Below are 57,671 nucleotides of genomic sequence, written 5' to 3'. Positions count from 1 at the left end.
CAATTCCGGTATTCAGCGCCTGACCATTGGTGCCAGTGCCGCCACCACGGGGCGTAAACAGCAGTGAGTTAAAATTCTCTTGCCCAGCCAGGCGGCCAATCAGTGCTACATCCGCCGTCGAACGCGGGAAAACAACGGCATCGGGTAGCAGTTGGTAGATACTGTTGTCCGTCGCCATGGTCAGGCGATCGGCATAATTGGTGGCAGTATCGCCGGTGAATCCGTTTTGCTTCAAAGCATCCAAAAAATCCAGCACCAACTGAACGACACCCGGTGCTTGAGAAATCTGTGGGATCATGAGTGTGACCCTATCTATAGGTATGTGTGTTTGTTATTTCGCTAAAAGATTATCTGTTCGCGATCGCCTTTGTCGAATAATTTATGCCAATTCAGAACGATGGGAAAGTGATGGCTGTCGGCCACGGAGAAATAGAGCAGCAAACCATTGAGTATCAAAATTTTATATTGCATCAATAATAGCCACAAACCGTTGACAGCGGATTATTTCAGCCTTTTTACGGCGACCAGATCTCTATTACACCGCCGATATTCTCTTTTTTTTTAAAATCGCCGCAGTAAAATCCTGTGCTATCTGTTAAAAGTTAAAGAAATACACCATGATTAGTACAGATGCTTAATGAGTGCCAAACCCAATTAATGCAGATTAGTGCAGAAATAAGCAGTGCGATGGCCACCTTGCCATGACTTTCGAAGTGAGAACCCACTGATGAATTACCCGCAACAACGTCGTCTCGATTTACCTAAACTGATGTTTGGGGTGATATTCATTTTGATCATGATTATCGCCAGTTTCTGGGTGGTGCAACCTTTTATTATGGGCTTTGCCTGGGCGGGCATGGTGGTCATTGCCACCTGGCCACTACTGATTAGGCTACAAAAAATCCTTTGGGGGAAACGTTGGTTGGCAGCATTAATCATGACGCTGCTACTGGTTTTGCTGTTCGTCATTCCGATAGCACTACTGGTCAGTAGCCTGGTGCAAAACAGCGGCCCGCTTATCCAGTGGGCATCCAGCCCCGCTAATTTACGGATGCCCGATGTCACCTGGCTGCAATCAGTCCCCATGGTGGGCAATAAACTGTACAGCAGTTGGCATACGCTGATTGCCGGTGGCGGTAATGCGATTATTGCTAAAGTGCAGCCCTATGTCGGTGCGGCTGCGACCTGGCTGGTGGCTCAAGCCGCCCATGTCGGCTACTTTTTAATTCATCTGGCGCTGATGGTGCTGTTCAGTGTGTTGCTCTACTTCCATGGCGAGCAAGTGGGCTTGGGCATTCGCCATTTTGCGGTCCGTGCAGCCGATAAACGCGGTGATGCCGTGGTGGTATTGGCGGCGAAAGCTATCCGCGCCGTTGCGCTGGGGGTGGTGGTCACTGCACTGGTACAAGCGGTGCTAGGGGGGATTGGTCTGGCTATTGCCGGGATCCAATACGCCACCCTCTTTACTGTATTGATGTTTATCTGCTGTGTTGCGCAACTTGGGCCGCTGTTAATACTGGTTCCGGCGATTATCTGGTTGTACTGGACCGGCGACACCACTTGGGGCACGGTACTGCTGGTTTGGAGCTGTATCGTCGGGACTATGGATAACGTTTTGCGACCTTACCTTATCCGCATGGAAGCCGATATGCCGATGATCTTAATCCTCTCCGGGGTTATCGGTGGCCTGCTGTCATTCGGCATGATTGGGCTATTTATCGGCCCGGTGGTGTTAGCCATCTCTTATCGCCTAACGGCAGCTTGGGTCAGCGAGGCTCCTGAGCCAGAAGAGAGTATTAAAGAAGTCGCCAAACATTTGGAAGAACTTTAGCTTATAGGGGGTTGGGTAATTATCCTGCGCAACCTCCGCACCTCAGAACCATCCGCTATAATAATTTAATAATAGCCATTTAAAATTCCCTATTTTTATTCCCAACCAGCAATCATATAAATGACTAAATAAGCCTATTATTAATAACCATTTGAAATCACTTCGATGGGAAGCATTTATTTAATCTATTTTATTCAGATGATTCTTAATGACTAAGCCAAGGAATTTACTTACTATTATTATAGATATTGCTTTCCCCAAGGCGTTTAAATAAATCATTTCATAATGACTTATTTAAATATCTGTAATCGAATATATGTATTGCTGTGTGTAGTCTTTGCCTATCACTTAAGATGGGCTTTTTTTTTGCTGCTATCTTTTATTTTACTACTATCTTTTATTTTACTATTCCCTTTTCATTACCACTCTCGCTAATTTTATTGCTGTTGTTCCTTCCCAGCCAAGTTATCACCACTATTCAATTCACTTTATTGGGATGCAGACAAAAAATCCGCAACCTAAGCTGCGGATAATTAAGTGGTGGGTGATGGATATCAGCGATATCAGTGTTGAGTATGTTGCGCCAGACTCAGCCAGGTTTGCACCACGGTATCTGGGTTAAGGGATAAACTGTCGATCCCTTGATCCATCAACCAGATAGCAAAATCTTCATGATCTGATGGCCCTTGACCACAAATCCCGACATATTTACCCTGCCGTTTCGCCGCCTGAATTGCCATTGAAAGCAGTGCCTTGACCGCCTCATTACGCTCGTCGAACAGCTCTGACACCACACCGGAGTCGCGATCTAGCCCCAATGTTAGCTGAGTCATATCATTGGAACCGATGGAGAAGCCATCAAAATGCGCTAGGAATTGGTCAGCCAGTAACGCATTCGATGGGATTTCGCACATCATAATGAGTTTCAAACCATTCTCGCCACGTTTCAGCCCTTGCCGTGCCAGCTCTGCGACTACCGCTTCCGCCTGAGCCACAGTGCGGACAAAAGGCACCATCACTTCGACGTTGGTCAGCCCCATCACATTGCGTACCCGTTTGACCGCCTCACACTCCAGTGCGAAACAGTCGCGGAAGCTATCTGCGACATAACGCCCGGCACCACGGAAACCCAACATCGGGTTCTCTTCGTGTGGCTCATAAGCCTCCCCCCCGACCAGATTGGCGTACTCATTTGATTTGAAATCTGACAGGCGCACAATCACCCGCTTAGGCCAGAACGCAGCCCCCAGGGTCGAAATACCTTCGGTCAGACGGCCGACATAAAACTCAACCGGATCGTCGTAGCCATTCATCAGCGCTTTAATTTCAGCCTGAATAGCCGGTTCCTGACTATCAAACTCCAGCAACGCCTTAGGGTGCACACCAATCATGCGGTTGATGATGAACTCCAACCGCGCCAGCCCCACCCCCTCATTCGGCAGGCGAGCAAAATCAAAAGCGCGGTCCGGATTACCGACGTTCATCATTATTTTCAACGGCAGATCAGGCAGTTCAGTCACCTGCGAGCTTTGAATCGAGAAGTCGAGCAACTCATGGTAAACATAGCCAGTATCACCCTCAGCGCAGGAAACCGTGACATTCTGCCCCTCTCTCAGCAAGTCCGTGGCATTACCACAACCGACAACCGCCGGGATCCCCAGTTCACGGGCAATAATGGCCGCATGGCAGGTGCGCCCGCCACGGTTGGTCACAATGGCCGATGCCTTTTTCATAATCGGTTCCCAATCAGGATCGGTCATGTCGGTGACCAGGACATCACCCGGCTGAATGCGGTCCATCTCGCTAATATCATGAATGACTTTCACCGGCCCCGCGCCAATGCGGTGCCCGATAGCCCGCCCCTCCACCAACACATTGCTTTGGTGATTCAATTGGTAGCGTTCCATCACCTGCTCGTTGGAACGCACCGTTTCCGGGCGGGCCTGCACGATAAACAATTTGCCGGTATGACCATCTTTAGCCCACTCGATATCCATCGGGCGACCATAATGCTCTTCAATCAACAGTGCCTGATGCGCCAGTGCTTCTACCTCATCATCACTGAGAGCGAAACGATTGCGCTGCGCCTCTGGCACATCTTCAATTTGCACCTGTTTGCCATGTTCCTGACTTTCGGCATAGACCATGCGGATCTTTTTCGACCCCATATTACGGCGCACTATGGCGGGGTTACCCTTGCGCAGAGTTGGCTTGTGGACATAGAACTCATCTGGGTTCACTGCCCCCTGCACTACCATCTCCCCCAAACCATGGGCTGCGGTGATGAATACCACCTGATCAAAGCCTGATTCTGTATCAATGGTAAACATCACGCCGGAAGAGGCGAGGTCTGAGCGCACCATCCGCTGCACACCAGCAGAGAGCGCCACACCGCGGTGGTCGTAACCCTGATGCACACGATAAGAGATGGCGCGATCATTAAACAGTGAGGCGAAAACATGCTTGATGGCAATCATCACCGCATCAATGCCCTGCACATTAAGGAAGGTTTCCTGCTGGCCGGCAAAGGAGGCATCGGGCATATCTTCTGCTGTCGCCGATGAGCGCACAGCAAAGGAAGCGGCTGGCTCGCCGTCGGCCAACTGCTGGTAAGCTTGATGAATGGATTGTTCGAACTCAGGATGGAATGGTGTCTCAATGACCCATTGACGGATCTGCGCGCCCGCTTTGGAGAGTGCCGCAATATCATCAACGTCGGTTTGATCCAACAATTGATAGATACGTTGGTTAACACCGCTTTGCTCCAGAAAGTCGTTAAACGCCTGAGCGGTAGTGGCAAAACCATTGGGCACCGAGACACCCAATTCGGAAAGATTGGTTATCATTTCACCTAGGGAGGCATTCTTGCCGCCCACCCTTTCAACATCGTGCATGCCAAGCTGGTTGTACCACAGCACATTACACAGGTTTAGGCCATTGTTGGACATCGAAACAATCCTTTTTACATTGTTTATAGTGACGAACAGTCTGTAGGGGACAAATCGTAGTTACCGCCGCTGATAAATCAGCTATTCCCAAAGTCATTGGAGTTGCAGATAGGCAGCCAGCGAACAAATCCCGGTGAGCTTACCTCAGTAAGTGATTCGGGTGAGTGAACGCAGCTAACACCCCAGCAGCTTCAAGGACGAAAGGTATGTTTCAGACTAGCATAATGATCCATACCCCATGGACAGGTGAATCGATCAAGCCAACAAGAAAAGTTATTTTCGGGCGATTTTGACAGCAAACACTTTACCGAGATGCCGAATAAGGCACACTGATTACGCTAAACTTGCAGCAACAGACCTTATTAAGAAATGCCATCAATCCGATCAGCAACATATTCAGGAGTCAGCGTGGAAAGAAGTGTGTTTTATATTTCGGATGGTACGGCAATTACTGCGGAAGTGCTGGGTCATGCTGTTCTGTCGCAATTTCCGGTTAAAGCCACCACCTTTACGCTGCCCTTTGTTGAAAGTGCCGCACGGGCGCGAGAAGTTTGCCAAAAAATCAATGATATCTATCAAGACACGGGTGTCAGACCGCTGGTTTTTTACTCGATAATCAGTCCAGAAGTGCGGGAACTCATTCAGCACAGTGAAGGGTTCTGCCAAGATATTGTGCAGGCATTGGTTGCGCCACTTCAGGGTGAACTCGGCGTGCCGCCGCAACCGGTGCTCAATCGCACCCATGGCTTAACCGAAAGCAATCTGGGCAAATATGATGCCCGTATCGCCGCCATTGATTACGCCCTGGCGCATGATGACGGTATTTCTCTACGCAATCTGGATCAAGCGCAAGTGATTCTATTGGGGGTCTCCCGCTGCGGAAAAACCCCCACCAGCCTCTATTTAGCCATGCAATTTGGTATTCGTGCCGCAAATTACCCGTTTATCGCCGATGATATGGACAATTTGCAGCTTCCCGCGGCGCTGAAACCCTTTCAGCACAAACTTTTTGGTCTAACCATTAACCCTGAGCGGCTGGCAGCCATTCGTGAGGAGCGGCGAGAAAACAGCCGTTACGCCTCACTGCGCCAATGCCGAATGGAAGTGGGTGAAGTGGAGGCGCTATTTCGCAAAAATCAGATTCGTTATCTGAACTCCACCAACTACTCCGTCGAGGAGATCTCAACCAAAATTCTGGATATTTTGGGCATGAGTCGGCGAATGTTCTAATCAGACCATTGCCAGACTTATCATTTGCAATTTATTTAATCAAAATTTGTATAAATCACGGCAATGGCGGTTGAATTCATTTAGTTTTGGTTTATTGTGATCGCCATCACTTCCCGGTATTCCTGCCGCAGAGAAGAACGGATTTAGAGAATTTCCATGCATAAGACAGATGAATTGCGGACCGCGCGCATCGACAGCTTAATTACGCCACAACAACTGGCGGAGAAGTTGCCGATCTCTGCGGCTATAGCCGATAACGTGACAGCGTCACGTAAGCGGATTGAGAAGATACTCACCGGCGAAGACCCGCGTCTGCTGGTGGTGGTCGGCCCCTGTTCAATTCACGACCTTGATGCCGCGATTGATTACGCCACTCGTCTGAATGTATTGCGCGAGCGCTATCAAGACCGCCTCGAAATCGTCATGCGCACTTATTTCGAAAAGCCGCGCACAGTCGTGGGCTGGAAGGGGCTGATTTCTGACCCCGCTCTTGATGGCTCCTGTCAGGTCAATCTGGGTATTGAGATGGCGCGTCGCTTACTGCTGGCAGTGAATGAGCTAGGGCTGCCGACGGCGACAGAGTTCCTTGATATGGTGACCGGTCAATATATTGCCGATCTTATCAGTTGGGGCGCGATTGGCGCACGTACCACCGAAAGCCAGATTCATCGTGAAATGGCCTCGGCACTCTCCTGCCCGGTTGGTTTCAAAAATGGCACTGACGGCAATACCCGCATTGCTATTGATGCTATTCGTGCCGCACAAGCTAGCCACATGTTTTTATCGCCAGATAAGCATGGCCAGATGACGATTTACCAAACCAGTGGTAACCCGCACGGCCACATCATCATGCGCGGCGGCAAAACCCCTAACTATGGTGCTGCGGATATTGCCGCAGCCTGTGATAGCCTGCGTGAATTCGATCTGCCCGAACATCTGGTGGTGGATTTCAGCCACGGCAATTGCCAGAAGATGCATCGTCGTCAGTTAGAAGTTGCCGCTGATATTGGTCAGCAGATCCGCGCCGGTTCAACCGCTATCGTCGGTGTGATGGCGGAAAGCTTCCTGATCGAGGGAACACAGAAAATTGTTGCGGATCAACCCTTAACCTATGGGCAATCCATCACCGACCCTTGCCTGAACTGGGCCGATACTGAGCAACTATTGAACTTACTGGCAGATGCGGTCAGCAGCCGATTTTGATTAGCAAGGTAATTTAATTAAAATAGTGATAGAGCGGAATTGACCTTCCCAGGTTAATCACCGCAAGTTAATTCTGTTCTATCACTGAATTTAATAATCTACACCATTACAATTCACCCTCACGTCTCATTCTTCCTATCCCTTCATCAACACCAATTCACGAGCCGAATCGTTAATGAAAAACAAGGAATTGGCATATCAAGTAATGAATATTGCTATTGATACATCGCTTAGATGAAGATGATAATTATTATCACATTTAAAATGATACGAACGCTAAAAAACAAACATTATGCATAATTCCACTCATCGCATTCAGGCATTGAATTGTACAACAGACCAACACCACTCTACTTCGCCATTTTCCTCCATCAACAGCGAACAACTGCTCGGTCAGCATGATGTGGTGACCATCAATCACCAAGGGCAGCTCTACTATTTACGCCAAACCAAAGCAGGAAAACTGATCCTAACTAAATGATTTTTAGTTGCCAGAATCCTGTTTCCACCCATTACCACTATGCCAGCCACCGAAGACTTAACACCCAGGCAGCCAGCAATCCTTTGATTATGTTTAATAACATATGGAGAGTTGCTTATGCCTCGTTTCTTTCATTTGTCTTCATGCAGTCTGGCAATCACCCTGGCATTATCGCCCTTAGCCACTGCCAGTCTCGCCGCCGAGAGTAAAAATGACACCCTTGTCATTACTGCTGATCGCCCCATCACGGATAGTTTTAATGCTGCCGGAACCATCACCACCATTGATGATTCATTGCCACAAAAGCAAACCGCGACCACTGCCGCAGAAATGCTGCAAAATCTCCCCGGTGTCAGCGTGACCGGTGTTGGCCGCACTAACGGGCAGAGTGTCAGTATCCGAGGCTATGACCAATATGGGGTACTGGTACTGATTGATGGTATCCGTCAGGGAATTAGCGGCTCTCATATCAACGGGACTTTCATTGATCCGGCGTTGATAAAACAGGTTAGCGTCATTCGCAGCCCATCAACCTCACTGTTCGGTAGCGGAGCTATGGGCGGGGTGATTGCTTACCAAACGGTGACGGCGGCAGATCTATTGGCTAAAGATCAAAACCTGGGTTTCCGAGTCAGCAGCTATAGCGCCAGCGCCTATCACAGTCGCGGCGCGGCGCTATCTGTTTTTGGCCGAACAGATAATCTGGACGGCCTGATGGCCATGAGTAAACGTAAGGTAGGAAATATACGCCAAAGTGATGGTTATACTGCCCCCAATCATGAGCATGTGAGCAATCTGATGCTCAAAGGCACCGCCTACCTCTCTGATGGTCAATCATTAACCACGGGACTGCGCTATTACAACAACCGCGCGCAGCAGCCTAAAATGGCCAATAATAGCCAGCCAAACCCACGAATGAACCCCATGATGGCACGACTGACCCTGCAACGTGATGCCGATCTGACCTATCGACTGCAACCGCAACACCTTGACTGGCTGGATCTCACCACCAAAGTCTACTACTCCGAGATTAATGTCAGTGATCAGGTGAGCGCACGGGATTTTGGCAATCGTAAACAGACCACTTTGGGAGTAAAACTGGAGAATCGTAGTACGCTACTTGCCGATAGTCCGGCGGCACATTTGCTCACTTACGGTGTAGCGCGTTATCGTCAGCAGCAGATCCCAGATGGCTTGATTCGTAGCTTCCCGCCGGCCAAAATCAACTTTACCTCCGGTTGGTTGCAAGATGAGATAACCCTGCGCAACCTGCCGGTGACCTTACTGGCGGGGAGCCGTTTCGATAGTTATCAAAACAGCCGCGTGGGTTTTGCCAATCGAGAGGCCAAAAAATGGTCAACGCGGGGTGCGGTGACACTCAACCCGACAGATTGGCTGATGCTGTTTGGGGCCTACAGCCAGGCGTTTCGCACCCCGACACTCGCCGAACTGTATAACAACTCAAATCATTTCTGGATAAATTACTGGACACCCAACCCAAATTTGCAACCCGAAAGTAACGTCACTCGTGAAGCAGGATTGGGCTTACACTTTAACTCGCTACTGACGGATGACGACGCAGTCAAATTTAAAGCCAGCTATTTCGCTATTAATGCTGAAAACCGCATTACCCCTGAGGTTAAACTCCGCACATCTCGGTACATTAATATCCCCCACAGCAAAAGTTGGGGTTGGGATGCATCAATGGACTATCAAAACCCGTGGTTTGACTGGACACTGGCCTATAACCGCACCCGGGGCATTAACCTTGAAACCCGCAAATATATTAACAGCATCAATCCCGATACTGTTACCAGCCGCCTGAATGTGCCTATCGCCAACACTGGTCTGAGTGCGGGCTGGCTCGCCAAGATGGTCGGCAACACACAATTTATGAAAAATAATGATGCTCAACAGATGTCGGGAAAACCCTATAAACCACAACATGGCTACACCCTGCATGATTTTTACCTGAGTTATCGCGGGCAAGGGGCTTTGAAAGGTGTCACCACCACAGCCGTCCTGAGTAATGCTTTCAACAAAGAGCACTACTCACCACAAGCCATTCCTCAAGATGGGCGCAATGCAAAATTACTGATCAGCTATCAATGGTGATCAAGGGAGCATTCAACACGTAGATAATTTTTGATTGAGAATAGAGTGGCAGGGTATATCCCCCTGCCACCTGGCCCCTTAGCTGGAGCAGGAGATTTCCAGATGTTTTCCCCAATCCGGCGGCAATGCGGCCAGGTAATCCAACTCAGGTTGATCGGCAAAAGGTTGCTGCAACGCCTGATGTAAGCGCTGCAATGGCTGAATATCATCCTTTTCAGCATGATCAATTACATGCTGAGCCAGATAGTTGCGCAGTATGTATTTAGGATTAACCGCTTTCATCGCCTGCTGGCGCTGTACATCGTCAATCGACTCTTGCTGTAAACGTGCGCGATAGCGGCTATACCAACTGTCAAAACCGGCTCTGTCGACAAAATCATCCCGCAATGGCGATTGTACCGAGTGGATTTCAACCTCACTCAGCAGACGGAAGGTGCGGCTATAGTCCCGCCCCTCTTTGATCATCAAACTCAACAACTCCGTCAGCAGGTCGTTATCCTGACTGCCGTTTTCGAAAAAACCCAATTTGGCGCGCATCTGCTGACCATAAGCCATCATTAACTCTGGCTCATAAGTATTCAGCGCCAGTTGCAATTGCTCTACCGACATCAAACCGGATAGCGCCTGCCCTAACCGATGCAGGTTCCACAGTGCGACCGCCGGCTGATTATCAAAAGCATAACGCCCCTGATGGTCGGAGTGATTGCATATATAGCCGGGGACGTAATCATCAAGGAAACCAAATGGGCCATAGTCCATAGTTATGCCAAGAATCGACATATTATCGGTATTCATCACGCCGTGGGCGAAACCCACGGTTTGCCAATGGGCCATTAAGCGGGCGGTGCGTTTGACCACATCGGTAAACCACAGCAGGTAACCCTCCGCCAGCCCGACAAACTGCGGCCAGTGGCGGGCAATAACATAGTCGGCCAGCTGTTTGACCTGCTCAGGCTGCTGTCGATAGTAGAAATGCTCAAAATGACCAAAGCGTACATGGCTTTCTGCCACCCGCAGTAGCATCGCCCCGCGCTCTGGTTGCTCACGATAAACCGGATGATTGCTGGTGACGATGGTCAATGCACGACTGGTGGGGATCCCCAGATGATGCAAGGCTTCGGAAGCCAAAAACTCTCTCACCACTGAGCGCAACACTGCGCGCCCATCGCCCATACGCGAATAAGGGGTTAAACCCGCCCCTTTCAAATGCCAATCCATACTGCGGCCGTCACTCAGCTGTTGTTCCCCCAGCAAAATACCGCGACCGTCACCCAGTTGCCCCGCCCATACGCCAAATTGGTGGCCGCTATAGACCTGCGCCAGCGGCTCCATGCCCGGTAATAGCGCCTCGCCCGCCCATATGGCCGCTTTCGGGCCACTAAACCAGCTGGCATCAAGCCCTAACTCTTGCGCCAGTGGCTCACTGTGATAGAGCAAATGCGCCCCTTTTAATGGCGTTGGCTGTAAATGGCTGTAGAAACCGCTCAGTTGTTGCCCATAGCTATTCTTAAATAGAGGGGCGTTTTTAAATTGAGGGGCGTTATCAGGTAACATCAGCGTAATACCTCCGCCAGCCAGTGACGAACTTGCAGCAGCTCAGCGTGTGACTCAGGGAAATCAGCACTTAATTGCTGGCAGACAGCATTGATGGTATCAGGGCGATAGGTCACGCCCTGTAGCCGTTCTGCTAGCGCCTCCAGCGGGGCTGGGTTCAAACTGTCGGTGAATATTTGGCAGCGATCAATCGCGCCGTGTAATACATCAAAATGTAGCTCAATTCCGCCCCAAACAAAGCGAGTATCGGCTAAATGGCTAAAGGCTGGGGCTTGACCAAAGTTCCATTCCCAACTGCTCTGTTTGGCAAATTGCTCAGTGAAGCCGGGCAGGTCTGGCAAAGCTTGTGGCGAGATGATCTCTGCTGCGACTTTTTCATCATAATAATCGAAGAATGCCTGCTCAATAGCAGCGCAAATCTGCTGGTGGTTAACTCCCGGTAACAGCTCCACCAAATTGGTGACTCGGGAGCGCACGGAGGTAATGCCTTTGGCCTGCAATTTTTTGGGATCGGGATTCAGGTAATCGGCTAAACGGTTGAGGTCAGCACTCAGCAATAGCGTGCCATGGTGAAAGCCGCGATCTTTGGTCTCTTTGTAAGCAGAACCCGAAACTTTGCGCTCACCATCATCCTTAACCACCACTAAGTCATTACGCCCGGAAGCCGTAGCCGAGATCCCTAGCGAGGCCAAGGCACTGAGAATAATTTGAGTTGATATTGTTTTATCGTATTCCGGCTTACCTGCCATAAAAGTGAAGCAGGTGTTGCCCAAATCATGAAATACCGCCCCGCCGCCACTGCTGCGACGCGCCAGTTTCACGCCATCTTGTTCCATGCGCCGTGTATTGCACTCTTTCCACGGATTCTGAGCACGACCAATGACCACGGTATTGGCGTTTCGCCACAAAAACAGCACCCGCTGATCCGGTGACATTTGGCGAAAGATGCACTCTTCTACTGCCAGATTAAACCAGGGATCATAAGAATCAGAAATGAGTAAGCGAAGGGATGACATAAACAGGCTCCGAACCAGAATAAGCAGCCACTAAGATAACATAACCCACAGTGATATCTTCAGGTTCAGCCTATCGATGCAATACCCTATTTAGATGCGACGCGCTTGCCAGTAGACACGTTTCCAGTACACATTTTCCAGTGATGAGCGGATAACACCTTTACTGGTTGAGGCATGGATGAATTCGTCATTGGTATCGTAAATGCCAACATGCAACCCATTCTGGCCACTGCCGGTTTTGAAGAAGACTAAATCGCCGGGCATCAGATCATCACGGGAGACTTTAGTCCCTAACGTGGTTTGTGCCACCGTGGTGCGGGGTAATTGCATATCAAAACGATCACGGAAGGTGCGGTAAACAAATCCAGAACAGTCAACGCCACTTTGATCCAGCCCGCCATTTCGGTACGGCGTGCCCTCCCATTGACGTAATTGCTCATTCAGTTTGGCAACCACCACAATAGAATCAGACAAGTGACCACCTGGTGTCGGTGCATGGCTGCTACAGCCAGCAAGGATCATGCTGATCAGAAAGATCCAAAAACGCATCCGCATCGATATTCCACCCAGGGTAAGGCTCAGCCAATTCGCCGCACAGTGAACTGTGCGGCACTTTATCTGGCTGACGAAAGGCACCAGTAGGGCTAATTTAGCTATCGAGTATGGAAAAAACAAGTGATATGAATGAGATAATGGATTTAAGCGCCTTTTACCGGCTTAGTGTTTATCAACCAGATACCCAGCAGAATAAAAACTGCCCCCATGGTTTTCAGTAAAGTCGCGGGTTCATTAAACCAAGGCAGTAATACAGCGGCCAAATAGACCAGCGCATAACTAAGGCTCAATAACGGATAAGCTCGATTGAGCGGCAAATATCTTAACGCAAAAAACCAACACAACATCGATAAGGCATAGCCCATCAGCCCGCAGATGACGGCGATCAGTTGGGTTAGGTGATTTGCTAAGAATTCGAGATTGATATCGGCCAATGACATCAACGGGGTATGCATCATGCCCCATTTCAGCATTAACTGGGCAGCAGTCACTAGTATGACGCTGCCGATCCCCCACAGATACCCTTTCATCAGCGCCAACTTATTAACAGGATGCCAAACATAATGGCGGCAATCCCTAACCAATGGCGTGATGTTGCTTTCTCGCCATAAAACAGTCGTGCAGCCAGGGTGACCAGCACGAAATTAAAGCTCAGTAACGGATAGGCCACACTCAGCGGCAGATGTTGCAGTAAACGTAACCACAGCAACATCCCCAAACCGAGCAGCATGATAGCGGCGGCAAGCCAGCTCAGTGTCGGGGCCAGCCGCACTTCACGCGACCTTCCCCAGCATTGCGCCGCTTGTTTCTGACACAATTGGCCCGCACAGGTCAATAAACTGACCATGACCAATAGCAGGTAACTTGTCATGGTGCCTTTTTGTACCACAAAAGTGCCAAACGATTCATCAAGTTAACCTTATCTGCTGCCGGTAAATAGGCCGGAATTGCCTCATCGCGGGATAGTTGCATCACCAAAGATACATCCCCTTGCTGCCTTGCCCTAGCCAGCCATTGACTGAAATCTTCGCCGCTGACGAACTGGTTTTTACTGTCAGCATAGTTCAGCCCATAGGTCAGTTCACCCTTCTCACTGAGTATCAGTATATCACTACGTTTCAGTTGCCATGCTAATCCCGCAGCCACACCCACACTGTCGGCAAGCACGTAGCGGCTGCTGTTCAGCTCACTAAAATTATTCTGGATAAAATTTTGTGGCTGTTTGGAATCAATGACTTGTTGCGGGATCAGATATCCCACCAGCAAAATAAACAGTAGTGGACATGCCGCCGCCCAGCGCCAATGACGCGCATTATTACGCCAGGTCACAAAGCCCACCAGACCCCATCCCGCAAAGGCAACTGTTGCAAACACCACTTTCAGATGTTCTTGCGGCCCGTAAGCCACCAGACCACTCACTAGCCCCGCGCCGATAACCAGCACCGCCAACGCACAAGCCAGTCCAAACAGGAAGTTGATGACACCATTAATCTTGAGCGCACGCATTCGCAAATTATTAGCGCAATCTGTCGCATAGGCGGCCATCAGCAAGGATAGCGGTGCCATGCACGGCAGGATATAGGTCGGCAGCTTCCCCTTTGCCACACTGAAAAATAGCAACGGCATCAGCACCCAACTGAGTAAAAAGAACAGTTCAGGTCGCGCTACACGCTCACGCCACCCCTTGAGAAGGGCTCCTGGCAATAGCCCTAACCAGGGTAAAACACCGAGGCACAATATCGGTAGGTAGTACCAGAACGGAGCTTTATGTTGCGCATCTTTCTCGGCAAATCGCTGAATATGCTCAACCCAGAAGAAATAATGCCAAAAATCAGGCTCGCGCTGTGCAATTGCTAATGCCCACGGCAAACTCAATAGCACTGCACTCACTATCGCGATTGGACCAAAAATAAGCAGCTCTTTTAGCCGTTTTTGCTGTATCACGATGGGCAGCACAGAAATGACGGGGATCGCCAACGCTAGAAAACCTTTGGTCATAAAACCCATCCCACAAGCAAGGCCGAGCAGCAGATATGCGCCAACCTTCTGCGCCGACGTCTCTGCCCGCAGTGTGAGATAAAAACAGACCATTGATGCGGTTAACCACAATGAGATCATTGGGTCCAGTACCGCATAAGTCCCGATACCAAACACCAGCAACATGGAGAGATAAATTAATGTCGCCAGCACCGACGTAGCACGATTACGCCATAATAACGTCGCCAACCAGTAGATTAATATGGCACTCAGCGCGGTGCTAAAAATTGAGCCAAACCGGACGGCGAAATTCGTGTCACCAAATATCCACTGGCTAATATTATTAAACCAATATCCCGCGATGGGTTTCTCAAAATAACGGATGCCCAGTAGATGTGGCACAATCCAGTCGCCACGTTGCAACATCTCCCGGCTAATTTCAGCATAGCGCGTTTCGTCAGGTTGCCAAAATAGACGGCTATTGACCGGTAATAGATATACCAGAGCAAAAAATAACGATAGCAGTACCGCACCACTTCCTTTTAACAGCCTCATCCTGCACCCTTTATATCTGTCTGGCATCCTAACCAGCCCTCTCGACCGGGAAAAGCTGCACGGACAATTTTACCCACAGGTAATGAATCCGAATTATCGGGTAATAGTTCACTGAGAGGACAAAACTGGATATTTTGTTTTTCCGCTCGAATCAATAACTGCTCAAACATATGAGCCTGAGACACACCTTCAACCTCGGCATGGATGGTATAAACCGGCACACCCTGGTCACGTAACATGGCTTCAATAATAAAATCATTAAAATCTTCAGCGCGAACCTCACTCCCCACGACTTCATCGTAAGTCGGTAAAGTGACCGGGATTTGGACACTGCCTAAGCTGCCATCCGGCAGTTGTGGTCGGAAGGGATGAGTACCACGGCAATCGCTGTTATAGCGGAAAGAAAATGGCTGTTTTGCCGCTAAAACACGTTCATCGGCACGCCAGCCCGCAGCGGCGGAGCAGGTGACCGGCTGCTGAATGCTCTGTTCTAATGCATCCACACCCAACTGCACCTGCTCAGTCAGTTGTTGCATTGACCACGACGCAACTTTAGCCTGCCAGCCTTGATGATCCCAGGCGTGTAAACCCACTTCATGCCCCGCCTGTAGCGTGGTTTTCATCAGTGGGCCAAGGTCTTTAGCGATCTTTTTACCCGGCCAGGCCGTACCTGCCAGCAGAATATCCCAGCCATAGAGTGAGGCGGCGTTAGATCGCAGCATCTTCCACAGAAAACGTGGTCGGAAAAGACGCCATAAATGACGCCCCATGTTATCCGGCCCGACACTGAAGAAGAAACTGGCCTTAACATCATGCTTTGCCAATACGGCAAGCAATGAGGGTACGCCTTCCTTGGTGCCACGGTAGGTATCAACATCAATCCTCAGGCCAACTTGCTTCATACCTGATGATCGTCCTTTGAGCTGTCGTTCAGTTCAAGTACTGCGCCACGCAGGAAGAAATCCAAGGTTTCGGTGACGGTTTGTTGCAAGGCGACTTCAGGTTGCCAGTGTAAAATGCGGCGCGCATTGCGAATACTTGGCGTGCGGTACTCTACGTCCTGATAGCCTTTCCCATAATAGGCACTGCTTTCAATATCTTTAAAGCCAGCAAATGGCGGGAAATGGCCACGTAACTCATGCTCTTCGAAGCTACTCAACAGCATTTCAGCTAACTCACGAATGCTGGCTTCATTGGTTGGGTTACCAATGTTGATAATCTGGCCATCACAGCACCCGTCACAGTTCTCGATAATACGAAATAGCGCTTCAATACCATCATGAATATCGGTAAAGCAGCGTTTTTGCGCACCACCATCAACCAGTTTAATCGGTGAGCCTTCGACCAGATTTAAAATAAGCTGAGTAATGGCGCGGGAGCTACCAATACGCGCAGCATCAAGATTATCCAAGCGCGGCCCCATCCAGTTGAAAGGACGGAACAGGGTGAATCTTAAATTTTCTTTCGCGCCATAGGCCCAAATCACGCGATCCAACAATTGCTTAGAGACGGAGTAGATCCAACGCTGTTTATTAATTGGCCCCACAATCAGTCGCGAACTGTCTTCATCGAACTCTTTATCATCACACATGCCATAAACTTCAGATGTGGATGGGAAGACAATACGCTTATTGTATTTAACGCAGTCGCGCACAATCTTCAGATTTTCTTCAAAATCCAATTCGAACACACGTAACGGGTTGCGGGTATATTCGATCGGCGTGGCAATAGCAACCAGTGGCAAAATAACGTCACACTTCTTAATGTGGTACTCAATCCATTCGGAATGAATACTAATATCCCCTTCCACGAAATGGAAATAGGGATTATCCAGGAAGCGGCTAATGGCGTCAGAGCCAATATCCAGACCATAAACTTCGTAGCGGTCATCGCGTAATAAGCGCTCGGTTAAGTGATTTCCAATAAAGCCATTCACGCCAAGAATTAACACCCGCGTCCGTCTTTTTAGGGTTTTGCTTGGTTTTCTGGCTAAACGCACGTCAGTGACAATACCCATCTCTAGTGCCAGACGGTTGCCCTGAACGTATAAACCACTTTCACCTTGGCCTGCCACAATCTCCAATGCCCCTCCACCACAAGCAACAACTAGTGGTGACGTCGACAGCACAGTACCGGGCAATTTTCCATGTGTCACATCCAGTGGACGTGCACGCCAGATGATCAGTTTACGCTGCCCAAGATAGCTGAAAGCACCGGGATAAGGTTCTGTCACGGCACGCACCAGATTATTGATAGCTGACGCTGACTGATGCCAGTGAATCTCACCATCTGCTGCGGTACGACGGCCAAAATAGCTGGCTTCAGCTTCATTTTGTGGTGTCAGAGGCAGTGGTGCGTCTTTCATTTTAGGCAATAAATCACCTAATAAATATTGAGAAGCATCACGCATTTTCCCATGTAAGGTTAATGCGGTGTCTGCATCACTAATGGCAACTTTATATTGACCTACTATCGGGCCAGCATCAGCTTTTTTTACCATTTGGTGCAGGGTCACACCTGTTTCAGTTTCCCCGTTCACCAGCGCCCAGTTAATTGGCGCGCGGCCACGATATTTAGGTAACAGCGAACCATGTAAATTAAATGCGCCGCGCGGTGCTAATGACAAAATATCGTCACAAAGCATATTGCGATAATAGAAAGAGAATATGATATCAGGCTGTAATTGCTGAATACGCTCAATCCACAGCGGGTGATTAACATCTTCCGGCGCAAATACCGGTAAATCTAAATCAGCGGCGACACGCGCCACTGAAGTGAAAAAGCGATTTTCATTGGGGTCATCAGTATGGGTAAATACCGCCTGAATATCGTAACCCGCGTCAACCAGTGCTTTCAGACCTACACAGCCAATATCATGATAGGCAAATACAATCGCTTTCATTTCTCTATTTCCTGATTATTTTCGGTCTGCTCACCGCCGACCACTTTCTGTATGAAATAACGTGGGCGTGCACGTACATCGTTATAAATACGGCCAATATATTCACCGAGTAGCCCCATACCGACGAATTGAGCACCAATGAACATGAACAGCACGGCAAATAGCGTAAAGACACCACCGCCAGCCCATTCGGGGCCAAAGACCAAACGCAAAACCACTAGCAGCACCGCCAGCGTGAAGCCAGAGAGTGCAATGATACTGCCGACTAAACTGAGCAAACGTAGCGGCGTCGTGGTTAGGCAGGTAATCAGGTCATACATCAGATTGATGAGTTTCATCAGGCTGTATTTTGAGTCGCCAAATTCGCGCTCAGCATGATGAACAGTAATTTCAGTGGTGCGGCGGGCAAAGGTATTTGCCAGGATAGGAATAAAGGTACTGCGTTCGTGACAGTGTAACATTGCCTCGACGATATGGCGGCGATAAGCTCGTAACATGCAGCCATAATCCCCCATTGATTTCCCCGTCGCCCGTTGAATCATCATGTTGATCATGCGGGAGGCCGTTTTACGAAACAGCGAGTCCTGACGGTTGGCACGTACGGTGCCGACAACGTCATAACCCTCTTCCGCCACTGTGACCAGCCGAGGGATCTCTTCTGGCGGATTTTGCAGATCCGCATCAAGAGTAATCACCAGATCACCGCTGACCTGATTGAACCCCGCCATAATCGCCGAGTGTTGGCCATAGTTGCGATTGAGTAAAACAGCAATGATGCAGCTATCAGGCTCATTAGCCGCCGCAGTCAAAATATCAGCAGAGTTATCACTGCTACCATCATCAACCAGAATAATTTCATAAGGTTGAGTGAGTAATTTACAGGCCGCCGATGTTCTCTCAATTAATACCGGCAAGCTCTCTTGCTCGTTATAAACCGGGATAACCACGGAGACTTTCTTGATCTCTTCATTTTGTAACACGGTGCGGCCCTATAATAGTTGTCAGTGCATCAACCACCCGATCAACATCGCTATCCAGCATGTCGGGGAAAAGGGGCAATGTGCATAATCTGGCAGAGTTCCATTCGGTATGAGGTAAATTCAGCTGTGGGAAACGTTCCCGATAATATTTTTGGGTATGCGCCGCGCGAAAATGTAAACCCGTGCCAATCCCTAACTCTTTTAGCTGCGCCATCAGCGAATCACGGCTAATACCGCAACGCTCCTCGTCGACACGGACCATAAATAGATGCCATACATGTTGATGGGGATAGTGAGGAACAGCCAGTGGTTGCAAGGGAGAACCCGCTAATGCCGCATGATAGCGAGCGGCCAGTTCCTGACGGCGAGCGTTGATTTCAGGTAAGCGCTGGAGTTGCACCACGGCAATAGCGGCGTGAATATCCGATAAATTGTATTTATAGCCCGGTTCGACAACTTCAGCCTGTGGGCTGCGGCCCTGAACCTGACGATCAAAAGCATCCACGCCCAAACCATGAAACTTAAGCCGACGCACTTTCGTCGCTAGCTCATCATCATCAGTGGCAATTAAGCCACCTTCAGCACAGGTCATATTTTTGATGGCGTGGAAAGAGAAAATAGCCGTGCCCTTTTCACCAATCCATTGATTTCTATAGCGCGTCCCCGCAGCATGGGCCGCGTCTTCAATCAGTGGGATCCCTCGTTGCAGAGCAATAGCTCGCAAAGCATCAAGATCACAGGGTGCGCCAGCGTAATGTACCGGGATAATAGCTTTGGTTTTCGGTGTAATAGCCGCGGCAACATCGGCGGCGCTGACCATTAATGTATCGCGATCGACATCAACCATGACCGGCTCAGCACCGAGTAGCACAATCATGTTTAGCGTTGACACCCAAGTCTGTGACGGCGTAATCACTTCATCGCCCGGACCAATCCCCAGCGCCATCAGCGTGATATGCATCCCCGCAGTGGCAGAGCAGACGGCGACCGCATGTTTGCAGCCAAAGGTCGCGCAAAAATCCGTTTCTAACTGCTGATTCTGTGGGCCGGTCGTTATCCAACCGGAACCGAGCACTTTGACTACCGCGTTAATTTCGTCGCTGCCAATCGCTGGGCGCGAAAAAGGCAAAAAATTCTGCATTAATAAATCCCTAGAGTACTTTGCGCTATCGGCAACTATAGGCCCGAATAAGTTAACGAAAACTAAACGCCACTCAGATAGAGTCGTGAGCTACTAGGGAAAACTCTAGTTCATTAACCTTAAACGAACCTTAAGAAAGCATTGTTTAGCGGATATATTCAAAGTAATAGCCATAGACCTCAGATTGATATTTGTCCAAAAAAATCAAAACCATAATAAAATAAGTGACACTATTTTATCGTGATAACTCAATTAATTAGGCTGCTTAGGAAATATCGAGGTGCAAACTATAATAATTATAGTTAGAAATTATAAATACGGAATATTGATTAGGTGCTACTGATAGAGGGGAATAAGCAAGCGCAACTATTAAATCTTTTTTGTAATAATCCAATTCTGTTGATTAAAACGGTGGATTTGAAAATCGACTTCGAATACTTCCGATAAAGTAGCGGTTTGCATTACCTGCTGAGTCTCCCCTTGGGCAAGCACCTTTCCACACGCCATTAACCACACCTGATCGGCCTGCTGCAAGGTATGGTTAAGGTCATGGGCAGTGATGATTACGCTACGCCCCATGGCACAAAACTCATGCAGTAGCGCATCTAACGCCACTTTTTGCGCCACATCCAAGCCCGTATAGGGCTCATCAAGCAGCAACAATTGACTCTCGGGATTGATATCTGGCCAAACTTGCAAGAATACCGCAGCCAAACGAACACGTTGCCACTCACCGCCAGAGAGTTGTGACAGCATTCGGGGAAGTTTGTCGCTCAGTCGTAATTGGTGGCAGAGATAGCCAATCGTCGCCGCTGCCGCATCCGGGTCAACCCCCGCGGGCTGATAAAGCGCAAGATATTGGAAAATCGGCATCATTGTCAGCGCCGACTGCTGTTGGCTTAAATAGGCCCGTAACCGGGCCAATTCATGCCCTGAATAGAGAGGTAGCGATTTACCCGCCAGTACAATATCCCCAGCAGCAGGTAACAAGCCCGCCACTGCTGCCAGCAACGTGCTTTTCCCTGCCCCATTCGGGCCAATCAAATGAATTTGCCGCCCAGCCGTCACCTGAGTAGAAAAAGGAGCAAGACGAGTATCTACACTGAGATTGCTGAGTTGCAATAGCTTCAAAATGACTTTTTCATCCGTAAATCAGTGACTATTCAATGCTTGCGTAATGGCGGCAACCAGAAGCGGATCTTCTGGCGTCATATCAGGCGCAAAACGTTCAAGCACTACACCATCACGGCTAATTAGGAATTTTTCAAAATTCCACAGAATATCACCCGGTTGTTTTGGTTCACGCCCTTTGCTCGCTAACCGCTGATAAAACTCGCTCCCTTCAGGTTTTACCGCCACCGATTTAGCGGCGATCAACTGCTGATAGAGTGGGTGCCGTTGTGGGCCATTGACTTCGATTTTACTGAACATCGGGAATTCAACACCAAATGTCCCGCGGCAAAAAGCCTGGATCTCCTCATCACTGCCCGGTTCCTGCCCGGCAAACTCATTGCTGGGGAAACCTAAGACCTCAAAACCTTGCCCATGATAGGTTTTATAAAGATTTTCCAGCCCTTCATACTGCTTAGTCAGGCCACACTGAGAAGCCACATTAACCACTAACAGAACCGAACCTTTATACTTTTTCAGTTGCACCGATTGATGATCAATGGTGTTGACTGGGATGGAATAAATTGGATTACTCATCAGGAAGGCCCCTTATTCAGCAATGAAAAACAGATGAACTGACAATAGTATGAATGGGTAACAGGCAGATCACTTTACACTTTTCACCCGTGTCAGCAACCAGATAAATAGTGGCGAGCCGAGTGTCGCGGTGACTACACCAATTGGCAATTCGGCCGAGAATAGAGCGATACGTGCGATAACATCAGCGAAGAGCAGTATCCCCGCCCCCGCCAGAGCACAACCCACTAATAGACGCCGCTGGTCGGTTAAACCGGTCAATCGTAAGATGTGGGGAATAACAAGACCAATAAAGCTGATCACGCCAGCTAAAGCAACACTAATACCGACCAGCAAACCAATAGCCAGCACCAATAAATTCCGCCATAAGTGGAGGGGAATACCCAGTTGTCTGGCTTGCTGTTCACCCAGTGACATAAAATTGAGCACTCGCCCCTGGCAACAGAGCCAGACGACAATCGGCAACAGCGCAAGAACCAGCCCCTGCTGTCGCCAGTCAATCCCGCTGAAACCGCCCATCATCCAATACATTAATTGGCGTAAATCCAAGCTGGTGCTGAAGTAGACGGCCCACGTCATAATGGCGCTGCAAACAATCCCCAAGGCAACGCCAACCAGCAGAAGACGGGCGTTGGTCAGTAATCGTCGACGGGCGAATCCGAGCAGGAGCACGGTCATAAATAGCGCCCCCGCAATAGCGCAAGCACTTAAAAACCAGATGGGCAGCAGCCCATGGCCCAGTAATACCGCCATCACCAGCGCCACCCCAGCACCATTGGCAACCCCCAATAAACCCGGCTCGGCTAATGGGTTTTCGAACAGTGCCTGCATCACCGCACCTGATACGGCAAGGCTCGCGCCAACCATCATCACCGCTAATGCGCGTGGCAAACGCAACTGCCAAACAAATAGTTGCCCGCTGTCGCTCAACCACTGAGTCGGCAAAATCCAAACATCACCGGCACACAAACTGACGACCAGCGCCAATACCAGCATGACCATCAAGCCACAGAGGTAACGGTGATCTCGCTGTTGTTGCCGCTGCTGGAGTGCGGTAAATAATGGGTGGGTCTGCATTATATCCTCGGCCATCGCCTCAGGATCTACCTGAAAATGTCTGATATCCATGATTAGTCATAGATAGTAGGGGGTTAACGCGATGAGGGGAAGTTTTCCATGAAAATTAAAACTTTTTAATAATAGAAAGCGCTAGCGCTGCCAACTCAATTTTGGCGATAACATTAGCGCTCGGTGATTTATTACTCTTTGCTATCTGTGCTTACACCTAACGGCGAGCATCCGCCAAATCACTTGGCATGGTGCCTTGCATACTGTGCCAGATAGCCCCGCTCTCTTTACCGTAAGCTCGCAGACAATCCAACACCTGATCATAGGCTTTCTCATCACAGAGTGACGACAGCTTGCTGTAGAAGGTCAGTGCCAGCTTACGTGCCTCAGGATTGGAGAAGTAGTAACGCCCAACGCGGGTATAGAGCCCTTTCATGCCATTGAGGATCAACCCATAAATCGGATTGCCTGAAGCGAAAGCCAATCCACGGAAAATGCCGTAATCCAGTGCAGTAAAGGCCTCTGAGCTATCATCAACCGTCAGAGCTTGCGCCAGAATTTCCTGCGCTTTTTCTGGATGATTGCGGATTGCGGTCCGGACAAAAATAGTAGCTATATTAGTTCGAACAGCCAGTAAGTTATCTATCAATTGTGGAACGCTATCGTGGTCAAGCCGCGCGAGTGTCTCCAATATATTGAGACCGGATGTCTCCCAAAAATTGTTTACTTTCGTCGGTTTACCATGCTGAATAGTGAGCCAGCCATCGCGGGCTAGCCGTTGCAGCACTTCGCGCAATGTTGTGCGGGTCACTCCAATTAGCTCTGAAAGTTCACGCTCCGCGGGCAAAATAGTGCCTGGAGGGAAGCGATTATTCCAAATACTTTCAATAATATACTCTTCCGCGAAACCGGCAGGACTTTGCGCCTTTATAACCATATTTTTGACGTTCCGTAGCGATACATATCAGCGATTTAGTGCGCTCATCATACCAGACGACTCTACTCTGATATAGCGCCAGAATCGTACAAACGTTGAAAGTAGTCATAAAGTTGCAAAAATTGCGCAGATGTAATGATGGGCAGACTATACGCATTGCTTTTAGGTGAATGACGTAAAGTAAAATGTAACTTTGAATACCAATAGCGCCATAATAATTTATTTAAGGAGACCATAACTCACAATGGATATGACCATTAGACAAGCTGTACTCAAGAATTTTCTCGGCAACTCACCGGATTGGTACAAATTGGCCATTGTCGGGTTTCTTATCATTAACCCGTTGGTGTTCTTCTTTGTCAGCCCCTTTATCGCCGGCTGGATGCTGGTGATTGAGTTTATCTTTACGCTGGCAATGGCGCTAAAATGTTATCCCCTGCAACCGGGTGGATTATTAGCCATTCAGGCCATTGCCATCGGTATGGCTAGCCCGCATCAAGTTGCAGAAGAGATTGCCAGCAATCTGGAAGTGCTGTTACTGCTGGTATTTATGGTGGCAGGCATCTACTTTATGAAGCAACTGCTACTGTTTGTATTTACTAAACTTTTACTGAATATTCGCTCAAAAATAGTTCTCTCATTAGCCTTCTGTATCGCCTCCGCCTTTCTTTCTGCTTTCCTCGATGCATTAACCGTGATTGCGGTAGTCATTAGCGTATCCGTTGGTTTTTATACTATTTATCATCACGTTGCTTCAAATCATACCGATAAAGACATTACCGATGACAGTTGGATCGATAATCAAGAAAATCGTAAAACGCTGGAGCAATTCCGGGCATTTTTACGCAGTCTGATGATGCATGCGGGTGTAGGCACTGCACTGGGCGGTGTGATGACCATGGTTGGTGAGCCACAAAATCTTATTATCGCCAAAAGTGCTGGCTGGAATTTTGCTGAATTCTTCATGCGAATGTTACCCGTCACACTGCCAGTATTGTGCTGCGGATTACTGGTCTGCCTGCTGGTCGAGCGTTTCAAACTCTTTGGTTATGGTGCCGAACTACCTGACCGCGTTTGTCAGGTACTGACCGATTACGACAAGCAAGCCAGCGCAAAACGCAGCCGGCAGGAGAAGGTAAAACTCCTGACTCAAGCACTGATTGGTGTTTGGTTGGTACTGGCGTTGGCACTACATATCGCCGAAGTGGGTCTGGTCGGGTTATCGGTGATTATTCTCGCCACCTCGCTCTGTGGTATCACTAATGAACATGCCTTGGGTAAAGCCTTTCAGGAGGCGTTGCCGTTTGCCGCGTTGCTCACCGTCTTTTTCGCGGTAGTCGCAGTCATCATTGAGCAAAGTCTATTCAGCCCGATTATACAGTTTGTGTTGCAAGCCTCACCATCAGCACAGTTATCACTGTTTTATCTGTTTAATGGCTTGCTATCCTCGGTTTCGGATAATGTCTTTGTCGGCACCGTCTATATCAATGAGGCCCGTACCGCGTTTGAACATGGCGTTATTTCACTTAAGCAGTTTGAGTTCCTGGCGGTCGCCATCAATACCGGGACTAACCTCCCCTCGGTTGCCACCCCCAATGGTCAGGCCGCGTTCCTGTTCCTGCTGACCTCCGCGCTGGCACCACTCATTCGCCTTTCGTATGGCCGCATGGTGTACATGGCTCTGCCCTATACCATCGTGATGACAGTTGTCGGTCTGCTGGGTGTTGAATACTTATTAGTCCCAGTTACAGAGTGGATGACACAAAATGGTTGGATAAGTTTGCCTCATATCGTGGCAGGGGTTAGCATCACACACTGATTACTTGCATAATAGTCACAGCCAGTTCTACACTTTTCCTCGCCACGAAGAGCATTGATTGACTTCGGGGAATTATGAGCTGGCAAAACAAACCAATATCTCACCCAAAGTAAAATTTATGCTCGTGATAGGTTGTCACACGCGAGAAATCGCTGATTTTTGGCTAATTTTACCTTTGGGTAGCTGGCAGCAAAGATGATTTGGTTTACACTGCCGGTACAATTGCTTACTGCATGGAAAATAAAGATATGTTGCAATTCCTTAACCGCTGCTCTAAAGGGCGCGGTGCTTGGCTATTAATGGCCCTGACTGCACTTGCACTAGAATTGATTGCGCTCTATTTTCAACACGTGATGTTGTTACAGCCTTGCGTAATGTGTATCTACGAACGTGCTGCTCTATTCGGCATTCTTGGTGCGTCGTTGTTGGGTGCGATTGCACCTAAATCACCACTGCGCTATCTGGCTATTTTTATCTGGATCTACAGCGCATGGCGAGGGGTTCAACTAGCCTGGGTTCACACCATGCTGCAACTGCACCCTTCACCTTTCACCACCTGTGATTTCTTTGTCAGCTTCCCATCCTGGTTACCATTGGATAAATGGCTACCTGCGGTATTTGTTGCCAGTGGCGACTGCTCAGTAAAACAGTGGGAATTTCTGTCATTAGAAATGCCACAGTGGTTGGTAGGGATCTTTGCTGGGTATTTAGTGATTGGTGTATTGGTTCTGATCAGCCAGTTCGTTAAACCGAAAAGACGCGATCTGTTTGGCCGATAGTTTTCATACATATCTTTATCTATCAATGGCGCCACTCGGCGCCATTGGTTTTAATAAATACCCGCCCACGATTAATTAACGAATAATGCCCCGTGCCGAGCGGGAAAAGAAAGGCTTATAGGCGTGCAGTATTTGCCACTCTTGAGCGAGAAGTTCAATTTCGATATTCACCTCCGCCACCTGCTTACCGGTATGATAAATAAGCTGATAGGCATTTTTAACCGCTTGCCAGTCGCGACTATCCAGCCAATCAGGCCCCATCGCCAAATCCCTGACACCCACGGGCGCAGCACGATTACCTTCAGCAATAACATAAGGAGGGATGTCTTGCACCACACAGGAACCTGTATTGACTAGCGCATGAGTGCCGATGACACAAAACTGATGTACCGCACTTGCGGCGGCAATAATGGCGAAATCATCGACCTCAACATGCCCCGCTAACCCCACATTCGACTCTAATAAACAGTGGTTGCCTATTACGCAGTCATGGCCAATATGCACGTGGCTCATCAGATTATTATCATCACCGATGTGCGTTATACCAATCCCTTGTATTGTGCCGCGATGAATGCTGACATTTTGTTGAATCAAATTGCGATCACCAATAATAACCCGAGTGTGTTCACCCTGATATTTAAGATCCTGATTAACCTCGCCGATGGAGGAGAATTGTCCAATATTATTGTCACACCCAAGCTCGGTAATACCATTAATGACAATATGTGATTTAAGTACCGTGCCAGAACCAATAGTGACTTGAGCGCCAATGTGACAAAAGTGACCAATTTGTACATTCGCACCAATCACCGCCCCCTTCTCAATAATTGCAGTAGCAGAAATTATCGCGGTGTTATCAATCAAGCTATTTAACTCTCTAGATAGAGGACTCACTTTACAACTTTGTGGGTAACTTTAGCGTCAACTAGGGACTAATCCATCCATTGGTTTAATCAGATTTACAGATAAAAAAGGTCGCACAACTAAAAAAGGCCACCCTTTAGGCAGCCTCATCTCAATCTGATGATAAGCGAATTAAGCTTTGGTATGTGTGCAAATGTACTGGTTAGCCTGCTCACCATCAACAATAGCCAGTCGAATTGGCAATGCAGAGATATTGAGGGAAGCAATAACTTGATCCTGACTACTTGCTTTCTGGAAGATTAATGACTCACCCTGACCTTCCGGATTCACTTTTACGAACTGAAATACCGACTTATCAATGGTCAATTGTTGATTAGGACCATCCAACACCGCGGAAAGATGACTCCCCTCTTTCAGTTGGCAATCAAGGTTAATTAATGAAGTCCCACCCGCCAGAGCCTGATGCGAAGCACTACCTAAAGTCGCGGAGATGCCGATGATGACAGCGGCTAACGTTGAATATTTCATTTTATTAAGTTTCTTAGTTAAATTTCGGCGTTAGTATGCCATACCTAATCTATCAATAGGTAAGTGTTATCTGGCCCACTGAGGTTTATTCAGAATGTGATCTTGCCAGTCGATCACTTCACTTTCATGAACCGCAATATGGCGTACTGAGATACGTTCGCCATGCATGGCGGATTTTGACTGGGTGATTAGCGGGTGCCACTGGGGTAAGCCACGCCCTTCGCCGATGAGCCGATAGGCGCAAGTTGGCGGTAACCAATCAAAAGTGACCAGATTTTCGCGCGTTAACTTGATGCAATCCTCTTCCAATTCAAAGCGATGCTCATAGTTACGGCACTGGCAGGTTTTAATATTGAGCTGATCGCAGGCCACATTGGTGAAGTAGATTTCATCAGTGTCCTCATCAATCAGTTTGTTCAGACAGCATTGGCCGCAACCGTCGCACAGTGATTCCCATTCACTATCTGACATCTCAGCGAGTGTTTTTTGTTGCCAAAAAGGAAGTTGTGACATATCGGTATCCGGTATAAATAAATGAGCGGGTCGTTATAGACGCTTTAGCGGTCAGATGCAAGCCTTGCCGCCCAGCCAAAGGGCATAAGCGGCAGGGATTGGGTTAGATTATGCGAGTGTTCAAGGTCTTGCCATTAAGCATTATTTTAAGCATATCGCCCGACTTCATCGGCCCAACCCCTTGTGGGGTGCCCGTCAAAACAATATCGCCAGCCCGCAAGGTAAAGAAGCGGCTAATATAACTTATCAGCGGAATGATGGGGGTAATCATATCGCGACTATTACCCTGCTGACGGATTTCATCATTAATAGTCAGGGATAAATCAGCCTGTTGTGCATCGCCAAACTCAGCCACAGGAATAAAACCAGAGATCGGGCAAGAGCCATCAAATGCTTTGGATTTCTCCCACGGCTGCCCGGCTTTCTTCAGACCCGCCTGTAGTTCGCGCAAAGTTAAATCCAGCGCCACACCATAACCCGCAATCGCACGCGCCACCCTATCTTCGCTGGCTTGCTTTAACGGCGTACCGATCAAAACAGCCAATTCGACTTCGTGGTGTACTGCACCGAACTCTTTGGGGATCGATACTGGCTGGCGAATATCACATAACGCCGTTTCAGGTTTGATAAACAGAACCGGTTCAACTGAGGCTGTACTCCCCATCTCTTTGATATGTTCTGCATAGTTACTGCCTACGCAAACCACTTTACTCACTGGAAAATCCAGCAAAGCCCCTTGCCAGTCTCTATGTTGATACATACTGCCTCTCCTGAATTTACATCCTGATAGACCCAACACCGCAGTCAAACGACTATGGCATAGAGCGACTATCGCGCCAACTCAATATTGAAGTCTGCCCGCAATTTAGCTTATGGCCTCAATCAAGGTAAAAGCCCCTCCTCACTAGACAGATAACTCACTGGCGAGGAAGGTGAAAACCTTTATATTAGGATGATGCTTTGCTTTCGCCCAAATGCATTTTCAACAAGCTCTCTGGCGGGGGTGGAACTTGCAGATAAAAGCCCTGATCAACAAGCGCATTTTTCACTTTTTCGATATCCACTGTTGCTAAGGTTTTACGGCTGTTTAATGCCAGTTGCATCGCAAATTGCGGTTTGCCAAAACTGGCGAGCAGCTCAGCTGGCACTCTCGAAAAATCATCTCTCTTTTCAATATAGAGGTAAGTCTGATCCCGTTTCGGGCTTCTATAAATAGCACAAAGCATGTTCTGGACTCTATTGGTCGAATTCGATAGTAAAATGGTATGATAGCCGAAAATTATAACATACCAAGCTATACCACACTCTCGCGGCATCTGGGTTTACAGATGACTCAGTGAGACTTTTCCGAAATAGCACTAAGAAGTATTTCACGAAACCGATAATAATGATGCGCTATTACTGTATTTTATAAAAAACACGCCACAGGATAAAAAATTCGCCATATTTGATAGAAATAACGAATTTTATCGGCGCAGTAAAACCCGTACTAAGTGAATTTCATTGTTGAAAAAATACACAAATCTAGAATGGCAGTGATATCAGCCAAATATAGACTGTTCAGGGCTAGCGAATAAGCAGAAGTTATGCTGTAATTTCTTGTCTGATTGCTGTCATTCTGACCTTAAGATTTCAATATTTTGATACGGATAGATTTATTTTTATATTACCTATAACATGCTTGGGAACATCAGAATATTGTACCCCCGAATGATATTCTGGGGATTAAACGTAGCTGAAACTGAGTCAGGATAGATGTCACAATCGCCAATTGAGTTAAAAGGCAGTAGTTTTACCCTTTCGGTCATTCATTTACATGATTCACGACCGGAGGTAATCCGTCAGGCATTGCAGGAAAAAGTGGATCAAGCTCCCGCTTTTCTGAAAAACGCCCCTGTTGTGATTAACGTTGCAACGTTACCTAACGGTGCTAACTGGAAAGATATCCAACAGGCTGTCACCTCAGCGGGTCTGCGTATTGTTGGCATCAGTGGTTGTCAAGATGAGCGTCAAAAACGGGCGATAGCACGAGCAGGCTTACCGTTACTGAGTGAGGGGAAAGGCCAGAAGATGGCACCCGAGCCGATTATTAGCCCGCCAGAAAACGTTCCGACCAAGACTCGAATTATCAATACGCCAGTCCGTTCTGGCCAACAGATTTATGCGCGTAATTGCGATTTGATTGTTATCAGCAGTGTCAGTGCCGGTGCTGAATTAATTGCCGACGGCAATATTCATATCTATGGAATGATGCGAGGCCGTGCGCTAGCAGGTGCATCCGGTGATGCCCAGTGCCAGATTTTTTGCACGCATCTGGGTGCTGAACTAGTCTCTATCGCAGGGCAGTACTGGTTGAGTGATCAGATCCCGCGTGACTATTTTGGTCAGGCCGCACGTCTGCATCTGCTGGATAACGCACTAACTATACAACCTTTAAATTAAGCCCTTTTGACAAGGAATCCATTTCATGGCACGCATTATTGTTGTTACATCGGGTAAAGGGGGCGTTGGCAAGACCACATCAAGCGCGGCTATCGCAACCGGCTTGGCCCAAAAAGGTAAAAAAACCGTGGTTATCGATTTCGATATCGGCCTACGGAATTTAGATTTGATTATGGGATGCGAGCGCCGTGTCGTTTATGATTTTGTTAATGTCATTCAAGGTGATGCCACTTTGAACCAGGCACTAATAAAAGATAAGCGCACCGATAATCTGTATATCCTGCCCGCTTCTCAGACCCGTGACAAAGACGCCCTGACCAAAGAGGGTGTTGAAAAGATTTTGAACGATCTTGGCGAAATGAATTTCGAGTTCGTGGTGTGTGACTCTCCTGCCGGCATCGAAAGCGGCGCTTTGATGGCACTCTATTTTGCCGATGAAGCCGTCATCACCACTAACCCTGAAGTCTCTTCGGTTCGTGACTCAGACCGCATCCTCGGGATATTGTCATCTAAGTCGCGTCGTGCTGAAAATGGCCAAGATCCGATTAAAGAACATCTGCTGTTGACCCGCTACAACCCAGGGCGGGTTAATCGCGGCGATATGCTTAGCATGGAAGATGTCCTCGATATTCTGAGGATCCCATTGGTTGGCGTTATACCAGAAGACCAGTCAGTACTGCGTGCCTCGAACCAAGGCGAGCCTGTGATCCTGGACAAAGAGTCAGATGCTGGTAAAGCTTATGACGATACCGTTGACCGTCTGCTAGGAGAAGAACGCCCCTTCCGCTTCATTGAAGAAGAGAAGAAGGGCTTCCTGAAACGCCTTTTTGGGGGATAAACCATGGCTTTGTTAGACTTCTTTCTGTCCCGCAAAAAACCGACAGCCAATATAGCCAAGGAACGGCTGCAAATTATCGTCGCTGAACGTCGTCGTGGGGACAGTGCGCCCCACTATTTGCCTGACTTAAAACGCGATATTTTGGCGGTTATTTGTAAATATATCCAGATCGAACCTGAAATGCTGCATGTGCAATTTGAGCAGAAAGGCGATGATATTTCGGTGCTTGAACTTAACGTGACATTACCGGAAACGGAAGAAACACCTAAATGATTTCTTCGCAATAACTAACCCCTGTATTCATTTACAGGGGTGTTTATTTACAGTGCTATTTATTTATAGCGGATGGCCATCCTATTAACTGTATATACACCCAGCCATCTCACCGCGATTAAATAGACACTCCCGCCAAAACAAGAAAATTCTTAATCTCTATTTCAGTTGTTCATAAAGTTCTGATGAATTAAAAACTGAAATAACCAGAGTGAAGTCTCCCCCACCCTGAATATCATTAATACTGCTGTAAAATCTCGGTCAATTCCGTAGATAACAGATCGCCACGCCAACCACTTAATAATTCAGGCTGAGTATCTGATAATTTCAATTTCCAGTGCCAACTGAGTAGTTGGTTTATTTGACGGCGTGATGCCAGTAATTCGCTACTTAGGCCAGAGCGCTCACTGACCGACAGAATTAGCGCTTTAATGTCTTTAAAGACTCTCTTGTAGCCGGGCTGGTCAATCAGGTTAGCGACCGGTGGCGGAAGTTGGTCTTCAGGTACTGCATTACCCTCAGCGACCAGCGCCAATAAGGTACGGCCGTGATAGCGGATCTCCTGCCCACTCAGCCCCAGAGAGTCCAGCTCACCTAGCGAAGTGGGCTGATAACGGGCCACTTGCCAGAGATTCTCTTCCCGCACCACGAAGTTCACCGCCAGATCGCGCTCACGTGCCTGGCGCAAACGCCATGCTGCCAGTTTCTGTAAACATGCCAACTGACGCCCTCGCAACTGCCAGGCATTGGTAATTTCACGGTAGGCTAGCTCTGGCTCCAGTGTTTCACTACGACGACGACACAATAGCTGACACTCATCTTTAGCCGCATCCATGCGCCCGGCGGCTTCGGTAGCTTCAACTAATTTAGTCGCTAGCGGTAACAGGTAAAACACATCAGCAGCCGCGTAATCACACTGTTTTTCGCTTAATGGGCGGGCTATCCAATCGGTACGAGATTCACTTTTATCTAACTCAACACCTTCAAACTCATTGACCAGCATAGCAAAGCCACAAGATAGCGAACGTCCCGAAAATGCGGCCAGTACTTGCGTATCAATCATCGGCGTCGGCATTCGGTCAAAGGCATTTAAAAATACCTCCAGATCTTCGCTGCCAGCATGTAAGTATTTCACGACATCCAAATCTTGCAGCAGCTCGCGAAAGGGTTGCCACTCAGTAATCGGCAAGGGGTCAATCAGTGAAAGTTGTTCACCGTCATACAGTTGAATCAGGCCCAACTGCGGATAGTAAGTGCGTGTTCTGACAAACTCAGTATCCAGCGCGACATGAGCATGTTTCCGGGCTTGTTCGCAGACCTGCTGCAACGCATCATTGGTGGTGATCAACTGATAATTCAAAACGTCATTCTCTTGGTCGTTACACCCGCCATCTTGCAAGGGCGGATATAGTCTATGGCAAACACAACAACGCCGGTGATGACCGGCGTTGTTGATTATGATTGGGAGATGCCGTTACGTTAAGCTGCGTCTTGATCGCTAGCCTTATTAGTAACAAGCTCATCACGCAATTCCCTACGTAAAATTTTGCCGACATTGGATTTCGGCAATTCGTCACGGAACTCTACTATTTTCGGTACTTTATACCCTGTAAGGTAGCGGCGGCAATGGGTTAGCAGCTCTTCCTGTGTCAAGGTGGCATCTTTTTTCACGATGAACACTTTTACCGCCTCGCCAGCAACCCCATTAGGCACCCCAATGACGGCAGACTCGAGTACTTTCGGATGTAACGCGACCACATCTTCAATCTCATTGGGGTAGACATTAAAACCTGACACCAGAATCATATCTTTTTTACGATCAACAATGCGCAAAAAGCCTTGTTCATCGAGGGTCGCGATATCACCGGTTGCCAACCAGCCCTCTTTTAGCACTTCATCCGTGGCTTCTGGCCGTTGCCAATAGCCTAACATAACTTGTGGGCCACGCACCCATAGTTCACCCGGCTCACCAAATGCAACATCATGGCCCTCATCATCCAGCAGCCGAACATCCGTTGACGGCACCGGCAGGCCAATGCTGCCACTGTAATGTTTCAAGTCATAAGGGTTACCGGTCACTAACGGCGAACACTCAGTCAGACCATAGCCTTCCAGCAAGTGTTTACCGGTGAGTTTTTCCCAACGTTCAGCCACGGCCTGCTGTACGGGCATCCCTCCACCGACGGACAGCCGCAATGTAGAGAAATCCAACTTGGTAAATTCTTCGTTATTTAACAACGCATTAAATAATGTATTCACCCCCGTCATCGCCGTGAATGGGTAATGACTTAACTCTTTAACCATGCCGGGAATATCGCGCGGATTGGTGATCAATAAGCTGCGCCCACCCAACTCAATAAACAGCAGGCAGTTCATGGTTAAAGCAAAGATGTGATAGAGCGGCAGCGCCGTGACCACCAATTCATGGCCAGGTTGCAGCAGTGGTGCGTAGGCGGCTTTCGCCTGTTCCAGGTTCGACTGCATATTACGGTGGGTCAACATCGCCCCTTTCGCCACCCCCGTCGTGCCGCCGGTATACTGCAAGAAAGCCATATCCGTATTAATCACATCCGGCTTAACATATTGCAGACGGCGACCTTTTTGCAGCGCCGTGCGGAACGAAATGGCATCAGGTAAATAGTATTTCGGCACCAGTCGCTTGATGTATTTCACCACGAAATTCACCAGCGTCCCTTTAGCCGCCGACAGTTGATCGCCCATGCGGGTTAAAATGACGTGTTTAACTTGAGTTTTAAAGACCACTTTTTCCAACGTGTGGGCAAAGTTGGAAACAATAACGATCGCCGCAGCGCCGCTATCATTAAGTTGATGCTCCAACTCTCTTGGGGTGTATAGCGGGTTAACATTCACCACCACCATACCTGCACGTAGAATACCAAACAAAGCAATAGGGTATTGCAGCAGATTGGGCATCATTAATGCAACCCGGTCACCTTTTTGCAGCCCCAAACCTTGCTGTAAATAAGCGGCGAAAGCACGGCTACGCTCTTCCAACTTACGGAAAGTCATCACCTCGCCCATATTGATAAACGCAGGTTGATCCGCATAACGCAACGCCGCGTTCTCAAACATTTCCACCAAAGAAGAGTAGCGATCCGGGTCTATCTCTGCGGGGACATCTGCCGGATAATGCTTTAGCCATACTTTTTCCAAGGTAGCACTCCTGAAATTGTTATTGGTCACGAAGAAAAGACGCAAATTCACACCAGAACTTTAACAATATTTTAACTCAGCGTACCAGTTTGCTTTTAAACAATTTTAAGGTTGGGAGATACATCACTATTTTCTGATACCGAGATCCCATAAATAGTCAAGGCGGCCAATGCCGCCCAATAAAATATAACAAAATCAAAACGTTATCATTTGATAATAGTGCTAAATATGGTAACTGTTTGATTATATAATCTTTTGTAGCTTAATCACTGTAAAATAGACACAAGAAAGGCGCTAAATTTAGCGCCTTTCTTAATGATGGACCGACTTACTACAACAACAGCTTACTCAGTGACGATCGTTTGTATCGGTGCAGGCCCAGGGCCATACCAACCCCATCCCGGCCCCCACATTTCAGGGTGCCGATACCCCCATGGCCCCATTGTTGGTGGTAACATCACTTGCTGTTCAAGATGCCAGCGCTTGTAGCCCGTAGCATTCATCACCACGAAATTATATGGCGTCATACCAATTTTACCGGCTTCAACGCCAGTGATCGGCCCGACGACGGTGACAAGGTGCCCACGAAAATCAGCAGGCTCAAGGAAACCATTCACATAGGCAATTATTCGCCCCTGTGAGGGTTCGCCTAATATAGGTCTGGCACCGGAATCCAATGGGACAGTGGCAATCTCAAGACGGGTGCGATGCGGTTCATTGGCCACATTAACCACTGTGCCGCCGAAACGCGCCTCCTGACCGATAAATGCCTGCGGTGAGGTTCTGACCAAATTGAGATTTTGCTGCGGCGTTGCTGTCGTGCCCTGAATCGCAGGTGGGATCGTCACGCAACCGGAAAGTAACAAAACACCCAAACCCAGCCAACCCAACATCCATTTACGGTTTTTATGTTTTGTCGATTGAGCTACTGACGTTTTAATCGTCATAGTCTGTTACTCCTTATTATCATTAGTTGTCCTAATATTTTAGACTCTAATTTTAATAACAAGTTTCTATACCCTGATCTTTCACATTACAGCGGTGTTAGCTGCGCGCAATAACCCGAATCACTTATTGATGTAAGCTCATTGGGATTATCGCCCTTGCCGCCTTCCTGCATTTTGAAATCTATTGGGTACTCATTCTAACGGCCCGGCAGTTTCTTCCAGGTGACTTCATTGCGCAGATAGACCGGCTCGGCATTTTCCACACTGACAGCTTGCCCGCTAGCCCACAATGAGAGCGCCAAAGGCAGCATATCTTCGGCTTGCGGCAACAGCATTTGGCCGTCGGTGAGTTGCACATTGCTGCCGCCAATCAGTTCAGGGTAAGTTTGCCAGCCAGTGCCGACCGTGGCCCAACGGCCACTCAGCGTTTGAGCGCGAGCCAACGTCTGTTCGGGTGTCATCACCGCTTCAGTCGCTTCACCCAGCCAATCCCCTTCGGCATTTCGCTCAAACTCACCCCAATAGACTTCGCCCATGCGGGCATCTATCGCGGCCAATACTCGCGACGCCGCCGTCAGACGAAATGCGCCCTGGGCCATGGTTTGTAGCGTGGAGACACCAATCATCGGCAAATCAGCACCCAGTGCCAGCCCTTGACCAATGCCGATGCCAATGCGCACACCCGTAAAACTACCGGGACCACGACCAAAGGCCAACGCATCAAGCTGCCCAAGTGATAAGCCCGATTCAGCCAACACTTGCTGCACCATCGGCAAAATACGTTGGGTGTGTTCCCGTGGGCAAAGCTCAAACAGTGCCTGGACTTCGCCGTTATTCCAGAGTGCGACAGAACAAGCTTCTGTTGCGGTATCGATCGCTAAAATTCGCGTGGACATGCCAACCTCGGCAGGAAAAGAGTATCAATTCAACACAGGGCGCGCATCATAGCACACCCCTGCTCGCTTTTCCTTTAATCGCGCTGTTTGAGAAAAGCGATGGCTTTCGCCAGTGAGCGGGTGCGGGGTGCCGGTGGCAGGCTATTAAGGAACATTGCGCCATAAGGGCGCATCACCAAACGATTATCACAGATAACCAGCACACCACGATCATCAATATCGCGAATCAATCGCCCCACGCCCTGTTTCAAGGTAATAACAGCATCGGGCAGTTGCACATCATTAAAGGGGTCCCCCCCGCGTAGACGGCAATCCTCAATCCGCGCTTTCAGCAACGGATCATCCGGTGAGGTGAATGGCAGTTTGTCGATGATAACGCAAGATAATGCATCGCCGCGTACATCCACCCCTTCCCAGAAACTGCTGGTTGCGACGAGCAGCGCGTTGCCCGCCGCCACAAACTGCGCCAGTAGTTGCCCTTTGCTGGTTTCGCCTTGCACCAAAACCGGCAATGTCATGCTGGCGCGAAATTCCTCCGCCAGCCCGCGCATCATCTGGTGCGAGGTACAGAGGAAGAAACAGCGCCCTTTATTGGCGTCAATTAAGGGTTTTAGCATCACCGCCAGTTTGCGGGCCGCCCCCGGCTCATTAGCGGAGGGCAGATTGCGCGGCACACAGAGCAAGGCTTGATTGGCATAATCAAATGGGCTGGGCAACAGCAAAGTTTTGGCGTTCGTCAGCCCTAGCCGAGCGGTGAAATGAGATAATTGGTCGTTAACGGATAGCGTGGCGGAGGTGAAAATCCAGGTTCCCGGTTTCTCTTCGATCAACTCACGAAAGCGGTCGGAGACCGAAAGTGGTGTCAGCGCCAAAATAAAGTGGCGTGAATTACACTCATACCAGTAGCTGTAACCGGGTGTGGTGACCTCTTTTAAGCGCTTTAGGCGGTTACGATAGACAGTGGCGCGCTCAAAGGCGGCATCTAACATGGCTGAACGCCCTAGCGACAGTTTCATCACGTCATAACATAGCTCTAGCGCATCATCGAGTAACAGCAGCGCCCGCTGGATAGCAGGCTGCTCCATCACATCACGTAAATTACCGCGATAACCTGGGTCACCCAGAACTAAGCGAAAATCTTGGGTACTTTGTGACAGGCGATCAGCACTTTTCTGCAATTGCGCAGAGTCCCGCACTTCGGTGCGATAAGCAATGATGATGTCTTTCGCCAGATCCATCAGCTGTCTGCTGGTGAGCTGCTGGCCGAAATATTGGCTGGCAATATCTGGGATCTGATGGGCTTCATCGAAGATCATGACATCTGCGGTGGGGATCAATTCAGCAAAGCCGCTCTCTTTGACCACCATGTCAGCCAGAAACAGATGATGGTTAACCACCACCACATCCGCATCCATCGCCTTGCGGCGGGCTTTCACCACAAAACACTCTTTGTACAACGGGCAATCACTGCCCAGACAGTTATCATTGGTACTAGTGACCAGCGGCCAGACAAAACTGTCCTCAGCGACCTGACCACAAGTGCTGATATCGCCGTCAATCGTTTCCGTTGACCAGCCGCGCAGGCGAACCAAATCGACCAGTGTTTCACCCGCCAACTCGCCCCCCGCCAATGATTGCTGTTCAAGGCGCTCCAGACAGAGGTAGTTTGATCGCCCTTTCAATAAGGCCAATTTCCCTTTATATTTCAAGGCGGTTGCCACGGTGGGTAGATCACGGGAATAGAGCTGATCCTGCAACGCTTTGGAGCCGGTAGAGATGATCACTTTGCAATCAGCCCGCAGTGCCGGTGCCAAATAGGCAAATGTTTTGCCAGTACCCGTGCCCGCCTCAACCACCAATTGCTGTTTGCCATCAATGGATTCACTGATGGCCGCAGCCATCTGGCGCTGGGACTCTCGGGGGTTAAAACCTGTAATGGCCTGCGCCAGTGCGCCATCTGTTGCAAAATCGTCTATCACACTGTCTCTTCCGGGCGAAATCAGCGGTGATTATGCCAAGCCTATCGCCTCGCGACTACACATTCTCGCCATCAGCTATGCTACCCTTATGCCAATAACTGACATTGAGATCCACATAAGGGAGTGAAAATGAGTATTGAGCGAATTAATCCAGCAAAACGTTGGTCCGATGCGGTGATTCATAACGACACCATTTACTACACCAGTGTGCCGGAAAACCTGGATGCCGACGCCACCGCGCAGACCGCTAACACTCTGGCGGCGATTGATATCATGCTAAATCAGCTCGGTTCAGATAAAAGCCGTATTTTGGATGCCACCATCTTTTTGGCTGATAAAGCTGACTTCGCGGCGATGAATGCGGCGTGGGATGCCTGGGTGGTCGATGGCCATGCGCCAGTGCGCTGTACCATCGAATCCAAGCTGATGAATCCGAAGTATAAAGTTGAGATCAAAATTATTGCGGCAATCTAGTTTGCTGCGCGTAGCGAGCAGGTATCAATACAGATTATACCCCAAGTAATTGGCGTTGCAGGTAGGCAGCCAGCAAGCGAATCCCGATGAGCTTACACAAGTAAGTGATTCGGGTTCGTGTGCGCAGCGAACACCCCTGCAACTTCAAGTACGAAGGGTATATTAGGACAGCTTAATCATCACCATCCCAGCCAGCAGAAAAATCAAGCCAATCCAACCCTTATAGTTCAAGCGCTGGTTAAACAAAATCCAGCCCGCCGCTACGGTTGCTGCAATACCAAAGCCGCCCCATAAAGCATAAGCTACTGATAACTCTATACCTTTGACGGCCTGCGCCAGGGCGCTAAATGCCCCTAACACCGACAGCAATGATAAGATGCCCAACCATACACGGCGAAAACCATCTGACATCTTCAGCAAAATATTGGCGATGATTTCCAAAATGACCGCCAGAATCAGAAAGGCAATATGGTAAAACTCAAGCTGTTGCATGATGCTCACCCGAATTTCGGCTCGGACTGTTTGGTTTCTTTGGCTTACGAGTTCCTGATTTCACTAACATTATGCCGCCGATCAAAGTCACTAAACCGGCAATTTTCAGTGGCGATAAGCTTTCATCAAACCACAACACACTGAAAACAGTAATAATCAGGATACCAATCCCTTCCCACAGAGCATAAGCCACCCCTAACGCGACTTTCTTCACCGCCAGCGCCAGCAAAATATAGGAGCCGGTTATCATAAAATACATCACGATATGCCCGGTCATCTCACCGCTGACACTGGCGTATTTCATTGATAAAGTGCCAATGATCTCAGCAACAATGGCTAACCCCAAAAATATCCAATAAATCATCTTTCTTCTCCTAACACGCATCAACGCACGCTAAGGTCTATTTATTACGGTTATCCTCACTCGGCACCCTATTCACAAGGTATAGGTGTGCGCAGGCCGTAAGAAATAGAAACTCACTTGGCGTATAATTTTTTTCGAAAATTGACTTAAAACGGAAGAGGAGAGACGCTACAGCTCGCTGCACCAGTGATGTTCACTGGCCAGAATGGCAGACAGGAAGAGTTGGCAGGTAGAAGGTTTGAAAGTAATTCCATTAGTTTTAATCATAATATATCTCTTTTTTTTAGCCACACCCGCTTTAGCCACCTACTTACTAGCCAAACTTAGTGCGATACGCCTAAAACCCTCATAAAGTTGGAATAATTAACTATAGTATTTTTACCACAATCAATTTTATAAAGCAAACCATCAATTTAGCAAATAGTTTAAAAAAAGAGATTTAAAAATAATAAGTTAGTGATTTCAAAAAAACAAAACCCCTGCATGGCAGAGGTTTTATATTTAGCACGAATGCTGGGATTCTCTCGTCAGTTCAGGGAGTTAGAACAACTTATGCAGTCGCACCCGCAACAGCTTGTTTCGCTAATTCAGTAATGCGCGCATAGTCACCTTTTTCCAGCGCATCCGCCGGAACCAACCATGAACCGCCAATACACAATACGCTTTTCAGCGCCAGATAATCGCGGTAGTTGTTAGGTGTGATCCCGCCAGTTGGGCAGAAACGCACTTGTGAGAATGGGCCGCCGATGGCTTGCAGTGCTTTAACACCGCCGTTCGCTTCAGCTGGGAAGAATTTAAACTCACGCAGACCATAGCTCATGCCCAGCATCAGCTCAGAAACAGTACTGATCCCTGGAATCAACGGGATGGAGCCTTCAGTTGCAGCTTTAAGTAATTCATCAGTCAACCCAGGGCTAATAGCAAACTGTGCGCCCGCTTCCACCACATCAGCCAATTGTTGCGGATTAAGCACGGTGCCGGCACCCACAATCGCTTCAGGAACATCTTTGGCAATGGCGCGGATCGCCTCAACAGCACAAGGGGTGCGCAACGTCACTTCCAGAACCCGAACACCGCCTGCTACCAAGGCTTTTGCCAAGGGTACTGCTTGCTCGAGCTTGGTAATCACAATCACCGGGACAACGGGGCCTGCGGTCATGATCTGTTCTGCGCTCGTTTTCCAGCTTTTCATCAGTTGTTATCTCCACTTATGCCGATTGGCATGTACTCACCCGAAGGTGTCAGTTGAAATATGGCACGCAGAATACCTACAGATGCTTTCCGCCTGCCATAAAGAATCAGAATGCGAGCCAGCTAACGGCTCTTTATTATTGCGCGCGGCCTCCTGCCCCTAGCTGCCCGCCCAGCTTCCCTGACGGTGACGCACCAGCAAAATCTCATCTGATGATGTGTCGAGTCATCAACTTATTCGAACTCATTCCATGAACGGCCATCACGGGTGATCATGGCAACAGATGCTACCGGCCCCCATGTCCCAGACTGGTAAGGTTTAGGCGCTTCGTTATCCGCCGCCCATGCATCCATGATTGAATCCACCCACTTCCAGGCTTCCTCAACCTCATCACGGCGAACAAACAGCGCCTGAATCCCACGCATGGTCTCCAGTAACAGCCGCTCGTAGGCGTCAGCAAGGTGCTGTTCGTTAAACGTCTTAGAGAAACTGAGGTCGAGTTTGGTGGTTTGCAGACGGTGCTTATGCTCCAGACCCGGCACTTTATTCAGCACTTCAATTTCGATGCCTTCATCCGGTTGTAAACGAATGGTTAGCTTGTTCTGTGGCAGTTGCTGATAGGACTCGCGGAACAGATTCAGCGCAGGATTTTTGAAGTAAACCACCACCTCTGAACATTTGCTTGGCAGGCGCTTACCGGTTCTCAGATAGAACGGCACACCGGCCCAACGCCAGTCATCAATATCGACGCGAATAGAGACGAACGTCTCAGTATTGCTGCTCTTATTCGCACCCTCCTCTTCCAGATAGCCAGGCACTTTATTACCCTGCACAAAACCTGCCGTGTACTGACCACGCACTGTCGTTTCCCGCACATTGGTGTGATCGATACGGCGTAGCGATCGCAGCACTTTCACTTTCTCATCACGGATACGGTCAGTGCTCAAGTCTGCCGGTGGTGACATGGCAATCATGGTCAGGATTTGCAGCAAGTGGTTTTGGATCATGTCGCGCATCTGACCGGCCTGATCAAAATAGCCCCAGCGCCCTTCAATGCCCACTTCTTCTGCCACCGTGATCTGCACGTGATCAATGGTGCGGTTATCCCAGTTAGAGGCAAACAGCGAGTTAGCAAACCGCAGTGCCAACAGATTCAGCACCGTCTCTTTGCCCAAATAGTGGTCGATGCGATAGACCTGACACTCGTTAAAATATTCAGCGACCTGATCGTTAATCACCCGAGAAGAGGCCAAATCCGTCCCCAGAGGTTTCTCCATCACCACCCGGCTTGGCTCTTTATTCAGCCCCGCCTCACCTAACCCTTTGCAAACCGCACCAAAAGTGCTCGGCGGCATCGCGAAGTAGTTAATAGTTATGCGATTTTTTTGATCCAGCATTTTGCCCAATTTGGTGAAATGCTTGCTGTCATTGACATCTAAATTACAGAAATCGAGACGTGAACTGAGCTTTTGCCACAATTCATCGTCCAATGCCTCTTTCATAAAGGTATCGAGGGCTTCCTTTACCACGGCTGTGTACGCGTCTTTATCCCAATCGGCACGGCCTACGCCGATGATCCGAGTATCAGGGTGGATGTGACCCGCTTTCTCTAATTGGTAAAGGGAAGGCAGCAGTTTCCGGCGAGCCAAGTCTCCCTTAGCGCCGAAAATCACCAGATCACACGCCTGGGCTGCTTGGCCTGTATTAGTTACCGCCATGTTATTCTCCTCGTTGCAGGATATTTGTAATTTTCTTACATTACTAATGTACTCTCTTTGGCTATAGCCAGTAAACCCAGATAAAAGTGAGTCAAAAAAGGTCAAAAAACATCCATTCAGGCGGCAAGCCGCGTCAAATCAGGCCGCACAACTTAAAAATGTAATTTTATGACGTTTTTGACAACCATTTACCATTATGAAAATTAGACACAGGTCATATTCTGGTGAAAAAGCTTCACTTCCTACCAGATGCCACTGCCAACGGGTCCCAGCTCGTAGTATATTTTCATTAAACCGACATAGATTTCTCCTTTAAATGAAATCGGTAAAACCCATGGGTGACTCTCGTTATATGAATACGCTGGAAAATATCCAAAATAATCTGGACCTCCTGAGCAAATCTGAAAGGAAAGTCGCCGAGGTGATCCTTGCCTCCCCGCAAACAGCTATCCATTCAAGTATCGCCACCCTCGCCAAAATGGCGAACGTCAGCGAACCCACGGTAAACCGTTTTTGCCGTCGACTGGATACCAAAGGTTTCCCTGATTTTAAACTTCATTTGGCACAAAGTCTGGCTAATGGCACACCTTATGTGAACCGAAATGTTGAAGAAGATGATAGTGTAGCCGCTTACACCGGTAAAATTTTCGAATCAACCATGGCCAGTCTGGATATGGTGAAAAACAATTTAGACATTGCCGCTATCAATCGGGCCGTGGATCTATTGACGCAGGCAAAGAAAATTTCGTTCTTTGGCCTTGGTGCATCTGCTGCCGTCGCCCATGATGCGATGAATAAATTTTTCCGCTTCAACATCCCGGTAATTTATTTTGATGATATCGTGATGCAACGTATGAGCTGCATGAATTCCAGTGAGGGCGATGTGGTGGTATTAATATCCCATACCGGCCGCACAAAAAGCCTGGTTGAGTTAGCTCACTTAGCCCGTGAAAACGATGCCACCGTGATTGCCATTACCTCGCGCGATACACCACTGGCAAATGAAGCGACATTACCACTGCTGCTAGATGTGCCGGAAGACACCGATATGTACATGCCGATGGTGTCCCGTATTGCTCAACTGACATTAATTGATGTCCTGGCGACTGGTTTTACCCTACGCCGCGGGGCAAAGTTCAGGGATAACCTGAAACGCGTTAAAGATGCATTGAAAGAGTCTCGTTTTGATAAAGGTTTACCGCGCGTCAACAGCGGTGAATAGAGGTAAAAGTGCTCTACATCCGCAAGCGGATAACATGCATAACATGATTTTGTCATAAAACATGAAAAAGTTTCGTCGTAAAATTTGTAGCTTAGTTACATGTTACTCTCGGATTATTATCCGCTGTTTTAACAACACCATGCTTCATCAGTCAACGGAGTAAGAGATGTCCAGACGGCTCAGAAGGACCAAGATTGTTACTACACTGGGGCCGGCTACTGACCGCGACAATAATCTGGAAAAGATTATTGCTGCTGGTGCTAACGTAGTCCGCCTGAATTTTTCCCATGGTAGCGCCGAAGATCATGAGTTGCGGGCAAATAAAGTCCGTGAAATCGCTGCTCGACTGGGGCGCCATGTGGCTATTCTTGGCGATTTACAAGGTCCTAAAATCCGGGTATCTACTTTTAGGGAAGGCAAAGTTTTCCTGAATGTGCACGATAAATTCCTGCTTGATGCCAACATGGCTAAAGGCGAAGGCGATAAAGATAAAGTCGGTATCGATTATAAGGGCTTGCCCGCTGATGTCGTCCCTGGTGATATCCTGCTGCTGGATGATGGCCGGGTACAGTTGAAAGTGATTGAAGTACAGGGCATGAAAGTCTTCACCGAAGTCACTGTCGGCGGCCCACTATCCAATAATAAAGGCATTAATAAACTCGGTGGCGGCCTGTCAGCAGAAGCGCTGACTGAAAAAGATAAAGCCGATATTGTTACCGCCGCTAAAATTGGCGTAGATTTCCTGGCAGTCTCCTTCCCGCGGACTGGCGAAGATTTACACTATGCTCGTCGTCTGGCTCGTGATGCAGGTTGCAATGCGCAAATCGTGGCCAAAGTTGAGCGTGCTGAAGCCGTAGCAACAGATGAAGCTATGGATGACATTATCCTCGCTTCTGATGTGGTGATGGTGGCTCGTGGTGACTTGGGTGTGGAAATTGGTGACCCTGAATTAGTCGGTATCCAGAAAAAACTAATCCGCCGCGCTCGTCAGCTTAACCGTGCGGTGATCACCGCGACTCAGATGATGGAGTCGATGATTACCAACCCAATGCCAACTCGTGCAGAAGTCATGGACGTGGCAAACGCGGTACTGGATGGCACCGACGCCGTGATGTTGTCGGCAGAAACCGCAGCCGGTCAGTATCCGGCAGAGACTGTGGCTGCAATGGCGCGAGTTTGTCTGGGCGCAGAAAAAATCCCCAGCATTAATGTCTCTAAGCACCGCCTTGATGTGCAATTCGACAATGTCGAAGAGGCCATTGCGATGTCGACCATGTATGCGGCAAACCATCTGAAAGGGATTACGGCGATTATCGCCATGACCGAATCAGGCCGCACCGCGCTGATGATGTCCCGTATCAGCTCCGGTTTACCCATCTTTGCGATGTCACGCCATGACCATACCTTGAACCTGACGGCTATCTACCGTGGTGTCACCCCGGTCTATTGCGATACTCACACTGATGGTGTTCTTGCGGCCACAGAAGCCGTTAATCGATTGAAAGATAAAGGCTTCCTGGTTTCTGGCGATCTGGTGATCGTGACGCAAGGTGATGTGATGGGGACGATTGGGACCACCAATACCAGCCGTATCATTCGTGTTGAATAATTAGTTTTAAGTTTTAATTAGCAAAAAGCCCGCTACTAAATAGCGGGCTTTTTATGTTCAATCTTAAGGGTTAAACCCCGAGAAACTGGCGTTAAAGATCCTTGCGCACATAGGGTTCAATCTCGCCTTCTTTACGGGTTTTCAGCAGCTTAAGGATCCAGGTGTACTGCTCGGGATTGGGTTTAACCAGCAACTCAACTTCTTCATTCATCCGACGGGCGATATAAGCATCATCAGCATCTGCCAGGTCATCCATTGGTGGACGAATATAAATATCAAGGCGATGTTCACGATAATTATACACTGGGAACATCGGCACAATCGCCGCACGGCAGACTTTCATCAACCGCCCAACCGCTGGCAATGTTGCTTTATAGGTGGCGAAGAAATCGACAAATTCGCTTTGCTCAGGGCCGTAGTCCTCATCGGGCAGATAGTAGCCCCAGAATCCCTGACGTACTGAGCTGATAAAGGGCTTGATACCACTTTCTCGCGCATGAATGCGCCCACCAAACCGCAAGCGCGCACTGTTCCATAAATAGTCCACCAGCGGATTGCGCTGATGATGGAACATGCCTGCAACCGGTTTGCCCTGCTCGGCCAACAGCATGGCCGGAATATCAATTGACCAGGCATGAGGCACCAACAGAATAACGTTACGCTCCTGCCGTTGCAGTTCGTCCAGGATATCCAATCCGTGCCAATGAACGCGAGACAGTACTTTTTTCGGATCGCGAAAACAGAGTTCAGCCATCATCATCAGCGGCTGTGCCGCAGTGGCAAACATCTGATCAATGATATGTTCGCGTTCAGCTTCTGACAGTTCAGGCATGCAATAAAGCAGATTTATGCGGGCACGACGACGGCCGCTCTTAGCGAACTTCCCTGCAAGACGGCCAATACCCGCCAGCAGTGGATCACGGAATTTCGGCGGGACATAAGCCATCGCCGCCATGGCTCCGGCTCCCAACCAAACGCCCCAAAATCGCGGGTGTAGGAAAGATTTTTTAAATACTGGGATAAAGCCAGCGGCGTCGTTTTTCTCTTTATGCATGGAGGAACTCTTGGAATTGGCAGTGGGCTAATAATAACATACCCTTGATCCTTGAAGTTGCAGGGGATTAGTGACGCTCGTTACTCGCCCCATCCATGGGCCGCGCCAAGACGAGGCGGTTACCAGCAACACCAATGGCTCCAGGTATAAAACGCTCCGGTAGAACGTGGCTACCGGATAACAGTTAATCTAATTGCAGTTGTGGAATAACCTGCTTGGCGATAGCCAGATATTCACTGCGATCTTTACCGCTTAAGCCTTCCGAACGCGGCAATTTGGCTGTTAATGGATTAACGGCTTGCTGGTTCATCCAGAATTCATAGTGCAGATGCGGGCCAGTAGAACGCCCCGTGTTACCTGACAACGCAATGCGGTCGCCACGCTTAACTTTCTGACCCGGCTTAACCAGCAATTTTTTCAAATGCATATAACGGGTGGTGTACTGGCGACCATGGCGAATAGCGACATAGTTGCCCGCAGCCCCACTGCGTTTTGCAATCACCACTTCACCATCACCAACAGCCAGAACTGGCGTTCCTACTGGCATCGCGAAATCCACACCTTTGTGCGGCGCAACACGCCCAGTCACAGGGTTAAGGCGGCGAGGATTAAAATTAGAGGAGATTCGGAACTGTTTCATGGTTGGGAAACGCATAAAACCACGGGCCAAACCAGAGCCCTGACGATCGTAGAACTTGCCGTCATCGGCACGAATAGCGTAGTAATCCTTACCACCGGAGCGCATACGAACCCCGACCAACTGGCTCTGCTCACTGCGGCCATCAAGAATTTCACGTGACATCAACACTGAGAACTGATCACCTTTGCGCAGTTTCGCGAAATCTAACTGCCACTGCAGTGCTTTGGTTACCGCACGAATTTCAGAGCTGGTTAAGCCCGCCTTCTTGGCACTGGTCACAAAGCTGCCATCAAGGCTGCCAGTCAGAACTTTGTTGCTCCACTCTCCCTTCTGTAGCTCTTTCGTCTCTTTGAATGTATTGCCGACACGATCATAAGTGCGCGTTTCACGGCGAGACATTTCCCACGTCAGACGTTGCAAATCACCCGCATCATTGACGGTCCAGGAGATTTGCTGCCCAATTTTCAAATTACGAAGGTCACGGTTTGAGGTCGCGAGCAGAGAGACATCCGAGATATCAATACCATACTGGGTAAGAATGCTGCTCAGGGTATCCCCCGTTGAGACAACATACTCATGGACGCCCGTTTCACTGGCATCTTTGGCATCTAATTCGTCTTGCGGAATTTCATCATCAGGTGTGGGCTGATCGATGGGTTCACTGGCTTCAGGTAGTAAAATGCGGGTTTGGCTGGTATCTAATACCACGCTCTTGGCGATCGGCTCATGCTCAGGGTGATAAACAAAAGGCCGCCAAACAGCTACGGCCAGTGTCATTACAGTCAACGACCCCAACATAATTCGATGGGGCCGAGGGAGATTGTTATACGCCAGAGTGATAGTTCGGACTATCTGCTGCACTTATGAGTATCCTTTTAATCTTGCTTCAGGCAGCTCACGTATTGGTTCGACAACTGAGACAGAAAGTCCACATAGCTGTCCTTGCCTAATACTATGCCGCTGCCCAAGGGATCCAACGTACCTGAACGGACGTCTGTTCCTTTGGCAACGGCATTAATGACGGCCGGCCTGAATTGTGGCTCAGCAAAAACGCATACCGCTTTGTGCTCAACCAACTGTGTTCGAATTTGATGTAAACGCTGCGCACCAGGTTGTATTTCGGGATTGACTGTAAAATGCCCTAATGGGCTCAAGCCAAAGTGTTTTTCAAAGTAGCCATAGGCATCATGAAAAACGAAGTATCCCTTACCTTGGGCAGGCTTTAGCATAGTAGCAATATTTTTTTCATTTTGCGCTAGTTGATCCTCGAATCGGCGCAGGTTTGCATCTAGTTTGTCCTTATTTTGCGGCATAAGTTCCAATAATCTGTCGTGAATCGCGATTGCAGATTGTTTTGCTATGGTAGGCGACAACCAAATATGCATATTGTATTCGCCGTGGTGGTGCTCATCGCCACTATTATCTTTAGCATGATCATGGTCATGCCCTGCTTCTTCCCCTTCATGCTCATCATGTTCATCACCTTTCATTAATAAAGGTGTAACGGAAGGGAGCTGAGCCAATGCAATCTGTTTTTTATCAGCAAGTTGCGACAGAGGTTTTGCTAAAAATGCTTCCATTTCAGGGCCGACCCAAATAACCAGCTCAGCACTGCGTAACCGCTGGACATCTGATGGACGAAGCGCATAATCGTGCGGCGAGGCACCATCGGGCAATAAAACCTCAGTCGGTAACACGCCATCAGCAATGGCAGAGGCAATAAAACCTAATGGTCGTACTGAGGTAACGACCGCAGCTGAGACAATATTAAATGGAGTGGCGATAAAAATTGCGCTAGCTAGCATTGCCCGCTTCAGCCACTTATTTTTATGTAACATAATACGAATTCTCGACGTTTTGTTGGGTAAAGCGTAATATTATAACATCCATCCGGTTCTGCAAACGTAATCATAATGTCCACATTGGTAACTCTAAATAAGATATCCGTCACTTTTGGTCCTCGGCGGGTACTGAATGATATTTCCCTTTCTCTGCGTCCGGGAAGGATCCTGACCCTGCTTGGGCCAAATGGCGCAGGTAAATCGACACTGGTTCGCGTGGTGCTGGGATTGGTTGCCCCCACCAGCGGTACACTGATTCGCCAGCCGGGCCTACGCATTGGTTATGTTCCGCAAAAGCTCCATCTGGATGCCACATTGCCCCTCACGGTCAGCCGTTTTATGCGGCTGAAACCCGGCGTCAAAAAGGCCGATATCTTGCCAGCACTTAAGCGGGTACATGCCGCACATTTGTTGGATCAACCCATGCAAAAACTGTCCGGTGGTGAAAACCAGCGGGTGCTGCTGGCGCGCGCATTGCTGAACCGCCCACAGTTATTAGTATTGGATGAACCGACGCAAGGTGTTGATGTTAATGGACAACTGGCACTGTATGACTTGATCGAGCAATTACGCAAGGAGCTGGGCTGCGCCGTGCTGATGGTCTCCCATGACTTGCATTTAGTGATGGCAAAAACCGATGAAGTCTTGTGCCTAAACCAGCATATTTGCTGCTCCGGCGCGCCGGAAGTGGTTTCAACGCATCCTGAATTTATTGCCATGTTTGGCAATCGCGGTGCCGAGCAGTTAGCCGTTTATCGCCATCACCATAACCATCGCCACGATTTGCACGGAAAGATTATTTTGAAAAATAGTGGGAGTCGTGACGCATGATTGAATTATTGCTGCCAGGCTGGTTAGCTGGCGTTTTGTTGGCGACAGCCGCTGGCCCATTGGGCTCTTTTGTCGTCTGGCGGCGGATGTCCTATTTTGGTGATACCCTGGCCCACGCCTCGCTACTGGGTGTGGCATTCGGTTTGCTGCTCAATGTAAATCCTTTTTATGCCGTCATTGTTATGACCATGGTGCTAGCACTGATTTTGGTGTGGTTGGAGCGCCGCCCACAGCTCGCGGTCGATACCCTACTGGGGATCATGGCTCACAGCGCATTATCTCTGGGTCTGGTGGTGGTTAGCCTGATGCATAATGTGCGGGTCGATTTGATGGCCTATCTGTTTGGCGATCTGCTGTCAGTCACATTGAGTGATATCTGGTTGATTGCTGCTGGGGTGATGGTGGTCTTGGGGGTGTTGTGCTGGCAGTGGCGCGCTTTGCTATCAATGACCGTCAGCCCAGAATTGGCTCATGTGGATGGAGTTAATCTGGAGCGCGTTCGGATGTTGCTGATGCTGGTCACCGCACTAACGATAGGGTTATCGATGAAGTTTGTCGGCGCTCTGATTATCACTTCACTGCTGATAATCCCAGCCGCTGCCGCTCGTCGTTTTGCCCGCACACCTGAACAGATGGCGGGAATTGCAGTCGGTATTGGTGTGATTGCCGTGACTGGCGGCTTAACCTTCTCTGCTTTATATGACACACCCGCCGGGCCTTCAGTGGTGCTTTGTGCCGCTGTGATGTTTGTACTGAGCTTGTCACAGAAAGCGCGCGGATAGTGGTTTTGATTAAGTAGGGCTTATTAGGTTGATGACAAACCTACTTTGTCACTCCGAAACTGGCGGGGCGACTGCACCGATGGGCGCTCCGACGGCTCACGCCGTTACGACCCATTCGGCACATTTCCCCGCTTATCAACTTTGTCAGCAGTCTGAGGGCTTATCTTGATAAGCCCCATTTTTATCGTCCTACTTTCCGCTTTAAGGCGGTTAACTGCGCAAACTCGTGCTGTAGCTTACTCTTCGCGGGTGATACCAAAATGTTTGTAGGCATGATTAGTGGCAATACGCCCACGGGGAGTACGCTGAATAAAGCCTTGCTGGATGAGATAAGGTTCCAGTACATCCTCAATGGTTTCCCGCTCTTCGCCAATAGCTGCCGCCAGGTTATCCAGCCCTACTGGACCCCCCATAAACTTATCAATCACCGCCAGTAAGAGTTTACGGTCCATAAAGTCGAACCCTTCGGCATCGACATTCAGCATATCCAGTGCTTTCATCGCCACATCACCATTAATGGCACCATCAGCGCGCACCTCAGCGAAATCCCGCACGCGGCGTAATAGCCGATTGGTGATACGTGGCGTGCCTCTTGAACGGCGCGCCAACTGGTGCGCCCCTTCAGTGGTTAACTCCAGCCCCAGACACCTAGCGCTGCGCGAGACAATGTGTTCTAAATCAGCAACCTGATAAAACTCAAGGCGCTGCACAATACCAAAGCGATCACGCAACGGGGAGGTCAATGAACCAGCACGGGTCGTGGCACCAATCAAGGTAAAGGGCGGTAAATCAAGTTTGATTGAGCGGGCAGCTGGGCCTTCGCCAATCATGATATCCAACTGGTAATCTTCCATGGCTGGATACAGAATCTCTTCGACGACCGGTGACAGGCGGTGGATTTCATCAATAAACAGCACATCGTGCGGCTCAAGATTGGTCAGCATCGCGGCTAAATCACCCGCTTTTTCCAGCACGGGGCCAGAAGTGGTGCGCAGATTTACCCCCATCTCATTGGCGACAATATTCGCCAAAGTGGTTTTGCCCAACCCTGGCGGGCCGAATATCAGTAAGTGGTCAAGTGCATCACCGCGCTGCCTGGCCGCTTGAATGAAGATTTCCATTTGTTCACGGACATGGGGCTGCCCGACATATTCAGCCAACAGTTTCGGGCGGATGGCCCGATCAATGCTCTCTTCATCACTGATAACGCCCGCTGAGATCAGGCGGTCGGCTTCAATCATCATTTACCCCTATTTATAACGCGGCACGCAGAGCATCACGGATCAAGGTTTCACAATCCGCCCCCGGTTTAGCGATTTTGCTCACCAAACGGCTGGCTTCCTGCGGCTTATAGCCTAACGCCACCAAGGCTGAAGCGGCTTCAGCTTCAATATCCGCATCAGAGAGTTGTGATGAAGAGGAGGCCGGTAAGGTGATGTCGCCGGTATTGTTGAACAGGTCGCCATTTAGCCCCTTGAAGCGGTCTTTCATTTCGACCACCAAACGTTCAGCCGTCTTCTTACCAACACCTGGTAGTTTTACCAGCGTAGTAATATCTTCGCGCTCAACCGCTGCCACAAACTGCTGCGCTGACATACCGGAGAGAATGGCTAACGCCAATTTTGGCCCGACGCCGTTCACTTTGATCAGTTCGCGAAACAGTGCCCGCTCCTGCTTATCATTGAAGCCGTATAGCAGTTGGGCATCTTCACGCACAATAAATTGGGTAAAGATAATGGCTTCCTGCCCCAGTTCAGGCAGCTCATAAAAGCAGGTCATTGGCAGTTGGACTTCATAGCCAACACCGTTTGCTTCCAACAGCACCAGTGGTGGCTGTTTTTCTAAAATGATACCTCTGAGGCGGCCTATCACGTGGATCTCTCCTTACCCATAATCCCCTTTGCACTTGAAGCTGCATAGATGCTAGCGGCAATTCCAACTACTCTGGGTAGAAACATAATTGGCTGTTTATAGCATAAAAAAGGCTGGATGGATATCCAGCCCGTAATAACAGTTAACCGACTCGCATTAAAACGTTGGTCAACGGATCCTGCCACGTGCCAAAGTCATCTGATTATTACCCAATCGAAGGGTATTTTGACTGAGATGGCAGTGAGTGATGGCGATAGCCAATGCATCGGCCGCATCGGCCTGAGGATTCGCGGGCAGCTTCAACAGTGAACGCACCATGTGCTGAACCTGGCTTTTTTCAGCCGCACCGGTTCCTACGACGGTTTGCTTCACCTGGCGAGCTGCGTATTCAGAAACCGGCAAATTCAGGTTTACCGCAGCAACAATGGCCGCCCCACGCGCTTGCCCCAGCTTTAAGGCCGAATCTGGATTCTTCGCCATAAATACTTGTTCGATAGCAAAAAAATCGGGTTGAAACTGAGTGATGATTTCAGTCACGCCGGCATAAATCAACTTCAGGCGGGTTGGCATATCGTCAACCACAGTACGGATGCAGCCGCTACCCAAATAAGTGAGTTGGCGACCCTCCTGGCGAATGACGCCATAGCCGGTGACCCGAGAACCGGGATCGATACCTAATACGATCGCCATACCAATTTTTTTACCTTGTTCGCACAGTTGCTTCTCAACGATATGACTTTAGTGATACCGAGGGATAAAAGCACCACATTAATAGGGCCTCTGTGGCACTGCAAAAACGCTGGCCACTAAGAGTGACCAGCGATGATGACAGACATTGCTAATGTGTAGCATGAGATAACGCAGCTTTACAGTGTTGCTGCAACTTCATCAGAGATTTCACCATTATGGTAAACCTCTTGTACATCATCAGAATCTTCCAGCATGTCGATCAAACGCAGCAGTTTTGGTGCCGTTTCGGCATCCAGATCCGCTTTGGTTGATGGGATCAAAGCAACTTCCGCGCCTTCTGCAACCAACCCTGTGGCATCTAAAGCATCTTTCACCGCCCCCAGAGACTCCCAAGGCGTGAACACGTCAATGGCGCCGTCGTCATAGACCACGATATCATCTGCACCCGCTTCCAACGCCGCATCCATCACGGCATCTTCTTCCAAACCTGGCGCGTAAGAGATGACGCCTTTTTTGGTAAACAGGTAAGAAACGGAACCATCAGTCCCCAGATTACCACCGGTTTTGGTGAATGCATGGCGGACTTCAGATACGGTACGGTTACGGTTATCACTCAGACACTCAACCATCACGGCAGTGCCGCCTGGTCCATAGCCTTCGTAAATGATTGTTTCCATGTTGTTATCTTCGTCACCACCAACACCACGGGCAATTGCGCGGTTCAGGGTGTCGCGTGTCATATTATTCGACAACGCTTTATCGATAGCCGCACGTAGCCGTGGGTTTGCACCGGGATCACCACCACCCAGACGTGCCGCAGTCACCAGCTCGCGGATAATTTTAGTAAAAATCTTACCGCGTTTGGCATCCTGCGCCGCTTTGCGGTGTTTTGTGTTGGCCCATTTACTATGACCTGCCATATGTATCTCCAAAATAACCTAAAAGACGTACTCTTCAATCGCTTGCTGGTTGCTCCAGGATTTGGTCAATGCAGCGGCATCCGCCGCATTGAGCCACTGGTAAGCGAGATGTTCGGTGATCACCACATCTCGCTCTTCGGGTAGCGCCAGACAGAACCAATGCTCTTTATTCCGCGTCACACCCGGTGCATAGCGACGGCGCAAATGCGCAAAGAGTTCAAATTCCACACAGCGCTGGCAGTCGAACAGCTCCAGATTTTCACCCAGTATATCAATGCCGACCTCTTCCTTTACTTCGCGCTGCGCAGTTTGCAACGGGGTCTCCCCCTCTTCCAGACTGCCAGTGACTGACTGCCAGAAATCAGGATCATCTCGCCGTTGCAACATCAGCACCCGACCGCTGGATCTGGCGTAGATAACCGCCAGAATCGATTCGGGGCGTTTATACCCGTCATCTTTCAAACTGCAGGTGTGTTGGCTGCGCTCGCTACTCGGCCCGTCCATAGGCCTCACCTCTGCGAGGCCGCTGCAAGCAGCATTCAAATCTGCTCCCAGCAGATTTGTCATCCGAATCACTTACCGATGTAAGCTCATCGGGATTCTCTTGCTTGCCGCCTTCCTGCAACTCGAAATCTACTGGGTAGATATAATTCATTACTGATTCTCTTCTTCCGCTGCACCTTTTTTCGCCACGACGCTAATAGATAGCTCTTGCAGTGAAGCAGGATTGGCAAAGCTTGGCGCGTCAGTCATCAGACAAGCCGCCGCCGTGGTTTTCGGGAAGGCTATCACATCACGGATGTTGTCAGTACCGGTCAGCAGCATCACTAAGCGATCCAGACCAAAGGCCAGGCCCGCATGGGGTGGTGTACCGTATTTCAAGGCATCCAGCAGGAAGCCAAACTTCTCACGCTGTTCATGTTCATTGATGCCTAAAATACCAAACACCTGTTGCTGCATTTCTGTGCGGTGAATACGCACAGAACCCCCGCCCACTTCATAGCCGTTGATGACCATATCGTACGCATTGGCGATTGCGGTGGTCGGTGCTGCCGCCAACTGTTGCGGGCTCATCTCTTTCGGCGCGGTAAACGGATGGTGCATCGCCGTCAGGCCGCCTTCGCTGTCATCTTCAAACATCGGGAAGTCAACAACCCACAGTGGTGCCCATGTACCCAACTGGGTCAGTTGCAGATCACGGCCCACTTTCAGACGCAATGCGCCCATGGCATCAGTCACTATCTTGTTGCTATCTGCGCCGAAGAACAGGATATCGCCGCTTTCTGCCTGAGTGCGGGTCAGAATCGCCTCCAGAACTTCAGCACTGAGGAACTTGGCGATAGGGCTTTGCACCCCTTCCATCCCGGCTGCGCGATCGTTGACTTTCAACCATGCCAAACCTTTAGCGCCGTAGATACCAACAAACTGGCCATACTCGTCAATTTGCTTACGAGTCACCTGTGCGCCGCCAGGAACACGCAGTGCTGCAACACGGCCTTTAGCGTCATTCGCCGGGCCGGAGAAGACTTTAAATTCAACCTCTTTAACCAGATCCGCGACATCCACCAACTCCAGTGGGTTACGCAGATCAGGCTTATCAGAGCCGTAACGGCGCATGGCTTCGGCAAAGGTCATGACCGGGAAATCACCCAGATCAACGCCTTTGGTCTCCTGCCACAGTTCTCGCACCAGTTTCTCCATCACTTCACGCACTTGATCGGCGGTCATGAAAGAGGTTTCAACATCGATCTGGGTAAATTCAGGCTGACGGTCAGCGCGTAAATCTTCGTCACGGAAGCATTTTACGATCTGATAGTAGCGGTCAAAACCAGACATCATCAGCAACTGCTTAAACAGCTGTGGTGACTGTGGCAAAGCATAGAATTTGCCTTTATGGACGCGACTTGGCACCAGATAGTCACGCGCACCTTCTGGCGTCGCTTTAGTCAGCATCGGGGTTTCAATATCGAGGAAACCATGGCTGTCCATAAAGCGGCGGACAAAGCTGGTGATTTTGGCGCGGGTTTTCAGGCGATCAGCCATTTCCGGGCGACGTAAATCCAGATAGCGGTACTTCAGGCGCTGCTCTTCGCTGTTGGTCTGATTAGAGTCCAGTGGCAACGGCTCAGAACGGTTGATGATATTCAGCGCGTTAGCAAAAATCTCCACTTCACCGGTAGACATATCTTTATTGATTTGGCTATCAGGACGCGCCCGCACTGTACCGGTGATCTGGATGCAAAATTCGTTACGCAGCTCTGAAGCTTGCTCATAAGCCGCTTTATGGTCCGGATCGAAGAAGACCTGAACGATGCCTTCGCGATCTCGCATATCAATAAAAATCAGGCCACCCAGGTCACGGCGACGATTAACCCAACCACAAAGTGTCACTTCTTGGCCCACATGAGACAGATTCAACTGCCCGCAATACTCAGTACGCATACAATATCCTTTTACTCAGCCGATGCCTTTCAATTGAAAACCGGCCGCAGAGATTAAGTTTCGATAACCCAGGCTGATGACACGCAGGACATTTGAGTCAGTGGCGCGTCAGAAAATTTCTGCAATTTCTCTAATCGATGGTTGCAAGCGCTACACGCCCTATTTTATCCAAAAAAAGTCATATATAGGCACAGCTATTTTGGATGAAAGGCGGTTGAAAAAGGGGGTCATTATAAAGGAAATTCGAGGCATAGATAAGAGCGAACGCACAGCTCC

At 49.1% G+C, this 57,671-nt stretch carries 55 protein-coding genes, 1 other RNA gene and 1 pseudogene (1 of these 57 only partly in view); 16 read left to right on the top strand and 41 right to left on the bottom strand.

Annotated elements, in window-relative coordinates; all coding sequences use genetic code 11:
• Both ydiJ and AACW11_RS18740 read right to left on the bottom strand, forming a co-directional pair.
• Positions 1 to 298 carry the 5' end (the start) of a D-2-hydroxyglutarate dehydrogenase YdiJ gene (gene ydiJ, locus AACW11_RS18745; RefSeq protein WP_212585136.1) on the bottom strand. Its footprint begins 2,759 nt before the window's first position, so the window shows 298 of its 3,057 coding nt (coding positions 1-298); the start codon lies at positions 296 to 298; its stop codon lies off the left edge, out of view.
• Positions 299 to 339: 41 nt separating this feature from the next.
• Positions 340 to 471 (bottom strand): hypothetical protein, encoded by a 132-nt coding sequence (locus tag AACW11_RS18740; RefSeq protein WP_005270284.1) that lies wholly within the window; start codon positions 469 to 471, stop codon positions 340 to 342.
• Between the two features lie 256 nt (positions 472 to 727).
• Between AACW11_RS18740 and ydiK the strand changes: the two genes are divergently transcribed.
• On the top strand, positions 728 to 1,831 hold the full coding sequence (gene ydiK / locus AACW11_RS18735) for an AI-2E family transporter YdiK (protein WP_212585135.1): 1,104 nt from the start codon (positions 728 to 730) through the stop codon (positions 1,829 to 1,831).
• Between the two features lie 260 nt (positions 1,832 to 2,091).
• An RNA gene (gene rprA, locus AACW11_RS18730) (antisense sRNA RprA) lies at positions 2,092 to 2,200 on the top strand.
• A 194-nt stretch (positions 2,201 to 2,394) separates the two neighbouring features.
• Here rprA and ppsA read toward each other — a convergent pair.
• Positions 2,395 to 4,779 (bottom strand): phosphoenolpyruvate synthase, encoded by a 2,385-nt coding sequence (gene ppsA, locus AACW11_RS18725; RefSeq protein WP_212585134.1) that lies wholly within the window; start codon positions 4,777 to 4,779, stop codon positions 2,395 to 2,397.
• A gap of 408 nt (positions 4,780 to 5,187) precedes the next feature.
• Here ppsA and ppsR point away from each other — a divergent pair, with 408 nt between their 5' ends.
• The 4 genes from ppsR (at position 5,188) to AACW11_RS18705 (ending at position 9,808) form a co-directional block, all read left to right on the top strand.
• Positions 5,188 to 6,009: a posphoenolpyruvate synthetase regulatory kinase/phosphorylase PpsR gene (gene ppsR, locus AACW11_RS18720; protein ID WP_212585133.1), complete on the top strand. Its 822-nt coding sequence runs from the start codon at positions 5,188 to 5,190 to the stop codon at positions 6,007 to 6,009.
• Between the two features lie 156 nt (positions 6,010 to 6,165).
• Complete coding sequence (locus AACW11_RS18715; RefSeq protein ID WP_212585132.1) at positions 6,166 to 7,212, top strand: 3-deoxy-7-phosphoheptulonate synthase; 1,047 nt, start codon at positions 6,166 to 6,168, stop codon at positions 7,210 to 7,212.
• Between the two features lie 292 nt (positions 7,213 to 7,504).
• Positions 7,505 to 7,693, top strand: a complete 189-nt coding sequence (hemP, locus tag AACW11_RS18710; protein WP_212585131.1) for a hemin uptake protein HemP — start codon at positions 7,505 to 7,507, stop codon at positions 7,691 to 7,693.
• 117 nt (positions 7,694 to 7,810) lie between these two features.
• A complete protein-coding gene (locus AACW11_RS18705) occupies positions 7,811 to 9,808 on the top strand; it encodes a TonB-dependent hemoglobin/transferrin/lactoferrin family receptor (protein WP_212585130.1) in 1,998 nt (665 codons plus the stop codon).
• Positions 9,809 to 9,886: 78 nt separating this feature from the next.
• Here the strand turns inward: AACW11_RS18705 and AACW11_RS18700 are convergent, their stop codons facing one another.
• The 14 genes from AACW11_RS18700 to fadR form a co-directional block, all read right to left on the bottom strand.
• Complete coding sequence (locus AACW11_RS18700; protein WP_212585129.1) at positions 9,887 to 11,362, bottom strand: protein adenylyltransferase SelO; 1,476 nt, start codon at positions 11,360 to 11,362, stop codon at positions 9,887 to 9,889.
• A complete protein-coding gene (locus AACW11_RS18695) occupies positions 11,362 to 12,378 on the bottom strand; it encodes a lipoate--protein ligase A (RefSeq protein ID WP_212585128.1) in 1,017 nt (338 codons plus the stop codon). Before AACW11_RS18695 ends, AACW11_RS18700 begins: the two co-directional genes overlap by 1 nt.
• A 90-nt stretch (positions 12,379 to 12,468) precedes the next feature.
• Positions 12,469 to 12,933, bottom strand: a complete 465-nt coding sequence (locus AACW11_RS18690) for an NlpC/P60 family protein (RefSeq protein ID WP_212585127.1) — start codon at positions 12,931 to 12,933, stop codon at positions 12,469 to 12,471.
• 143 nt (positions 12,934 to 13,076) lie between these two features.
• Positions 13,077 to 13,463 (bottom strand): 4-amino-4-deoxy-L-arabinose-phosphoundecaprenol flippase subunit ArnF, encoded by a 387-nt coding sequence (gene arnF / locus AACW11_RS18685; protein ID WP_212585126.1) that lies wholly within the window; start codon positions 13,461 to 13,463, stop codon positions 13,077 to 13,079.
• Entirely contained in the window at positions 13,463 to 13,804 is a 342-nt protein-coding gene (gene arnE, locus AACW11_RS18680) for a 4-amino-4-deoxy-L-arabinose-phosphoundecaprenol flippase subunit ArnE (RefSeq protein WP_212585125.1), read from the bottom strand. Before arnE ends, arnF begins: the two co-directional genes overlap by 1 nt.
• Positions 13,801 to 15,465 carry a lipid IV(A) 4-amino-4-deoxy-L-arabinosyltransferase gene (gene arnT / locus AACW11_RS18675; protein WP_212585124.1) on the bottom strand — a complete coding sequence of 555 codons (1,665 nt, stop codon included), beginning with the start codon at positions 15,463 to 15,465 and terminating at the stop codon, positions 13,801 to 13,803. Before arnT ends, arnE begins: the two co-directional genes overlap by 4 nt.
• A complete protein-coding gene (arnD, locus tag AACW11_RS18670; RefSeq protein WP_212585123.1) occupies positions 15,462 to 16,367 on the bottom strand; it encodes a 4-deoxy-4-formamido-L-arabinose-phosphoundecaprenol deformylase in 906 nt (301 codons plus the stop codon). Before arnD ends, arnT begins: the two co-directional genes overlap by 4 nt.
• Positions 16,364 to 18,367, bottom strand: a complete 2,004-nt coding sequence (arnA, locus tag AACW11_RS18665; RefSeq protein ID WP_212585122.1) for a bifunctional UDP-4-amino-4-deoxy-L-arabinose formyltransferase/UDP-glucuronic acid oxidase ArnA — start codon at positions 18,365 to 18,367, stop codon at positions 16,364 to 16,366. The genes arnD and arnA overlap by 4 nt, the downstream gene beginning before the upstream one ends.
• On the bottom strand, positions 18,364 to 19,347 hold the full coding sequence (gene arnC, locus AACW11_RS18660) for an undecaprenyl-phosphate 4-deoxy-4-formamido-L-arabinose transferase (protein ID WP_212585121.1): 984 nt from the start codon (positions 19,345 to 19,347) through the stop codon (positions 18,364 to 18,366). The genes arnA and arnC overlap by 4 nt, the downstream gene beginning before the upstream one ends.
• Positions 19,334 to 20,488, bottom strand: coding sequence for a UDP-4-amino-4-deoxy-L-arabinose aminotransferase (arnB, locus tag AACW11_RS18655; protein WP_212585120.1), 1,155 nt, complete (start codon positions 20,486 to 20,488; stop codon positions 19,334 to 19,336). Before arnB ends, arnC begins: the two co-directional genes overlap by 14 nt.
• Before the next feature lie 369 nt (positions 20,489 to 20,857).
• The gene (gene btuD, locus AACW11_RS18650; protein WP_212585119.1) at positions 20,858 to 21,619 is read right to left on the bottom strand and encodes a vitamin B12 ABC transporter ATP-binding protein BtuD; all 762 of its coding nucleotides are present in this window, start codon (positions 21,617 to 21,619) and stop codon (positions 20,858 to 20,860) included.
• Positions 21,620 to 21,640: 21 nt separating this feature from the next.
• A complete protein-coding gene (locus AACW11_RS18645; RefSeq protein ID WP_212585118.1) occupies positions 21,641 to 22,195 on the bottom strand; it encodes a glutathione peroxidase in 555 nt (184 codons plus the stop codon).
• Between the two features lie 69 nt (positions 22,196 to 22,264).
• The gene (gene btuC / locus AACW11_RS18640; protein ID WP_212585197.1) at positions 22,265 to 23,272 is read right to left on the bottom strand and encodes a vitamin B12 ABC transporter permease BtuC; all 1,008 of its coding nucleotides are present in this window, start codon (positions 23,270 to 23,272) and stop codon (positions 22,265 to 22,267) included.
• 208 nt (positions 23,273 to 23,480) lie between these two features.
• The gene (gene fadR, locus AACW11_RS18635; RefSeq protein ID WP_005270241.1) at positions 23,481 to 24,200 is read right to left on the bottom strand and encodes a fatty acid metabolism transcriptional regulator FadR; all 720 of its coding nucleotides are present in this window, start codon (positions 24,198 to 24,200) and stop codon (positions 23,481 to 23,483) included.
• Positions 24,201 to 24,444: 244 nt separating this feature from the next.
• Between fadR and nhaB the strand changes: the two genes are divergently transcribed.
• Both nhaB and dsbB read left to right on the top strand, forming a co-directional pair.
• Complete coding sequence (gene nhaB / locus AACW11_RS18630; RefSeq protein WP_212585117.1) at positions 24,445 to 26,019, top strand: sodium/proton antiporter NhaB; 1,575 nt, start codon at positions 24,445 to 24,447, stop codon at positions 26,017 to 26,019.
• A 248-nt stretch (positions 26,020 to 26,267) separates the two neighbouring features.
• Positions 26,268 to 26,798 (top strand): disulfide bond formation protein DsbB, encoded by a 531-nt coding sequence (dsbB, locus tag AACW11_RS18625; protein ID WP_212585116.1) that lies wholly within the window; start codon positions 26,268 to 26,270, stop codon positions 26,796 to 26,798.
• Between the two features lie 75 nt (positions 26,799 to 26,873).
• Here the strand turns inward: dsbB and lpxA are convergent, their stop codons facing one another.
• From lpxA to AACW11_RS18600, 5 genes are all read right to left on the bottom strand, one after another.
• Positions 26,874 to 27,662 carry an acyl-ACP--UDP-N-acetylglucosamine O-acyltransferase gene (gene lpxA / locus AACW11_RS18620; RefSeq protein ID WP_212585115.1) on the bottom strand — a complete coding sequence of 263 codons (789 nt, stop codon included), beginning with the start codon at positions 27,660 to 27,662 and terminating at the stop codon, positions 26,874 to 26,876.
• A 171-nt stretch (positions 27,663 to 27,833) separates the two neighbouring features.
• Positions 27,834 to 28,190 (bottom strand): hypothetical protein, encoded by a 357-nt coding sequence (locus AACW11_RS18615; RefSeq protein WP_212585114.1) that lies wholly within the window; start codon positions 28,188 to 28,190, stop codon positions 27,834 to 27,836.
• 66 nt (positions 28,191 to 28,256) lie between these two features.
• Positions 28,257 to 28,703, bottom strand: a complete 447-nt coding sequence (locus AACW11_RS18610) for a YcgN family cysteine cluster protein (protein WP_212585113.1) — start codon at positions 28,701 to 28,703, stop codon at positions 28,257 to 28,259.
• 103 nt (positions 28,704 to 28,806) lie between these two features.
• The gene (locus AACW11_RS18605; protein WP_212585112.1) at positions 28,807 to 29,463 is read right to left on the bottom strand and encodes a fumarylacetoacetate hydrolase family protein; all 657 of its coding nucleotides are present in this window, start codon (positions 29,461 to 29,463) and stop codon (positions 28,807 to 28,809) included.
• Positions 29,464 to 29,650: 187 nt separating this feature from the next.
• On the bottom strand, positions 29,651 to 29,929 hold the full coding sequence (locus AACW11_RS18600) for a YcgL domain-containing protein (RefSeq protein ID WP_212585111.1): 279 nt from the start codon (positions 29,927 to 29,929) through the stop codon (positions 29,651 to 29,653).
• Positions 29,930 to 30,458: 529 nt separating this feature from the next.
• Here AACW11_RS18600 and minC point away from each other — a divergent pair.
• The 3 genes from minC to minE are packed head-to-tail and all read left to right on the top strand — an operon-like array spanning position 30,459 to position 32,256.
• Positions 30,459 to 31,145 (top strand): septum site-determining protein MinC, encoded by a 687-nt coding sequence (gene minC / locus AACW11_RS18595; protein ID WP_212585110.1) that lies wholly within the window; start codon positions 30,459 to 30,461, stop codon positions 31,143 to 31,145.
• Between the two features lie 25 nt (positions 31,146 to 31,170).
• On the top strand, positions 31,171 to 31,983 hold the full coding sequence (gene minD, locus AACW11_RS18590) for a septum site-determining protein MinD (RefSeq protein WP_004874204.1): 813 nt from the start codon (positions 31,171 to 31,173) through the stop codon (positions 31,981 to 31,983).
• 3 nt (positions 31,984 to 31,986) lie between these two features.
• The gene (gene minE, locus AACW11_RS18585; protein ID WP_004874203.1) at positions 31,987 to 32,256 is read left to right on the top strand and encodes a cell division topological specificity factor MinE; all 270 of its coding nucleotides are present in this window, start codon (positions 31,987 to 31,989) and stop codon (positions 32,254 to 32,256) included.
• Positions 32,257 to 32,494: 238 nt separating this feature from the next.
• On the opposite strand, the gene rnd is transcribed toward minE, so the two are convergent.
• The 5 genes from rnd to AACW11_RS18560 all read right to left on the bottom strand — a co-directional run bounded on the left by rnd (position 32,495) and on the right by AACW11_RS18560 (position 39,252).
• Positions 32,495 to 33,616 carry a ribonuclease D gene (gene rnd, locus AACW11_RS18580; protein WP_212585109.1) on the bottom strand — a complete coding sequence of 374 codons (1,122 nt, stop codon included), beginning with the start codon at positions 33,614 to 33,616 and terminating at the stop codon, positions 32,495 to 32,497.
• A 119-nt stretch (positions 33,617 to 33,735) separates the two neighbouring features.
• Positions 33,736 to 35,430 (bottom strand): long-chain-fatty-acid--CoA ligase FadD, encoded by a 1,695-nt coding sequence (gene fadD / locus AACW11_RS18575; RefSeq protein WP_212585108.1) that lies wholly within the window; start codon positions 35,428 to 35,430, stop codon positions 33,736 to 33,738.
• A gap of 344 nt (positions 35,431 to 35,774) precedes the next feature.
• Positions 35,775 to 36,377 (bottom strand): Slp family lipoprotein, encoded by a 603-nt coding sequence (locus AACW11_RS18570; protein ID WP_212585107.1) that lies wholly within the window; start codon positions 36,375 to 36,377, stop codon positions 35,775 to 35,777.
• Between the two features lie 197 nt (positions 36,378 to 36,574).
• Positions 36,575 to 37,273, bottom strand: a complete 699-nt coding sequence (gene tsaB / locus AACW11_RS18565) for a tRNA (adenosine(37)-N6)-threonylcarbamoyltransferase complex dimerization subunit type 1 TsaB (RefSeq protein WP_212585106.1) — start codon at positions 37,271 to 37,273, stop codon at positions 36,575 to 36,577.
• A 74-nt stretch (positions 37,274 to 37,347) separates the two neighbouring features.
• The gene (locus tag AACW11_RS18560; RefSeq protein ID WP_212585105.1) at positions 37,348 to 39,252 is read right to left on the bottom strand and encodes an ATP-dependent DNA helicase; all 1,905 of its coding nucleotides are present in this window, start codon (positions 39,250 to 39,252) and stop codon (positions 37,348 to 37,350) included.
• A gap of 129 nt (positions 39,253 to 39,381) precedes the next feature.
• Here AACW11_RS18560 and AACW11_RS18555 point away from each other — a divergent pair, with 129 nt between their 5' ends.
• On the top strand, positions 39,382 to 39,726 hold the full coding sequence (locus tag AACW11_RS18555) for a RidA family protein (RefSeq protein WP_212585104.1): 345 nt from the start codon (positions 39,382 to 39,384) through the stop codon (positions 39,724 to 39,726).
• A gap of 162 nt (positions 39,727 to 39,888) precedes the next feature.
• On the opposite strand, the gene mdtI is transcribed toward AACW11_RS18555, so the two are convergent.
• The 4 genes from mdtI to zwf form a co-directional block, all read right to left on the bottom strand.
• Complete coding sequence (mdtI, locus tag AACW11_RS18550) at positions 39,889 to 40,218, bottom strand: multidrug/spermidine efflux SMR transporter subunit MdtI (RefSeq protein WP_050127023.1); 330 nt, start codon at positions 40,216 to 40,218, stop codon at positions 39,889 to 39,891.
• On the bottom strand, positions 40,205 to 40,582 hold the full coding sequence (gene mdtJ, locus AACW11_RS18545; RefSeq protein WP_050113509.1) for a multidrug/spermidine efflux SMR transporter subunit MdtJ: 378 nt from the start codon (positions 40,580 to 40,582) through the stop codon (positions 40,205 to 40,207). Before mdtJ ends, mdtI begins: the two co-directional genes overlap by 14 nt.
• Positions 40,583 to 41,132: 550 nt before the next feature.
• Positions 41,133 to 41,774 (bottom strand): bifunctional 4-hydroxy-2-oxoglutarate aldolase/2-dehydro-3-deoxy-phosphogluconate aldolase, encoded by a 642-nt coding sequence (locus AACW11_RS18540; RefSeq protein ID WP_212585103.1) that lies wholly within the window; start codon positions 41,772 to 41,774, stop codon positions 41,133 to 41,135.
• A gap of 233 nt (positions 41,775 to 42,007) precedes the next feature.
• A complete protein-coding gene (zwf, locus tag AACW11_RS18535; protein ID WP_005270195.1) occupies positions 42,008 to 43,492 on the bottom strand; it encodes a glucose-6-phosphate dehydrogenase in 1,485 nt (494 codons plus the stop codon).
• Between the two features lie 316 nt (positions 43,493 to 43,808).
• On the opposite strand from zwf, the gene AACW11_RS18530 reads away from it, so the two are divergent.
• Both AACW11_RS18530 and pyk read left to right on the top strand, forming a co-directional pair.
• Positions 43,809 to 44,714 (top strand): MurR/RpiR family transcriptional regulator, encoded by a 906-nt coding sequence (locus AACW11_RS18530; protein ID WP_283049038.1) that lies wholly within the window; start codon positions 43,809 to 43,811, stop codon positions 44,712 to 44,714.
• Positions 44,715 to 44,880: 166 nt separating this feature from the next.
• Positions 44,881 to 46,323 carry a pyruvate kinase gene (gene pyk, locus AACW11_RS18525; RefSeq protein ID WP_212585102.1) on the top strand — a complete coding sequence of 481 codons (1,443 nt, stop codon included), beginning with the start codon at positions 44,881 to 44,883 and terminating at the stop codon, positions 46,321 to 46,323.
• 91 nt (positions 46,324 to 46,414) lie between these two features.
• On the opposite strand, the gene lpxM is transcribed toward pyk, so the two are convergent.
• The 3 genes from lpxM to znuA form a co-directional block, all read right to left on the bottom strand.
• Positions 46,415 to 47,377: a lauroyl-Kdo(2)-lipid IV(A) myristoyltransferase gene (gene lpxM / locus AACW11_RS18520; RefSeq protein WP_212585101.1), complete on the bottom strand. Its 963-nt coding sequence runs from the start codon at positions 47,375 to 47,377 to the stop codon at positions 46,415 to 46,417.
• Positions 47,378 to 47,561: 184 nt separating this feature from the next.
• Positions 47,562 to 48,878: a murein DD-endopeptidase MepM gene (gene mepM, locus AACW11_RS18515; RefSeq protein WP_212585100.1), complete on the bottom strand. Its 1,317-nt coding sequence runs from the start codon at positions 48,876 to 48,878 to the stop codon at positions 47,562 to 47,564.
• Positions 48,879 to 48,892: 14 nt separating this feature from the next.
• A complete protein-coding gene (gene znuA, locus AACW11_RS18510; protein ID WP_212585099.1) occupies positions 48,893 to 49,855 on the bottom strand; it encodes a zinc ABC transporter substrate-binding protein ZnuA in 963 nt (320 codons plus the stop codon).
• A 75-nt stretch (positions 49,856 to 49,930) separates the two neighbouring features.
• On the opposite strand from znuA, the gene znuC reads away from it, so the two are divergent.
• Positions 49,931 to 50,689 carry a zinc ABC transporter ATP-binding protein ZnuC gene (znuC, locus tag AACW11_RS18505; protein WP_212585098.1) on the top strand — a complete coding sequence of 253 codons (759 nt, stop codon included), beginning with the start codon at positions 49,931 to 49,933 and terminating at the stop codon, positions 50,687 to 50,689.
• Positions 50,686 to 51,471 (top strand): zinc ABC transporter permease subunit ZnuB, encoded by a 786-nt coding sequence (znuB, locus tag AACW11_RS18500; RefSeq protein WP_212585097.1) that lies wholly within the window; start codon positions 50,686 to 50,688, stop codon positions 51,469 to 51,471. The genes znuC and znuB overlap by 4 nt, the downstream gene beginning before the upstream one ends.
• 236 nt (positions 51,472 to 51,707) lie before the next feature.
• Here znuB and ruvB read toward each other — a convergent pair whose 3' ends face one another.
• The 7 genes and pseudogenes from ruvB to AACW11_RS18465 all read right to left on the bottom strand — a co-directional run bounded on the left by ruvB (position 51,708) and on the right by AACW11_RS18465 (position 57,520).
• Entirely contained in the window at positions 51,708 to 52,712 is a 1,005-nt protein-coding gene (ruvB, locus tag AACW11_RS18495; protein ID WP_212585195.1) for a Holliday junction branch migration DNA helicase RuvB, read from the bottom strand.
• 13 nt (positions 52,713 to 52,725) lie between these two features.
• Positions 52,726 to 53,343 carry a Holliday junction branch migration protein RuvA gene (gene ruvA, locus AACW11_RS18490; RefSeq protein WP_032899199.1) on the bottom strand — a complete coding sequence of 206 codons (618 nt, stop codon included), beginning with the start codon at positions 53,341 to 53,343 and terminating at the stop codon, positions 52,726 to 52,728.
• A 168-nt stretch (positions 53,344 to 53,511) separates the two neighbouring features.
• Positions 53,512 to 54,033 carry a crossover junction endodeoxyribonuclease RuvC gene (ruvC, locus tag AACW11_RS18485; protein ID WP_005279945.1) on the bottom strand — a complete coding sequence of 174 codons (522 nt, stop codon included), beginning with the start codon at positions 54,031 to 54,033 and terminating at the stop codon, positions 53,512 to 53,514.
• Between the two features lie 176 nt (positions 54,034 to 54,209).
• Positions 54,210 to 54,953, bottom strand: coding sequence for a YebC/PmpR family DNA-binding transcriptional regulator (locus AACW11_RS18480; protein ID WP_005272090.1), 744 nt, complete (start codon positions 54,951 to 54,953; stop codon positions 54,210 to 54,212).
• An 18-nt stretch (positions 54,954 to 54,971) separates the two neighbouring features.
• Positions 54,972 to 55,457 (bottom strand): dihydroneopterin triphosphate diphosphatase, encoded by a 486-nt coding sequence (gene nudB, locus AACW11_RS18475; RefSeq protein WP_212585096.1) that lies wholly within the window; start codon positions 55,455 to 55,457, stop codon positions 54,972 to 54,974.
• A gap of 150 nt (positions 55,458 to 55,607) precedes the next feature.
• Positions 55,608 to 57,395 carry an aspartate--tRNA ligase gene (gene aspS, locus AACW11_RS18470; RefSeq protein ID WP_212585095.1) on the bottom strand — a complete coding sequence of 596 codons (1,788 nt, stop codon included), beginning with the start codon at positions 57,393 to 57,395 and terminating at the stop codon, positions 55,608 to 55,610.
• A 15-nt stretch (positions 57,396 to 57,410) separates the two neighbouring features.
• Positions 57,411 to 57,520 (bottom strand): annotated as a pseudogene (locus tag AACW11_RS18465) (FmdB family zinc ribbon protein).
• Between the last annotated feature and the right edge of the window lie 151 nt (positions 57,521 to 57,671).

Source organism: Yersinia sp. Marseille-Q3913, from assembly GCF_963892745.1.
Taxonomy (GTDB): Bacteria; Pseudomonadota; Gammaproteobacteria; order Enterobacterales; family Enterobacteriaceae; genus Yersinia; species Yersinia bercovieri.
Note: the sequence above shows the minus strand (reverse complement) of the source record. Positions and strands in the feature narration are given on the sequence as shown.

Bases quoted from the DNA above. Each gene is read 5' to 3' on its own strand.
- AACW11_RS18740 (WP_005270284.1), bottom strand. From the start codon at position 471: ATGCAATATAAAATTTTGATACTCAATGGTTTGCTGCTCTATTTCTCC.
- ydiK (WP_212585135.1), top strand. From the start codon at position 728: ATGAATTACCCGCAACAACGTCGTCTCGATTTACCTAAACTGATGTTT.
- ppsA (WP_212585134.1), bottom strand. From the start codon at position 4,779: ATGTCCAACAATGGCCTAAACCTGTGTAATGTGCTGTGGTACAACCAG.
- AACW11_RS18715 (WP_212585132.1), top strand. From the start codon at position 6,166: ATGCATAAGACAGATGAATTGCGGACCGCGCGCATCGACAGCTTAATT.
- hemP (WP_212585131.1), top strand. From the start codon at position 7,505: ATGCATAATTCCACTCATCGCATTCAGGCATTGAATTGTACAACAGAC.
- AACW11_RS18705 (WP_212585130.1), top strand. From the start codon at position 7,811: ATGCCTCGTTTCTTTCATTTGTCTTCATGCAGTCTGGCAATCACCCTG.
- AACW11_RS18700 (WP_212585129.1), bottom strand. From the start codon at position 11,362: ATGTTACCTGATAACGCCCCTCAATTTAAAAACGCCCCTCTATTTAAG.
- AACW11_RS18695 (WP_212585128.1), bottom strand. From the start codon at position 12,378: ATGTCATCCCTTCGCTTACTCATTTCTGATTCTTATGATCCCTGGTTT.
- AACW11_RS18690 (WP_212585127.1), bottom strand. From the start codon at position 12,933: ATGCGGATGCGTTTTTGGATCTTTCTGATCAGCATGATCCTTGCTGGC.
- arnF (WP_212585126.1), bottom strand. From the start codon at position 13,463: ATGAAAGGGTATCTGTGGGGGATCGGCAGCGTCATACTAGTGACTGCT.
- arnE (WP_212585125.1), bottom strand. From the start codon at position 13,804: ATGACAAGTTACCTGCTATTGGTCATGGTCAGTTTATTGACCTGTGCG.
- arnT (WP_212585124.1), bottom strand. From the start codon at position 15,465: ATGAGGCTGTTAAAAGGAAGTGGTGCGGTACTGCTATCGTTATTTTTT.
- arnD (WP_212585123.1), bottom strand. From the start codon at position 16,367: ATGAAGCAAGTTGGCCTGAGGATTGATGTTGATACCTACCGTGGCACC.
- arnA (WP_212585122.1), bottom strand. From the start codon at position 18,367: ATGAAAGCGATTGTATTTGCCTATCATGATATTGGCTGTGTAGGTCTG.
- arnB (WP_212585120.1), bottom strand. From the start codon at position 20,488: ATGCAGAATTTTTTGCCTTTTTCGCGCCCAGCGATTGGCAGCGACGAA.
- AACW11_RS18645 (WP_212585118.1), bottom strand. From the start codon at position 22,195: ATGAGTAATCCAATTTATTCCATCCCAGTCAACACCATTGATCATCAA.
- btuC (WP_212585197.1), bottom strand. From the start codon at position 23,272: ATGCAGACCCACCCATTATTTACCGCACTCCAGCAGCGGCAACAACAG.
- fadR (WP_005270241.1), bottom strand. From the start codon at position 24,200: ATGGTTATAAAGGCGCAAAGTCCTGCCGGTTTCGCGGAAGAGTATATT.
- nhaB (WP_212585117.1), top strand. From the start codon at position 24,445: ATGGATATGACCATTAGACAAGCTGTACTCAAGAATTTTCTCGGCAAC.
- dsbB (WP_212585116.1), top strand. From the start codon at position 26,268: ATGTTGCAATTCCTTAACCGCTGCTCTAAAGGGCGCGGTGCTTGGCTA.
- AACW11_RS18615 (WP_212585114.1), bottom strand. From the start codon at position 28,190: ATGAAATATTCAACGTTAGCCGCTGTCATCATCGGCATCTCCGCGACT.
- AACW11_RS18610 (WP_212585113.1), bottom strand. From the start codon at position 28,703: ATGTCACAACTTCCTTTTTGGCAACAAAAAACACTCGCTGAGATGTCA.
- AACW11_RS18605 (WP_212585112.1), bottom strand. From the start codon at position 29,463: ATGTATCAACATAGAGACTGGCAAGGGGCTTTGCTGGATTTTCCAGTG.
- AACW11_RS18600 (WP_212585111.1), bottom strand. From the start codon at position 29,929: ATGCTTTGTGCTATTTATAGAAGCCCGAAACGGGATCAGACTTACCTC.
- minC (WP_212585110.1), top strand. From the start codon at position 30,459: ATGTCACAATCGCCAATTGAGTTAAAAGGCAGTAGTTTTACCCTTTCG.
- minD (WP_004874204.1), top strand. From the start codon at position 31,171: ATGGCACGCATTATTGTTGTTACATCGGGTAAAGGGGGCGTTGGCAAG.
- minE (WP_004874203.1), top strand. From the start codon at position 31,987: ATGGCTTTGTTAGACTTCTTTCTGTCCCGCAAAAAACCGACAGCCAAT.
- AACW11_RS18570 (WP_212585107.1), bottom strand. From the start codon at position 36,377: ATGACGATTAAAACGTCAGTAGCTCAATCGACAAAACATAAAAACCGT.
- tsaB (WP_212585106.1), bottom strand. From the start codon at position 37,273: ATGTCCACGCGAATTTTAGCGATCGATACCGCAACAGAAGCTTGTTCT.
- AACW11_RS18555 (WP_212585104.1), top strand. From the start codon at position 39,382: ATGAGTATTGAGCGAATTAATCCAGCAAAACGTTGGTCCGATGCGGTG.
- mdtI (WP_050127023.1), bottom strand. From the start codon at position 40,218: ATGCAACAGCTTGAGTTTTACCATATTGCCTTTCTGATTCTGGCGGTC.
- mdtJ (WP_050113509.1), bottom strand. From the start codon at position 40,582: ATGATTTATTGGATATTTTTGGGGTTAGCCATTGTTGCTGAGATCATT.
- AACW11_RS18540 (WP_212585103.1), bottom strand. From the start codon at position 41,774: ATGAAAAGCTGGAAAACGAGCGCAGAACAGATCATGACCGCAGGCCCC.
- zwf (WP_005270195.1), bottom strand. From the start codon at position 43,492: ATGGCGGTAACTAATACAGGCCAAGCAGCCCAGGCGTGTGATCTGGTG.
- AACW11_RS18530 (WP_283049038.1), top strand. From the start codon at position 43,809: ATGAAATCGGTAAAACCCATGGGTGACTCTCGTTATATGAATACGCTG.
- pyk (WP_212585102.1), top strand. From the start codon at position 44,881: ATGTCCAGACGGCTCAGAAGGACCAAGATTGTTACTACACTGGGGCCG.
- lpxM (WP_212585101.1), bottom strand. From the start codon at position 47,377: ATGCATAAAGAGAAAAACGACGCCGCTGGCTTTATCCCAGTATTTAAA.
- znuA (WP_212585099.1), bottom strand. From the start codon at position 49,855: ATGTTACATAAAAATAAGTGGCTGAAGCGGGCAATGCTAGCTAGCGCA.
- znuC (WP_212585098.1), top strand. From the start codon at position 49,931: ATGTCCACATTGGTAACTCTAAATAAGATATCCGTCACTTTTGGTCCT.
- znuB (WP_212585097.1), top strand. From the start codon at position 50,686: ATGATTGAATTATTGCTGCCAGGCTGGTTAGCTGGCGTTTTGTTGGCG.
- ruvB (WP_212585195.1), bottom strand. From the start codon at position 52,712: ATGATTGAAGCCGACCGCCTGATCTCAGCGGGCGTTATCAGTGATGAA.
- ruvC (WP_005279945.1), bottom strand. From the start codon at position 54,033: ATGGCGATCGTATTAGGTATCGATCCCGGTTCTCGGGTCACCGGCTAT.
- AACW11_RS18480 (WP_005272090.1), bottom strand. From the start codon at position 54,953: ATGGCAGGTCATAGTAAATGGGCCAACACAAAACACCGCAAAGCGGCG.
- nudB (WP_212585096.1), bottom strand. From the start codon at position 55,457: ATGGACGGGCCGAGTAGCGAGCGCAGCCAACACACCTGCAGTTTGAAA.
- aspS (WP_212585095.1), bottom strand. From the start codon at position 57,395: ATGCGTACTGAGTATTGCGGGCAGTTGAATCTGTCTCATGTGGGCCAA.